Raw genomic sequence first — 55,831 nt, 5'->3', positions numbered from 1 at the left:
GCATGCAGGCGCCCGCAGTCGGCGGCGTCCGGCTGCCCCGTGGCAACGGCGAGACCATCCGTCTCGCCCGCGGCGCGTCGCTGTCGGACTTCGCGGACAAGATCGACGCGAACCCCGCAGCACTCGTGCAGGCGCTGTTCAACCTCGGCGAGATGGTCACGGCGACTCAGTCGGTCAACGACGAGACGTTGGAGCTGCTCGGCGGCGAGATGAACTACGTCGTCCAGGTCGTCAGCCCGGAGGACGAGGACCGCGAGCTGCTCGAGTCGTTCGACCTCACCTACGGCGAGGACGAAGGCGACGAGACGGATCTCGCGTCGCGTCCGCCGGTGGTCACCGTCATGGGTCACGTCGACCACGGCAAGACCCGCCTGCTCGACACGATCCGCAAGGCCAACGTCCGCGAGGGCGAGGCCGGTGGCATCACCCAGCACATCGGCGCCTACCAGGTCCTCACGGAGCTGGACGGCAACGAGCGCCTGGTGACGTTCATCGACACCCCGGGCCACGAGGCCTTCACGGCCATGCGTGCGCGTGGTGCGAAGGCGACCGACCTCGCGATCCTCGTCGTCGCAGCCGACGACGGCGTCATGCCGCAGACGGTGGAGGCCATCAACCACGCCCAGGCGGCCGACGTGCCGATCGTGGTCGCGGTGAACAAGATCGACAAGGAAGGCGCGAACCCGGACAAGATCCGTCAGCAGCTGACCGAGTACGGGCTGGTCACCGAGGAGTACGGCGGCGACACCATGTTCGTCGACATCTCCGCCAAGCAGGGCACCAACATCGATGCCCTCCTGGAAGCGGTGCTGCTGACCGCGGATGCCGCTCTGGATCTGCGGGCCAACCCGGACATGGACGCCCAGGGTGTCGCCATCGAGGCGCACCTCGACCGGGGTCGCGGCCCCGTCGCGACCGTGCTCATCCAGCGCGGCACGCTGCGGGTCGGCGACTCGATCGTCGCGGGCGATGCCTACGGCCGCGTCCGTCGCATGATCGACGAGCACGGCGACGACGTGGAAGAGGCTCTGCCTTCGCGTCCCGTCCAGGTCGTCGGCTTCACGTCGGTCCCCGGCGCAGGCGACAACCTGCTCGTGGTCGACGAGGACCGGATCGCCCGCCAGATCGCCGACCGGCGTAATGCACGCAAGCGCAACGCGCTCGCTGCCCGCAGCCGTAAGCGCATCAGCCTGGAAGATCTGGATGCCGCGCTCAAGGAGCACAACGAGCTCAACCTCATCCTCAAGGGCGACAACTCCGGCACCGTCGAGGCGCTGGAAGAGGCCCTCATGGGGATCGAGATCGACGACGAGGTGCAGCTGCGCGTGATCGACCGCGGTGTCGGTGGCATCACCGAGACCAACGTCAACCTGGCGTCCGCGTCCAACGCGATCATCATCGGCTTCAACGTCCGTGCCGAGGGCAAGGCGACGGAGCTGGCGAACCGCGAGGGCGTCGACATCCGGTACTACTCGGTGATCTACCAGGCGATCGACGAGGTCGAGAAGGCCCTCAAGGGCATGCTCAAGCCGATCTACGAAGAGGTGGAGCTCGGCAAGGCCGAGATCCGCGCGATGTTCCGGTCCTCGAAGGTCGGAAACATCGCCGGATGCCTCGTCACCTCGGGCATCATCCGTCGCAACGCGAAGGCACGTCTGCTGCGCGACAACAAGGTGATTGCCGAGACCGTCACCATCTCCTCGCTCAAGCGGGAGAAGGACGACGCGACCGAGGTTCGCGAAGGCTACGAGTGTGGTCTGACCGTCACGTACTCCGACATCAAGGTCGGCGACGTGATCGAGGCCTACGAGCTTCGCGAGAAGCCGCGGGACTAGTCGCTCCGAACGTGTCCCTCCTCGGTGGCCTCGTGCCACCGGGGAGGGACACTCCGGCTCTGCCGGGGATCGACATGTCCCACACCGGAGGGAGGACTGGTGTTTCTCGGCGCGCTCGAGATGGACATCCTGTTCGGCGATGTGCGGTCATTGAAGGAGAAGCGGTCGCTGGTGCGACCGGTCCTGACCGAACTGCGACGCTATGGGGTGTCTGCCGCGGAGACAGGCGAACACGACCGCTACCGGCGGGCGCTGATCGGTGTCGCCGTGGCAAGTTCAGGGGTGGGACACGTCCACGAGGTGCTCGATCAATGCGAGCGGCACGTCGCCGGACGACCCGAGCTGCAACTACTTGCGGTTCGACGAAGAATTTTCGGCCCCGAAGACTGAACGGACCGGCGCGGGGCGACGCTGGAGAAATCCTGGAGAGGAGACTGATTGCCATGGCAGATCCTGCACGCGCACGCAGGCTCGCGAAGCGCATCAGCACGATCGTCGCGACGGCGATCGACCACGAGATCAAGGACCCGCGTCTTGCCTTCGTGACCATCACCGACGCGAAGGTGACGGCCGACCTGCACGACGCCACGGTGTACTACACCGTGATGGGCGAGAACATCGACACCGAACCGGACCTGGCCGGCGCTGCTGCGGGCCTGGAGAAGGCCAAGGGTGTGCTGCGGTCCAAGGTCGGCGCGGGCACCGGCGTCCGGTTCACACCGACGCTGACCTTCGTCGCCGACACGGTGCCGGACACGGCCCGGCACATGGAGGAACTCCTCGCCCGGGCGCGTGCCGCGGACGACGCGGTGGCCCGAGCGCGGGAGAACGCGTCGCCGGCCGGCGACGCCGACCCGTACAAAGATCCCCGTGCGGCCGGCGACGACGCGGCCGACGAGGACGCCTGACCCGAGACCGTCATGACTCACTGCCCGGAAACCGCGCCCCCGGCCCTCGCGTCACAGCCCCTGCCGCTGCAGGAGACGATCGAGGTGCTGGAGGGCGCGTCGTCCGTGACCGTCCTGTGTCACGTCCAGCCTGACGCCGACACCATCGGCAGCGGGCTCGCGCTCGGAATCGTGCTCATGCGCAAGGGGATTCCGGTGCAGGTGTCGTTCGCGTCCCCGGATCGACTGCCGGTGTCGATGGCAGGACTGCCGGGCACGGACCTCCTGGTCCCGGCGGACGCCGTCGACGAGTCCGTGGATCTGCTCGTGACGGTGGACTGCGGTAGCGCCGGGCGTCTCGGCGCCCTCGCGTCCCGACTCGGCGGCGCCCGGCGCTCACTCGTGATCGACCATCATCGGTCGAACACCCGTTACGGGACGTTCGACCTGATCGACGACTCCGCGGAGGCGACGACGGCGGTGCTGGCCCGCCTGTTCGACCTGTGGGGCGTCGAGATCGACGCCGACCTCGCCCACTGCCTGTACGCGGGTCTGGTCACCGACACCGGCTCCTTCCGGTGGGTCCAGCCGGGCACCCACGAACTCGCCGAGCGCCTGCTCGCGACCGGGATCGACGGGCCCGGCATCGCGCGTCGCCTGCTCGACACCCACCCCTTCGGTTGGTTGCCGATGCTGGGCGCCGTGCTGTCGTCCGCCGTGCTGGTGCCCGACGCCGCCGACGGTCGCGGCCTGGTCCATGCCGTCATCCGCTGCACCGACTCGGCCGGGCTCGGCTCGGAAGAGGTCGAGAGCGTGATCGACATCGTGCGCACCACCGCGGAGGCGGAGGTCGCCGCCGTCTTCAAGGAGTCCACCCCCGGATCGTGGTCGGTGTCGCTGCGGTCGAAGGACACCGTGGACGTGTCGGCGGTAGCCGAGCATCTCGGCGGTGGCGGACACCGCTTCGCCGCCGGCTACACCGCGACCGGCGCCGTCGAGTCCGCGATCACCGCGCTGCGTGAGACCCTCGGCTGACTTGACCGGCGCCGATCACCGCACCCCGCACGAACGCGGGCCGGCCGACGCGGGCCCGCGCCGGATCCTCGGCCTCGCCGTACCCGCGCTGGGTGTCCTGGCGGCCGAACCGCTCTATCTACTCCTCGACATCGCGATCGTGGGACGGCTCGGGGCCCTCGCGCTCGCCGGTCTCGCCGTCGGCGGCCTCGTCCTCGCGCAGGTGAGCACGCAGTTGACCTTCCTGTCCTACGGCACGACCGCCCGGGCGTCGCGCCTGCACGGCGCCGGGCGTGAACGGGACGCGGTCCGGGAGGGTGTACAGGCGACGTGGCTCGCGCTCGGGATCGGCGCGGTCCTGGTGGTCGCGGTGCAGGTCCTCGCGGGTCCGGTCACGTCGCTGATCGCCGGGGACGGCGAGATCGCGGCCGCGGCGGAACGGTGGCTGCGGATCGCCGTGTTCGGGGCGCCGCTGATCCTCGTCGCGATGGCCGGCAACGGCTGGATGCGGGGAGTACAGAACACGATGCGGCCGCTGGGCTTCGTGCTCGTCGGTCAAGCGGTCTCCGCGGTCCTGTGTGTGCTGCTCGTCCACGGTGTGGCCGGTGCGCCGCGCTGGGAACTGGAGGGCTCGGCGGTCGCCAACGTCGCGGGCCAGGCGACGTCGGCGGCGCTGTTCGGTGTCGCGTTGTTGCGTGCCCGGGTGCCGCTGCGTCCCAGTTGGACGGTGATGCGGGCGCAGATGGTGCTCGGCCGTGATCTGATCCTGCGGAGCCTCGCGTTCCAGGCGTGCTTCCTGTCCGCCGCGGCCGTCGCATCCCGCTTCGGGGCGGCATCCGTCGCCGCCCACCAGGTGGTGCTGCAGCTGTGGAACTTCGTGGCGTTGACGCTCGATTCGCTCGCGATCGCCGCCCAGACCCTCGTCGGAGCCGCGCTCGGGCGCAGCGACGTGCGCGGTGCGAACCGGCTGGCCTGGCGGGTGACGCGCTGGTCGGCGGTGTTCGCGACCGTCCTGGCGCTGGTGTTCGCGGCCGGAGCAACCCTGATCCCGACGTTCTTCACCGACGACCCGGCGGTGCTTGACCAGACCTCCGTCGCGTGGTGGTTCTTCGTCGGCATCATGCCGGTGGCCGGAATCGTGTTCGCGCTGGACGGCGTACTCCTCGGGGCCGGCGACGCCGCCTTCCTGCGGACCGCCACGCTGGCCTGCGCGCTGATCGGCTTTCTGCCGCTCATCTGGTCGTCGCTCGCGTGGGAGTGGGGCCTCGCCGGAATCTGGCTGGGGCTTACCGTGTTCATGGTGTTGCGGATGCTGACGGTGTTGTGGCGGACCGCATCGGGACGTTGGGCCGTCGGGGGCTCCGACCGCCAGCTGCAGGAGGCGAAAGGGTAGTGGTGTGGCAGGGAAACTGATGGCGGTGAGCGACACACACGTCGGGCACCGGGGCAATCGCCCGATCACCGAGGAGATCTACCCGGAGTCGCCCGACGACTGGCTGATCGTCGCCGGTGACGTATCCGAGAAGGCCGACGACATCCGCTGGGCGTTGACCCTGCTGAAGAGTCGCTTCGCGAAGGTGATCTGGGTGCCCGGCAACCACGAGCTGTGGACCACGGCCAAGGATCCCGTGCAGATGCACGGCAAGGCTCGCTACGACTACCTGGTCGACATGTGCCGCGAGATCGGCGTCCTCACCCCCGAGGATCCGTATCCGGTGTGGGAGGGCGACGGCGGCCCCGCCACGGTGGTCCCGATGTTCCTGCTGTACGACTACAGCTTTCTTCCCGACGGCGCCACCGACAAGACCGACGGTCTCCGGATCGCCCGTGACAAGAACGTCGTCGCCACCGACGAGTTCCTGCTCTCGTCCGAGCCCTACGCGACGCGCGATGCGTGGTGCCGTGCCCGCCTCGCGGAGACCCGTGCGAGGCTCGACGCTCTGGACCTGTCGATCCCGACGATCCTGATCAACCATTTCCCGCTCGTGCGTCAGCCCACCGAGGTGCTCTACTACCCGGAGTTCGCGCTGTGGTGCGGCACCACCGAAACTGCCGACTGGCACACCCGCTACAACGCTGCGTGTTGCGTCTACGGCCACCTGCACATCCCGCGCACCACCTACTACGACGGCGTCCGCTTCGAGGAGGTCTCGCTCGGCTACCCGCGCGAGTGGCAGCGGCGCGGGCTGCCGGACAAACTGCTCCGGCAGATTCTGCCGGTGCCCGAGTACGCGCCCGGCACGCTCAACAAGTTCGGCGGCCATTTCCGGATCACCGCCGAGCAGGAAGCCGAGTACGAACGCATGCGCGCACAGCGCTGACAGGGGAGTTGGATTGATCGAGCGCATTCTGCCCGCCGGCGTCGCGTCCGCGGAACTGTTCGAGGACCCGCCCGGCCTGCAACCGCACCCGCAGGAGGAATCGCTGATCGCGAAGGCGGTCGAGAAGCGTCGGCGCGAGTTCATCGGCGCCCGCCACTGCGCGCGCCTCGCGATGGCCGACCTGGGCGTCGAACCGGCACCGATCCTGCGGGGCGACAAGGGGTCTCCGGTGTGGCCACGGGGCGTCGTGGGAAGCCTGACCCACTGCGACGGCTACCGCGCCGCAGTGCTCGGGTACGCGATGCAGGTCCGCAGCGTCGGTATCGACGCGGAACCGAACGGCCCACTGCCGAACGGTGTCCTCGACGCGGTGAGCCTGCCCGCGGAGCGTGAGTGGTTGACGTCGGCCGAACCGGCGCCGGTGCACTGGGACAGGCTTCTGTTCTGCGCCAAGGAGGCCACCTACAAGGCGTGGTTCCCGCTCACCGGTCGCTGGCTCGGCTTCGAGGACGCCCACATCACCTTCACGGCGGGCGCCGAGAGCACCGACGGGATCGGCGGGACGTTCCGTTCCCGTCTGCTGGTGCCGGGCGACTCGACGGACGGCGGCGCGCCGCTCGCGAGTTTCGACGGCCGCTGGATCGTCTCGGACGGCTTGATCGTCACGGCAATTTCGGTGAGCTGACCGGCGGCTGGCAGAATCGCATCACGTGCCCAAGTCTCAAAAACCGTCCTCCGGTCTCGTCGGCGCCGGTCTGCTGATCGTCGACAAGGAAGCCGGCATGACCAGCCACGACGTGGTCTCGCGGTGTCGGAAGCTGCTGAACACCCGCAAGGTCGGGCATGCCGGCACCCTCGATCCGATGGCCACCGGTGTGCTGATCCTCGGTGTCGAGCGGGCCACCAAGCTGCTCGGCCTGCTGGCGCTGACCACCAAGTCGTATTCCGCCACGATCCGGTTGGGCCAGGCCACGACGACGGACGACGCCGAGGGCGAGGTGCTCACGACCGCCGACGCATCGGCCGTCACCGACGAGCAGATTGCCGCCGAGATCGCGAAGTTGACGGGTGACATCCAGCAGGTGCCCGCGAGCGTCAGCGCGATCAAGGTCGACGGGCAGCGCGCGCACGCACTGATCCGGGCGGGCGAGGAGGTGACTCTCGCGGCGCGTCCGGTGACGGTGTCACGCTTCGACGTGCTGGCCCGCCGCGACGTCCCCGGGGATTCGGGCGGCTTCGTGGACCTCGACGTCGACGTCGACTGCTCGTCGGGCACCTACATCCGCGCGCTCGCGCGGGACCTGGGCGCTGCGCTCGGCGTCGGCGGGCACCTGACCGCGCTGCGCCGCACGAGCGTCGGGCCGTTCACGCTCGAGCACGCCCGCACGCTCGAGCAGTTGGCCGAGGACCCTGCCGTCAGCCTCGACATCGACCAGGCCGCCCAGACCGCGTTCCCGCACAGGCAGATCAGCGCCGCGGAGGCCGAGTCGATCAGTCAGGGACGCTGGCTCGAGCCGATCGGCCGCAAGGAGATCTACGCCGCCATCGACCCGAGTGGCCACACGATCGCACTCATCCAGGAGCGCGGTAAGCGAGCCAGTTCGGTGATGGTCGTGCGCCCCGCGACGCTGCGGTAGCGGGTCGTCAGCTCCCCGGGACGAAACCGGGATAGACGAAGTGGCCGGGCCCGCCGCCGGGCAGCCCTGCCCCGAGCGATCCGGGATAGTCCTGTGCGAGCTTGGTGAGCTTGTGCGGGTTCCCCTCGCGGTCGGCCTGCCAGCACTCGAGCAGGACGCCGTGGAAACCGGTGCACACGATGCGAGTGTCGGTGCCGAACGGCGACGTCAGCCGGTTCGCGCTGACGAACGGGTTCCAGTAGTCCAGATCGGTGGGGGTGAGGAAACCGTCGTAGTCGAACGGTGCCAGCGGGCTGGGATACGGCGGGGGCGTCGGCCACTCGTCCGCCGACGCGGTCCCGGCCCCAGCCAGGGCGACGGCGGCGGTAGCGCCCAGTGCTGCGGCGATGCGGGCGGTTCGGCGGAGGGCTGTGCTCATCGCGGACCTCGTCTCGATCGGTTGCCCGCCTCGGTCGCGGCGTGCGTGAACCGAGCCTAGACCAGCCAGATGGCTTGTGCCGCAGGGTTGCCGAGGTCGACGTTGCCGGTGGCGGGGTCGGTGCCGAGCCGAATCGACACGGTGCCCGCGAAGTCGCGCCGCTCGATCACCGTGATGTCGGTGTCGAGTGCGATGCCGACGGAATCGAAGTAGCGGAGCATCGCCGGATCGGCGTCGGAGATCCGGGCGACCCGCCCGGACTCGCCGTCCTGGTAGTCGCTCAGTTGCCGCGCCGGGGGAGTGGGCACCGATCCGTCCGCTGACGGGATGGGATCACCGTGCGGATCGCGTTCGGGGAAGCCGAGCTTGGCGTCGATCCGGTCGATCATCCGGTCGGACACCGCATGTTCGAGGACCTCGGCCTCGTCGTGGACCTCGTCCCACCCGTATCCGAGCTCGTTCACGAGGAACGTCTCGATCAACCGGTGTCGGCGCACCATGGACACCGCGGCCGAGCGGCCGGCGTCCGTGAGGGCGATCGACCCGTACCGGGCGTGATCGACCAGTCCCTGGTCGGACAGCTTCCGGATGGCTTCGGAGACGGTGGAGGCGGAGACGCCGATCCGCTCCGAGAGGAGCTTGGTCGACACCCGCTCCCGAGACCATTCCTGGACGGTCCAGATGACCTTGAGGTAGTCCTGTGCCACCGACGACAAGGTCTCCGGGTGCGTCACCTCGCTCGGTGCGGGTGCGTCTGATTTCTGCGTGGCCACGGTTACGAGCTTAGGCAACCGTCACGTGGGACACACATCACCTCCTGTTCGGTTCGGCGATTGCGCAACATGATCAGCGGATTCGGGCCGCAGGGTCGGTCCGAACGTGACCGGTGTGTGCCGTGGCCGTAGGCTGCCACCTGTGCAGAGATGGCGAGGTCTGGACGATGTGCCGGCGGACTGGGGGCGTTGCGTCCTGACGATCGGCGTTTTCGACGGCGTGCATCGTGGGCACGCGCAACTGATTTCCCGTGCGGTCGACGCGGCCCGAGAGCGTGGAATCCCCAGTGTCCTGATGACATTCGATCCGCATCCCGCTGAGGTGGTGCGGCCGGGTAGTCATCCGGCGCAGTTGACGACGCTGCCGCGGCGGGCCGAGCTGGCCGAGGAGCTGGGTATCGACGTCTTCTGCGTCATGCCGTTCACCACCGAGTTCATGAAACTCTCGCCCGAGCGGTACGTCCACGAGATCCTCGTCGAGCGGCTCCACGTCTCCGAGGTCGTGGTGGGGGAGAACTTCACGTTCGGACGCAAAGCGGCCGGGAACGTCGATCTGCTGCGCCGGACCGGCGCGCGGTTCGGCTTCGCGGTGGACGGTGTGAACCTGCTCGCGGAGCACGCGGTGACCTTCTCGTCGACCTACATCCGCTCGTGCGTCGACGCCGGGGACGTCGCGGCGGCTGCCGAGGCGCTGGGGCGCCCGCACCGCGTCGAGGGTGTCGTCGTGCACGGGGACGGCCGTGGTCGCGGGCTCGGGTTCCCGACTGCGAACATCGCGCCGCCGATGTACTCCGCGATTCCTGCCGACGGCGTGTACGCGGCCTGGTTCACGGTGCTGGGGCCCGGCCCCGTGGAGGGCACGGTCGAACCCGGCAAGCGGTACGCCGCGGCCGTGTCGGTCGGCACGAACCCCACGTTCTCCGGCCGCACCCGGACGGTGGAAGCCTTCGTCCTCGACCGGGAGGCGGACCTGTACGGCCAGCACGTGGCGGTCGACTTCGTCCAGCGGGTGCGTGGGATGGAGAAGTTCGACTCGGTCGAGGCCCTCATCGAGGAGATGGGCCGCGACGCCGAGAAAGCCCGCGCCATCCTCGCGGAGGCGGCCGATCGTTGACGGCCCGGGTGGCCTGGTAGGCTCTACCGCTGGTGTGTGCTGCGGTTCGCGGCGGCCACACCGTCGGATGTGCGGGGAGACCTGCGAGATCCGGTTCCTTTCACGCGGACGTCAGTTACAGGAGTGCACCAAGTGGCATTGACCACCGAGCAGAAGAAGCAGATCCTCGGCGAGTACGGACTGCACGAGACCGACACCGGTTCGCCGGAGGCGCAGGTGGCCATGCTCACCAAGCGCATCGTCGATCTCACCGAGCACCTGAAGATGCACAAGCACGACCACCACTCCCGCCGCGGCCTGCTGCTGCTGGTCGGACGCCGTCGTCGTCTGCTGAAGTACGTCCAGAAGGTCGACATCAACCGTTACCGCTCGCTCATCGAGCGTCTCGGCCTGCGCCGATAAGACGGTCGTCCGGCGAATCGCTTCGCCGACCTCACCGATAGCCAACGAGGCACTGTTTAGACTGAGCCTCGTTGGCTATCGGTGTTTGCACCACCAGGGTGTGTACGACTGCCACCCGTCCCCGTAGCCGTGGCGTCGGTCTTCGGTAGTGGCCATCCGGACGAGTTCCGGCCGGCTTCGATCGACGGCCGCCTCCGCGCTGGGGTGAACAGCCGCGACCACCACGGGCACATGCCGATGTGGAGCGGCAAAAGACGAGAGGGAAGAGAAGAGAAGCAATGACAGACAATTCCGCAGTAGAGGTCGAAGAGGGCGTGTTCGAGTCCACCGCCGTCATCGACAACGGGAGCTACGGCACCCGCACCGTTCGTTTCGAGACCGGGCGCCTCGCGCAGCAGGCCGCCGGCGCCGTCGTCGCCTACCTGGACGACGAGACCATGCTGCTGTCGGCCACCTCGGCCAGCAAGCAGCCCAAGGAACACTTCGACTTCTTCCCGCTGACGGTGGACGTCGAGGAGCGTATGTACGCCGCGGGTCGCATCCCCGGCTCGTTCTTCCGTCGTGAGGGACGTCCCTCCACCGACGCGATCCTGACCTGCCGCCTGATCGACCGGCCGCTGCGCCCGTCGTTCGTCGACGGCCTCCGCAACGAGATCCAGGTCGTCGTCACGGTCCTGAGTCTCGATCCCAAGGATCTGTACGACGTCGTCGCGATCAACGCGGCATCCGCGTCGACGCAGATCGCCGGTCTGCCGTTCTCCGGTCCCGTCGGCGGCGTGCGCGTTGCGCTGATCACCTCGGAGGAGAACAAGAAGGGCCAGTGGGTCGCGTTCCCGACCGTCGAGCAGCTCGAGAGCGCCGTCTTCGACATGGTCGTCGCGGGCCGCGTGGTCGAGTCCGGTGACGTCGCGATCATGATGGTCGAGGCCGAGGCCACCGAGAACGTCATCAGCCTGATCGACGGTGGCGCCCAGGCGCCCACCGAGGCGATCGTGGCCGAGGGCCTCGAGGCCGCCAAGCCGTTCATCGCGAGCCTGTGCGGCGCGCAGCAGGCGCTGGCCGAGAAGGCCGCCAAGCCCACCGGCGAGTACCCGCTGTTCCCGGCGTACCAGGACGACGTGTACGCCGCGGTGGAGAAGGCTGCGGCCGCTCCGCTTTCCGAGGCGCTGTCCATCGCCGGCAAGCAGGAACGCGACGACAAGACCGACGAGGTCAAGGCCGAGGTTCTCGAGCAGGTCGCACCGCAGTTCGAGGGGCGCGAGAAGGAGATCGGCGCAGCGTTCCGCTCGCTGACGAAGAAGCTTGTGCGCCAGCGCATCCTGCGCGACCAGTTCCGCATCGACGGCCGTGGCATCACCGATATCCGGTCGCTGTCCGCCGAGGTCGCCGTGATCCCGCGGGCCCACGGTTCGGCGCTGTTCGAGCGTGGCGAGACCCAGATCATGGGTGTCACCACCCTCGACATGGTCAAGATGGCGCAGCAGGTCGACTCGCTCGGTCCCGAGACCAGCAAGCGCTACATGCACCACTACAACTTCCCGCCGTACTCGACCGGTGAGACCGGCCGCGTCGGTTCGCCGAAGCGTCGCGAGATCGGCCACGGCGCCCTCGCCGAGCGCGCCCTCGTGCCGGTGCTGCCGAGCCAGGAAGAGTTCCCGTACGCGATCCGCCAGGTCTCGGAGGCACTGAGCTCCAACGGTTCCACCTCGATGGGCTCGGTCTGCGCCTCGACGCTGTCGCTGCTGAACGCCGGTGTGCCGCTCAAGGCTCCCGTCGCCGGCATCGCGATGGGCCTGGTCTCCGACGAGGTCGACGGGGAGACCCGGTACGTCGCGCTCACCGACATCCTCGGTGCCGAGGATGCCTTCGGCGACATGGACTTCAAGGTTGCGGGCACCAAGAACTTCGTCACGGCCCTGCAGCTCGACACGAAGCTCGACGGCATCCCGTCGCAGGTTCTCGCCGGCGCGCTGTCGCAGGCCCACGACGCCCGCACCACGATCCTCGAGGTCATGGCCGAGGCCATCGACGCCCCGGACGAGATGAGCCCGTACGCGCCGCGGATCACCACCATCAAGGTGCCCGTGGACAAGATCGGTGAGGTCATCGGCCCCAAGGGCAAGATGATCAACTCGATCACCGAGGAGACCGGCGCCAACATCTCCATCGAGGATGACGGCACGGTGTACGTCGGTGCCGCGGACGGTCCGTCCGCGCAGGCCGCGATCGACAAGATCAACGCCATCGCCAACCCGCAGCTGCCCAAGGTGGGCGAGCGTTTCCTGGGCACGGTCGTCAAGACCACCGCCTTCGGCGCGTTCGTCTCGCTGCTCCCGGGCCGCGACGGACTGGTGCACATCTCCAAGCTGGGCAACGGCAAGCGGATCGCCAAGGTCGAGGACGTCGTCAACGTGGGCTCCAAGCTCCGCGTCGAGATCGCCGACATCGACAACCGCGGCAAGATCTCGCTGATCCCCGTGGAGGATGCTGCGGAAGGCTCCGCCGCCCCCGCCGAGGGTGACGCCCCCGCCGAGTAGGCCGGTCACAGCACTGCGCCTCGGCCCCGCACGGTTCGTCCGTGCGGGGCCGAGGCGTTTGGCCCGCGGTGTATCGTGGATCGACGTTCACCACCCCTTCCGGCACATGTCCGGACTGTCGCAGACTCGCCCGCTGTCGCAGACTCTCCCGGCCTCGAGGAAACACGAACCGCCATATGGCTCAATCCCTTCGCGAGAAGCCCCGACGGGGCTCCGCACCGAACACCCGCCCGCAGACCGGCGTCCAGCGCACCGTCCTCCCCGGCGGCCTCCGGGTCGTCACCGAACACGTGCCGGGCGTTCGTTCGGCGTCCGTCGGCGTCTGGGTCGGTGTGGGCTCACGCGACGAACAGCCGTCCGTCGCGGGCGCCGCGCACTTCCTCGAACACCTGCTGTTCAAGTCCACCCCGACCCGGACGGCGCTCGACATCGCGCAGGTGATGGACGGTGTCGGCGGCGAACTCAACGCCTTCACGTCGAAGGAACACACGTGCTTCTACGCGCACGTGCTCGACGACGATCTGCCGCTCGCCGTGGACCTCGTGAGCGACGTGGTGCTGCGGGGCCGTTGCCGCGCAGTCGACGTCGACGTCGAGCGCCAGGTGGTGCTCGAGGAGATCTCGATGCGGGACGACGATCCCGAGGACCTGCTCGGCGACGCGTTCCTGACCGCGCTCTTCGGCGACCACCCGGTGGGGCGTCCCGTGATCGGCAGCGTCGACTCCATCGAGTCGATGACGCGGAGCCAGCTGCACTCCTTCCACGTGCGCCGCTACACCCCCGAGCGGATGGTGGTCGCGGTCGCCGGCAACGTCGAACACGAGCACACCGTGGAGTTGGTGCGGGCGGCGTTCTCCGGGCACCTCGACCGTGACGTCGATCCCGCGCCCCGGCGCGGTGGCGCGATCCGGCTGCGGACGGCACCGACCCTGAGCCTGACCAAGCGCGACAGCGAGCAGGCGCATCTGGCGCTCGGTGTGCGAGCCTTCGGTCGGCACGAGGGCCACCGATGGCCACTGTCGGTGCTCAACGCGGCCGTCGGCGGCGGCCTGAGTTCCCGTCTGTTCCAAGAGATTCGCGAGGAGCGGGGGCTGGCGTACTCGGTCTATTCCGGGGTGGACACGTTCGCCGACACCGGTGCGTTCTCGGTGTACGCCGGATGCCAACCCGAGAATCTCGGCGAAGTGGCGACTTTGATCCGCGAGGTGCTCGCCAACGTCGCCTCCGACGGCATCACCGACGCCGAGTGCGCGCGGGCGAAGGGATCGTTGCGCGGATCGTTGGTGCTGGGCCTCGAGGACTCGGGTTCGCGGATGACCCGGATCGGGCGCAGTGAACTGAACTACGGCAACCACCAGTCGGTTTCCGAGACGCTCGCGCGCATCGACGAGGTCACCACCGACGAGGTGCGCGAGGTGGCGCGGGTGCTGCTGCGGCGTCCGTTCGCGGCCGCCGTCGTCGGACCGTACCGGCGCAAGCGGGACCTGCCGGCGTCGGTGCGGGGAATCGTCCGATAGACCTGGCCGTCACTGCCGGTACATCGCCACCCGCACGACGTCCGCGGGATCGACCAGATGATCGTGACCGTCCTCTCCGGCCTCGATCTGCACCCAGTCGATCCGGCCGGTGAACGCGTTGTCGCCCGTCGGATACTCCGGCGTGACGGTGGACAGACTGTCTCGGCCGACATCGGAGAACTCGTAGCCGAAACCGATCGGCTCGGTCCGCTCGACACGACCCTCCGCGACGGCGGTGCCGTCGACGAAGAGTGTCACGGTGCCGCCCTTGCCGAGTCCGCCGCCGTCGTAGGCGAACTCGCTGCGCACCTGGTGCAGCCCCACGTCGACCGTGTCGGGAGCTCGGATGTAGCTGCGCTCGATCCCGAACAGGTTGTAACAGAACGTAGGTCGGCCGTCCCGGAAGTAGAACGACCAGCCGCCGGCGTGCCCGCCGAGGTTGAGGATCACACCGCGGGCACCGCCGTCGGGGACGTCGACCTGCGCGGTGAGCGACCAGGATCGGTTCCGGCAGTTCACGATGTGCATCTCGAGCAGCGCCTGCATCCCGGGCAGCAGCACCTGCCGATTGCCGGGTACGAGCCGCGGTTTGCCCGACAGCCCGGGCAGCACGCGCTCGAAGGTGCGGTCGTCCAGCGGCAGCACGTTGTACCGGGTCGCCTCGATCAGGAACAGCCGCTGCAGCTCGCGCAGCCGCTCGGGGTACTCCTTCGCGAGGTCACGCGCCTGGGTCCAGTCGGCGGCGCCGTCGTACAGCTCCCACACGTCGTCGTCGAACGCGATGCCTGCGCCGCCGGGAATCTGCCACGGCGTCCGGTGCTTGGTGACCGCCGACCAGCCCCGGTGGTAGATCCCACGGTTGCCGAGCATCTCGAAGTACTGCGTCACGTGCCGCTCGGGCGCCGCCGCGTCGTGAAAGCTGTATGCCATGTCGACACCCTCGAGCGGGTGCTGCCGGACGCCGTTCACCGTCGTCGGCGCCGGGATCCCGGCGGCCGCAAGGACCGTCGGGGCGACGTCGACGACGTGGTGGAACTGGTTGCGCACCTCGCCGCGCGCTGCGAATCCGCGCGGCCAGTGCACCACCGTGCCGTTGCGGGTCCCGCCCCAGTGTGAGGCGACCTGCTTGGTCCACTGGTACGGGGTGTCCATCGCGTGCGCCCAGCCCACCGCGTAGTGCGGGGACGAGTCGGGGCCGCCGAGCTTGTCCAGCGCACCCAGCAGGAACTCGGGCGTCTCGATGCCCGCCATCCCGTTGAGGCTGATCAGTTCGTTGGACGTGCCCTGGAGCGTGCCCTCGGCCGACGCGCCGTTGTCGCCGATGATGTAGAACACCAGCGTGTCGTCCAGGGCCCCGATCCGGTCGATCTCCTCGACCACGCGACCGACCTGGCGGTCGGTGTGCTCGAGGAACCCCGCGTAGTTCTCCATCTGCCGCCGCAGGACCGGAAGCAACCTCTCGTCCATCTCGTCCCAGGCGGGAATCGCGTCGTGCCGACGGGTGAGTTCGGCATCCGCGGGCACGACGCCGAGTTCCTTCTGCCGCGCGAAGATCCGCTCCCGAAGCACGTCCCAACCGTCGTCGAACCGTCCCCGGTACCGTTGGGCCCACTGCTGCGGAACGTGGTGCGGAGCGTGTGTGGCGCCGGGGGCGAAGTACAGGAAGAACGGCTTGTCGGGTGTGAGGACCTTCTGCTGCCGCACCCACGCGATCGCCTTGTCGGCCAGGTCCTCGGTGAGGTGGTAGCCCTCTTCCGGGGTGCCCCACGGCTCCACCCGGCCGGTGCCCTCGTGCAGGGTGGGATACCACTGGTCGGTCTCGCCGCCGAGGAAGCCGTAGAAGTACTCGAAGCCGTTACCCGGTGACGGCCAGCGGTCGAACGGCCCCACCGGGCTGGTCTCCCAGATCGGGACCTCGTGGCACTTGCCGACGTGCGCGGTGGCGTAACCGTTGAGTTTGAGGATCTCGGCGAGCGGCGCGCACGTGTCCGGCCGGACGGAGGTGTAGCCGGGCGCGGCGGTCGCCATCTCGGTGATGCTGCCCATTCCCACCGTGTGATGGTTCCGCCCGGTGAGCAGGGCCGCCCGCGTCGGTGAGCACAGTGCGGTCGTATGGAACCGGGTGTACTTCAGGCCGTCGTCGGCGAGGCGCTGCGCGGTCGGCGTCTGAGCCGGCCCGCCGAACGCACTCGACGCCCCGAAACCCACGTCGTCGAGTAACACGATCAGCACGTTCGGTGACCCGTCCGGCGGACGCAGCGGGCGCAGCGGAGTGAATCGCGAGTCCGGGTCCTTCGCGTCGTACAGCACGGTGCCGACATGCGTCCGGTCCGGGATCGGCAGGATCTGCCGGCCGAAGTCACCGGATTCGCGGTTTCCGCTCGCTGCGCCCACCGGGACGACCCTTCTGACGATCGACGTGCCGTCGGTGCCCCCTCCCTCGACGGTACGGTCCGCTCGCCGTGCTTCGCAGCGGAATCCCAGCGTTCGGTTCCGTGGACGGGGGTAGCCTCGAAATTGCGTCGGTCGGTGGGATCGGGCGCCTGTCCGATCCGTGGTCGGTGCCGCCGTCGGCGCCCGAAATGACTGTCCGGCATCGAATTCCGAGATCGCAGCGACGGCAGGGACGGGGCTGACGGGACATGGACGAACTGGCGGAGTGGGACATCGTGACCGGTGTCGGGATCACGGCACTGGGGGTGGCGGCAGGCCGGGCGATGGAGACGAATCGGGACGGGGGTCTCGTCTCCGATCCGTACGCGGCGGCATTCGTCGAAGCCGCGGCGCCACCGACCCCGATGCCGACGCGGCTCGAGGATGCCGACGGCCGTGAAATGCCGTGGCGGTCGATGGCCGACTACATGGGGGTGCGCTCGCGCTACTTCGACGACTACTTCGGTGCGGCCGGTCGGGCGGGCATCGGCCAGATGGTCCTGCTCGCCGCGGGCCTGGACGTCCGCGCCTACCGTCTGGACTGGCCGGACGGCACCACGATCTACGAACTGGACGCTCCGAAAGTGCTGTCCTTCAAGGACGACGTCCTGGCCGCCGAGGATGCGCGTGTGCGCGCCGACCGGCGGGTGGTGGCGGTCGATCTGCGTGAGGACTGGCCGCAAGCACTGCAGGAGAAGGGTTTCGATCGCGCGCAGCCGTCGGCGTGGCTGGCGGAGGGATTGCTGCCGTTCCTTCCCAACGCCGCGAAGGAGCGGCTCTGCCGGTCGGTGACCGAGTTGTCCGCGCCCGGGAGCCGATTCGAGGTGGAGCACATCGACGACGTCCGCTCCATGATGCAGGAGGAGTCGGCGCAGCGTGCGCGCGACCTGTTCGGTGTCGACATCGAATCGCTGTGGCCCGACGACGGACCGTTCGATCCCGCGGCATGGTTGACCGAGCACGGATGGGATGTCGAGGCCGAGCGCTCGGTGGACGTCGCCGAACGGTTCGGCCGGCCGCTCGAGAGCCCGAACGGGGACCCGTCGCGTTCGAGTCTGTTCATCACCGCCGTTCGCCTCTGACGGTCGAGCGTCGGATGCGGGCCGCGGACCGCCGCATCGTAGGCTTGTCTCGAACGCATTCAGGGATTCAGGGACTTCGGGCGGAGCGTGTACGTGACTTCAGCAGCACCCATCAGGGTCGGTGTTCTCGGTGCCAAGGGCAAGGTGGGCCGCGCGATGTGCGAGGCCGTCGAGCAGGCCGACGACCTCGAACTGGTGGCCGGTGTCGACCAGGGTGAGCGCATCGAGCACTTCGTCGATCAGCGCACGCAGGTGGTCATCGACTTCACTCATCCCGACGTGGTCATGGACAACCTGCAGTTCCTGATCGCCAACGGCATCCACGCCGTCGTCGGCACCACCGGCTTCGACGACGCCCGCCTCGCACAGGTGCAGGCATGGCTCGACGACAACCCGGGTGTCGGGGTGCTGATCGCCCCGAACTTCGCGATCGGTGCGGTGCTGTCGATGCGCTTCGCGGCCGCCGCGGCCCGCTTCTTCGACTCGGTCGAGGTGATCGAACTGCACCACCCGAACAAGGCTGACGCGCCGTCGGGTACCGCGTACCGGACAGCCGCGCTCATCGCCGAGGCACGCGAGAAGGCCGGCCGCGGGCCGAGCCCCGATGCCACCACCACCGAACTCGAAGGCGCACGTGGCGCCGACGTCAACGGCGTGCGCGTCCACTCGATCCGCCTCGCCGGGCTCGTCGCCCACCAGGAGGTGCTGCTCGGCACGCAGGGCGAGACGCTCACCATCCGGCACGACTCGATCGACCGGAACTCCTTCGCCCCCGGCGTGCTGCTGGGAGTGCGGGAGATCGGCAAGCGCCCGGGCCTCACCGTCGGCATCGACCCCCTGCTGGACCTGTGAAGAACCAGTCGACGCGGGTCGTCGTCGCGATCGCGGCGATCGTCGTCGCGCTCGCGTTCTACTTCGTGCTGCTCGGCCAGCGCGGCATCGCGCTGATCCAGGACGGTCGCGCCGTGCCGGTCGTGTTGGGCATCGCCGTGCTGGTGCTGCCGTTCCTCGGTGTGTGGATGGTCGTCGCGACCATCCGATCGGGACTGGCGCACCAGCACCTCGCCCGCCGCATGCACGACGAGGGCCTCGAACTCGACGTCGACGACCTGCCGCGACGCCCGTCCGGCCGCATCGAGCGGGACGCCGCCGACGAGCTGTTCGCTCAGGTCAAACGGGAGTGGGAAGCCGATCCCGACAACTGGCGCAACTCCTACCGGCTGGCGCGGGCGTACGACTACGCGGGCGACCGTGGCCGGGCACGCGAGACCATGCGGCGCGCCGTCGCGCTCGAGAAGCACGAGCGGGAGAGCTGACCCATGGCTGACGGGTCCCCGGGCAAGACACTGCTGGTCGTGCACCACACGTCCTCCCCGGCGACCCGGGAGCTGCTCGAGGCAGTGCTGGCCGGCGCCCACGACCCCGAGATCACCGGTGTTACGGTCCGGTCCGTCCCGGCGCTGCACGCGACGGCCGTCGACGTCCTCGCCGCCGACGGCTACGTGTTCGGGACGTCCGCGAACTTCGGCTACATGTCGGGGGCGCTCAAGCACTTCTTCGACACCGTCTACTACCCGTGCCTCGACGCGGTCGCCGGACGTCCGTTCGGGCTGTGGGTGCACGGCAACAACGACACCGCGGGCGCGGTGAAATCGGTCCAGAAGATCGTCACCGGCCTGGAGTTGGTGCAGGCGGCCGGGATCGTCGAGATCACCGGTCCGATCGACGCGGCCGTGCGCGAGAGCTGCTACGAACTCGGTGCCACCGTCGCGGTCACCGTGGCCGGCGACCTCTGAGATCAGTTCATCGGGACGGTGTTCGGATCCGACCGGTCCGGCGGACCCGCCTGGAACGGCGGGGGATCGTCTACGTCGAAGACGTCCGGCAGCGTGGCGCAGGTCGCGCCCGGCTCGGGAAACGTGTTGCGGTTCAAGCGGAGCGCGTCCACGAAGTGATCGATCCGCGCATCGGTCGGCCCGTCGACCACCAGCTGGTGTCCCCAGGACTGGAGCGAGACCGGAACGGACAGACCGGGATACGGCGACATCATCAGATACGGGCGGCCGTCGACGCGATCGACCAGCTGGTCGAGTGCAGCTCCGGTGACCAGCGCCGGGTCGTAGGTGATCCACACCGCGCCGTGCTCGAGTGAATGCACGGCGTTCTCGCTGCGGATCGGCCGGTCGTACACCGTGCCGGTGCACGCCGCCCACACCGCGTCGTGCGGGCCGCCGAACGGGGGAGTGCGGTCGTAAGCCACCCGCTGATCCGCCCCGACATGCAGCCCCACCGGGTACTCGACGACCGTGATGCCCTCGATCCCGAGCGACGGATCGGGATTGTCGGCCGTCGGCGCGAACGGATTCGCGACCGCGGCACCTTCGACGGTGTGGCCGCAGCCGGCGGCGACGAGAACGAACGCGCTTGCCGCCGCGACCCGGAGGGTAGCCCGCACGGGGGTCGGTCCTACTTGCCGTCGACGAACTTGGTGAGGCCCTGGCTCGCTGTCTCGAGGGCTATCTTCTGGGCCTTCTTCAGCAGGAACCCCGGCAACGGGATCTTGGGATCGACGGTGAGCGCGAACTTCACGAGTGTGCCGTCGCCCTTCGGGGTGAGCGTGTAGGAACCGTCCTGACTGTTCTGCTGCGTGCTCTCGACCAGGGTCCAGGACATGCCGGTGTCGCCGTCCCACGAGTAGTCGACGACCTGCTCGTCGTTGATGCCCATGATGGACACGGTCATCCGGACGCGGCAGGGCCGCCCGTCCGCGTGCGTGCTCTCGACGATGACCTTCTTGTGAGCGGACGACCATTCGGGCAAACGGTCGACGGCGGCGATCGCTGCCATCACATCGGCCGGCGCGGCCTCGACCTGGAATTCCTTTGCCCCGGAAACAGCCATGCTCTCCACTCCTCAACGCTGTGAAAACAGTGAACGACGAGACGCAATTAGACCATTACCGGCGCCGCGATTCCGGCAGGTGGCGTCGAAGAGAGGTGCTGTCGTCACCGATCGTCGTCGGAGCGGCTCCGGCGCATCTGATCGCGTAGCGCTCCCTGAACGGCCTGGGACACCCAGGAATTGAGCGACATCCCGTCCTGCAGGGCGGCCTCCTCGGCGCGCGACTTGATCTGATCGACCAGGCGCAGGGTGACGCGACTGATGTCGCCGGTGACGTCCTCGAGCGTGCGGTACGCATCCGAAGAGTCCCGGGGGTCCCGGTCGTCGCCCGAGCGTTCGGAGGTTCCGGTGGAATGGCCGGGCCGACGACGGGCCGACTCGACGGTGGCCTCGGTGCCGTCGAAACGCACGTGGAGTGTCCGGTCGCCCATTTCCTCCGATGCCTCCCGGGCGAGGTCGGACAGCGCGGACACCAGCATCAGCTGCGCCGAACGTTCCACCGCCGCCGCGAGTGCCGAGGCAATCTTCTGTGTCTGTTCGTCCCCGAGTGCAGCGGCGGCGGTGAGGTCGTCGCGCAGGCGGGCCGTGTACTCGGTGAGATCCATGACGTCAGCATGACGCCATCGTGACGTCATTTCAAGGCCGACCTGACGTCACGAGGTGTCGGGGCGGCTCAGGGCAGGATCGAGTCGACGTAACCGCCGTCGACGCGCACGGCGCCGCCGGTCGTGGCGGACGCGAAGGGCGAGGCGAGATAGACCACCATGTTGGCGATCTCCTCGGGTTCGATCAGACGCTGCAGCAGCGACTGGGGTCGGTACTCGACCATGAACCGGTGCTGGGCCTCGTCCCAGGGCAACTCGTCGCCCACGAGTTCGCGCACGAACTGTTCGACTCCGCCGGTGTGCGTCGGTCCGGCGATGACGGAGTTGACCGTGACACCGCTGCCGGCGGCGGCCTTGGCGAATCCACGGCTCACCGCGAGCAGAGAGGTCTTCGTCATGCCGTAGTGGATCATCTCGGCGGGAACGGCCACCGCCGAATCGCTGGCGAGGTTGAGGACCCGTCCCCAGCCGCGGTCCGTCATCCCGGGCAGGTAGGCGCGGATGAGCCGGACGGCGGAGAGCACGTTGACCTCGAAGTAGCGGCGCCACTCCTCGTCGTCGATCTCCAACGGGGCAGCGGACCCGAAGATGCCGAGGTTGTTGACGAGGATGTCGACGGCGGGCTCGGCATCGACGACTGCGGCGGCGCCGTCCGCGGTCGCCAGGTCGCCCACCGCTCCGACGACGGCTGCGCTGCCGGACTCCGCGCGCGCCGTGCGGACCGCTGCATCGACTCGCTCCTCACTGCGGCCGTTGAGGACGACGCGCGCACCCGCGCGGGCGAGACCGGTCGCGATGGCATAGCCGATGCCCTGGGTGGAACCGGTGACCAGAGCCGTGCGATCGGACAGGTCGATCAGCATGCGAATTCCCCTCGCCGAAGTTGTGGACCGCGGGGTGGGGCTCGTCCCAGTCCCGGCGGCCCGAGGAACATCGTCCCAGATTGCGGGTGCGGGGGTCGGGTGTTGTGTCGCCGCGCCGCTCGCGACGTGCACCGCATAGGGTCGGGCAAAGGTGAAGGACGATCCCCGGAGGATGTGCAGTGCCCAACGCGGTGCCCCTGAAGGTTCAACTCGTCGCGAAGACGGAGTTCTTCCCGCCCTCGGACATCCCGTGGGAGACCGACGCCGACGGCGGTGAGGCACTCGCGGAGTTCGCGGGGCGGGCGTGCTACCAGAGTTGGTCCAAGCCGAACCCGCGCACCGCTACCAATGCCGGGTATCTGCGCCACCTGCTCGAGGTCGGCCACCTGTCCGTCCTCGAACACGGCAGCGTCAGCTTCTATATCAGCGGCATCTCCCGATCGTGCACGCACGAGCTGATCCGGCACCGGCACTTCTCCTATTCGCAGCTGTCGCAGCGCTTCGTTCGCGAGAACGACGCCAACGTCGTGATTCCGCCCGCGATCGCCGGCGACGCCCGGCTCGAGGCTCTGTTCGCGAAGGCGACCGAGGCCAGCCGCGGCGCGTATGCCGAACTGCTCGAAGCGCTCGAGGAGAAGCTCGCCGACGAGCCCAACGGTCCCGTCCGCAACAAGCAGGCGCGGCAGGCGGCGCGTTCGGTGCTTCCGAATGCCACCGAGACCCGCGTGGTGGTCACCGGCAACTACCGGGCCTGGCGACATTTCGTCGAGATGCGGGCCACCGAGCACGCCGACGTCGAGATCCGACACGTCGCGATCGAGTGCCTGCGGCAACTACAGGTGGCGGCGCCGAATGTGTTCGGCGACTTCGAAATCGTCACATTGCCCGACGGTTCCGAGGTGGCGACGAGCGAGTTCGCAGCGGTCGTCTGAGTTGTCGGGTCGTCCGCGGTGCCGTCGCGTTCAAGTCTGCGAGCGAGACCGGGTAGCCTTCTGACCATGACCTACGGTGATTCAGCTGCTTCCGTCGAGCGTCCGTTCGGCACCGTCCTCACGGCAATGGTGACCCCGTTCACCAAGGACGGAAAGCTGGACGTAGACGCCGGCGTGCGGCTGGCCGCCCATCTCGTCGACAACGGTTGCGATGGACTCGTGCTCGCCGGCACCACCGGCGAATCGCCCACCACCACCGAGGACGAGAAGCTGGAACTGCTGCGCGCGGTCATCGCGGCCGTGGGCGATCGGGCCAAGATCGTCGCCGGTGCCGGCAGCAACGACACCGCCCACAGCGTCGAACTCGCGCGCGATGCCGCTCGGGCGGGCGCCCACGGTCTGCTCGTCGTGACGCCGTACTACTCGCGTCCGCCGCAGGCAGGTCTGTACGCACACTTCACGGCCGTCGCAGATGCCACCGATCTGCCGGTCATGCTCTACGACATTCCGCCCCGCTCCGTGGTCCCGATCGAGACCGAGACCATTCGCCGTCTCGCCGATCACCCACGAATCCTCGCGGTCAAGGACGCCAAGGGCGATCTCAACGCGGGCGCCGAGTTGATCGGGACCACCGATCTCGACTTCTTCTCGGGCGACGATCCGCTCAATCTCCCGTGGCTCTCGGTGGGTGCCGTCGGCTTCGTCAGCGTCATCGGTCACCTCGTCCCGCAGCGCCTGCGCGCGCTGCACACCGCATTCATGCAGGGCGATCTCGCCAAGGCGCGCGAGATCAACCTCAGCCTCGTTCCGGTGAACCGGTCCGTGGCCCGGCTGGGCGGCGTCAGCGCGTCCAAGGCAGGGCTGCGGCTGATGGGCCTCGACGTCGGGGATCCACGTCTGCCACAGGTCGCCCCCACGACCGAGCAGATCGACATCCTGGCGGCAGATCTGGCCGCGGCGGGGGTGCTGGCATGACCCGTCCCGCACGTCGCCGCAGCGCCTCTCGTCAGGCCGGACCGCCCGCCACCGCCGCCGAGCGCGCCCAGCAGCCGGAGAAGGTCGCCGAGCCCGTGGCCGCCGCCGCGCCGGCGCAGCAGGCCCAGGCCCCCAAGCAGGAGCAGGCTCCGGCCGCGAAGTCGTCCGGACGCCGCTCGGGATCGCGGAAGCCGTCGCGCGGCAAGGCCGCCCCGGTCCCCGTCGCCGCCGACCCCACCGACCGGCTCGGACCGCCGCCGAAGGCGCCGAAGAACGGGCTGCGCGTGGTCGCGCTCGGTGGCATCGGCGAAATCGGCCGGAACATGACCGTTTTCGAGCATCAGGGCAAGCTCCTGATCGTCGACTGCGGCGTGCTGTTCCCCGAGGACCAGCAGCCCGGCGTCGACCTGATCCTCCCGGACTTCCGGTACATCGAGGACCGGATGGACGACGTCGAGGCGATCATCCTCACGCACGGCCACGAGGACCACATCGGCGCGGTGCCGTTCCTGCTGCGCCTGCGGCAGGACATCCCGATCGTCGGCGCGAAGTTCACGCTGGCGCTCGTCGCCGCGAAGTGCCGCGAGCACCGTCTGCGCCCCAACCTCGTCGAGGTGGTCGAGGGCGACAAGACGACGCACGGTCCGTTCGAGTGCGAGTACTTCGCCGTCAACCACTCGATCCCCGACGCGATCGCCGTCGCGATCCGCACGTCGGCCGGCGTGGTGCTGCACACCGGCGACATCAAGCTCGACCAGCTGCCGCTCGACGGCCGCCTCACCGACCTCGCCGGTTTCTCCCGGCTCGGTGACGAGGGCGTCGACCTGTTCCTCGTCGACTCCACCAACGCCGAGGTGCCGGGTTTCGTCACGCCCGAGCGGGAGATCGGCGGCGTGCTCGACAACGTCATCGGCAAGGCCACCCAGCGGGTGATCGTCGCGTCGTTCGCGAGTCATGTGCACCGCATCCAGCAGGTCGTCGACGTCGCCAAACGGTACAACCGCCGGGTCGCGTTCGTGGGCCGCTCGATGGTCCGCAACATGCAGATCGCACAGGACCTCGGCTACCTGTCGGTGCCGGACGGCCTCGTCGTCGACATCGACACCGCCGCGAACCTGCCCGACGACAAGCTCGTGCTGATCTCCACCGGTTCGCAGGGCGAGCCGCTCTCCGCCCTGTCGCGCATGGCGCGCGGCGAACACCGCCAGATCAACATCCGCGCCAACGACCTCGTCGTGCTCGCGTCGTCGCTGATCCCCGGCAACGAGAACTCGGTGTTCGCGGTCGTCAACGGTCTCGCCAAGCGCGGCGCGACCGTCGTCACGCAGCAGAACGCGAAGGTGCACGTCTCCGGGCACGCGTCCGCCGGTGAGCTGCTGTACCTGTACAACGCGGTCCGGCCCACCAACGCGATGCCGGTGCACGGCGAATGGCGTCACCTGCGCGCCAACGCGGCGTTGGCCGAGGCCACCGGAGTGCCGAAGGACCGGATCGTCCTCGCCGAGGACGGTGTCGTCGTGGACATGGTCGACGGTCTCGCCGAGATCGTCGGACGCGTTCCCGTCGGCCACGTCTACGTCGACGGCAACTCGGTCGGCGACGTCGGCCACTCGACGCTGTCGGACCGGCTCATCCTGGGCGAGGGCGGGTTCATCTCGATCTCCGTCGCCATCGACAACGAGACCGGCCGCGCCGTCAGCGAACCCGAGGTCAGTGGCCGCGGCTTCTCCGACGACCCGCAGGCCCTGTCCGAGGCGGCACGCCTCGTCGACAAGGTCCTCGGTGACCTCGCCGCCGAGGGCATCAACGACACCCACCGGATCGCGCAGGCCGTGCGCCGGGTCGTGGGACGCTGGGTGGCCGAGAAGTACCGTCGTCGGCCGATGATCGTCCCGACCGTCATCGGAGTGCCCTGACCCGATTCGACGTGGTCGCGCGCGGCAGGTGAGGAGGTCGCCTCGTCATGGTCGAGCGGAAGCCGCTGCGCGCGACCTTCGAATCGTGGGTCGAGACCCAGATTCGCGGCGCCTACGAGCGCGGCGAGTTCGAGAACCTCGAGGGCGCGGGCAAGCCCATCCCCGCTCGCGACGGCGACGACTGGTGGGTGCGGGGATACCTCGAACGCGAAGGGCTGTCTGCCGACGACCTGCTGCCCGAACCTCTGCGGCTGCGCAAGGACATCGAACGGCTGGGCGACGTGGTGCGCGGCGCCCGCACCGAGCGTGAGGTGCGCGACGAGGTCGCCGGGCTGAACCGTCGGATCGCGGCGTGGCTGCGCAACCCGTCGGGTCCGCAGGTCCCGATCCGGCGTGTGGACGCCGACGAGGTCGTCGAGCGCTGGCGCATCGAGCGGTCCACGGCGCCGCCCGTCGAGGTGGAAACGATCGACGAGGAGCAACGTCGGATTCGGCGCGCGCAGGCGAGCGCTGCGCTCGCCGCGGCCGGCTACGCGGAGGTCCGTCGGGGACAGGTGCGTGTCGATCGGCCGCGACGGATAACGATCCGCCGACTGTGGCTGTTCGGGCGTCGCCGGAAAGCGGAGCGCGGCTGAGGCATCAAGCCTCGAGTTTGCCGTAGTCGACGGTGTACCACCGCTGGGGGCGCATCCGGATCACGACTGCGCGATCGTTGAACGAGTCCGCGATGAACTTCTCGGCCTCCTCCTCCGGAAGGTAGCGGCGCACGAGTGGCCGGATGTCGTCCGGGGTGACCTCGTCCTGGAACGTCGCCGGGCCCTCGACGCTCACGTACCGATAGGGCGGGTCTTCCTGCTGCGCGCACAGGCTGAACCGACCGCTCGCGCGGATGAGTTTCTCCTTCACCGTCCCGCGCTCGGTCCACACCACGACGTCGCCGCCGGGCGCGTAGTGATACCAGATGGGTACCGCCAGCGGTGCCCGGCCGTCGCGGTCGGCGGCGATCACCCCGACGTGGAGGTCGGCGAGGAACTCCTCGCGTTCGTGAGCGGACATGGTGGTCTTGGACATTCGTCGCTCCTCACAGTCTGCGTCGCCGATAGTGTGCTCGCCTTCCACGCTAGAGGCCGGGACCGACAACCTCGCGCGTTCGGGTGGCGATCCGGTTACGGTGAGATGTGCCCTACGCCCGTGACGAACGCCACGCCCTCGTCGAGTCGATGCGCGCCGTCGGCCCCGACGCCCCCACTCTGTGCGGTGACTGGACCGCCCGCGACCTCGCCGCGCATCTCGTGCTGCGCGAGCGCCGACTCGACGCGGCGCCGGGAATCATGGTCTCGGCACTGCAGGGCTACACCGAGCGCGTTCAGCGGAGCATCGCGGCACGGGAGTGGAACGCGCTTCTCGGCGACGTGGAGTCCGGTCCGCCGATCTGGTCGCCGTTCCACTGGGTCGACGAGCAGGCCAACCTCGCGGAGATGTTCGTCCATCACGAGGACGTCCGCCGAGCGCACGACGACTGGTCGGTCCGCACGTTGCCCGCCGGAATGCAGGACAAACTGTGGAAGCTCACGACGGGAATCGGCCGCCGCAGTTACCGACACTCGCCGGTCGGCGTCGTCCTCGAGCGGCCGGGCGGCGACCGCGTCAGCGTCCGGAAGGCCGGCGACCGGACGGTCACGCTGCGCGGCGAGCCGGCCGAACTGCTGCTGCACGCATTCGGTCGTGATCAGGTGCGGGTGGAGTTCGTAGGCTCGGCCGAGGACGTGGCCGCCGTCACCGGACTCGACCGCAGTTTGTGACGCCCGGGAGGCAGGGGCGCATGTCAGGGCGGTTCGACGGGTGTGGCGAGTGTTGCAGATGGTCCGGATGGTGCCCGAGCGACTAACCTGACCTGTATGGCAGGTAAGACGAGCGCCCGCGGTACGAGTTCGACAGCATCAACGTCGCGGACCCGTGCGCGCTCGTCGGCCTCCACCTCGGGTGGTTCCAGAGGGTCCGGGCGCAGCAGCGGTCAGACAGCGGCGCGCAAGTCCGCCTCCACCCGCCGGGCACCGGCGCAGCGCAAGCCTGCCGCTTCGCGGGGCGGCGCGGGCGGTCGTCGTCCCGCCGCCAAGAAGAACTCGCGCGGAGGTGGCGCCCTCGCGTCGATCGGAAAGGGCATCGGTTCCGGCTGGTCGATGGTCGCCAAGGGCGTGGGCGCCACGACCCGCACGGTCGGCAAGGCTGCCGAGATCGAGCACGGGCATCGACGGGACGGCATCGCGCTCGGCCTCATCGCCGTCAGTGTCGTGATCGCCGGCGGAATGTGGTTCTCGGCGGGCGGACCGGTGGGGGAGTGGATCGAGACTGCGGTCCGCGCCGTCGTCGGCGCGGTCGCGGCAGTACTGCCCCTCCTCGGCATCGGCATCGCGGTCGTCCTGATGCGCACCGAGCCCAAGCCGGACATCCGCCCCCGCATCGTCCTCGGATCACTCCTGGTGGGTCTGCCCGCGGTCGGACTGTGGCACATCGCCGCCGGGGCGCCCACGACGTCGAGCGGCTGGCCGTCGGCGGCCGGCGTGGTCGGCTACGTCGTGGCAGGCCCGCTCACCAGCGGGGTCACTGCCTGGCTGTCCGCACCCCTGTTGCTGATGGCGATGTTCTTCGGCGTCCTGTTGCTCACCGGGACGACCGTGCGTGAGGTGCCCGAACGCTTCCGCTCGTACTTCGGCACGTCCTACGACGACGACGAGTACGACCACGCCCACGATCCGGACTTCGACGACGAGCACGACGACTACGGCGCGGCCGACTACGACCCGGCAGGTTTCGACGCCGACGGCTACCCGGTCGACACCGGCCGACCGGCCCGCCGCACGCCGCGGCGGCGCCGGAGCACTCCCGAACTGAACTACCCGACCGACGAGGTTCATCCCGAGGCGGCCACCGAGGTCCTCGGCCTCTGGGATCCGGGTGATCCCGTACCCACGGCGCCGGAACCGGAGCCCGAACCCGAGCCGGAACCGGTGCCGGCCCCGGCGCGGGCGAAGCCGCGCGCCAAGGTGGCCCCCGCGCCGAAGCCGGAGCCAGAGCCCGCGGCGAAGATGGAAACACTGATCCCCGACCGCGTCGTCGAGGGCGACTACGCGCTGCCTCCGCTGTCGCTCCTGGTCGAGGGGGACCCGCCCAAGCTGGGCAGCAAGGCCAACGACGCGATGATCGAGGCCATCACCGAGGTCCTGCAGCAATTCAAGATCGACGCTGCGGTCACCGGGTACACCCGGGGTCCGACGGTCACCCGCTACGAGGTGGAGCTGGGGCCGGGCGTGAAGGTGGAGAAGATCACCGCGCTCGCCCGCAACATCGCGTACGCGGTCGCCACCGACAACGTGCGGCTGCTCGCGCCGATCCCGGGCAAGTCCGCGGTCGGTATCGAGGTGCCCAACTCGGACCGCGAGATGGTGCGACTGTCCGATGTCCTCGTCGCGCCGTCGACCCGCAAGGACCACCATCCGCTCGTGATCGGCCTCGGCAAGGACATCGAGGGCGACTTCGTCAGCGCGAACCTCGCGAAGATGCCGCACCTGCTCGTCGCCGGCTCCACCGGTTCCGGCAAGTCGAGCTTCGTCAACTCGATGCTGGTCTCGCTGCTCACTCGCGCGACGCCGGACGAGGTCCGAATGATCCTCATCGACCCCAAGATGGTCGAGCTCACCCCCTACGAGGGCATTCCGCACCTGATCACTCCCATCATCACGCAGCCGAAGAAGGCCGCGGCGGCACTCGCGTGGCTCGTCGAGGAGATGGAGCAGCGCTACCAGGACATGCAGGCCAGCCGCGTGCGGCACATCGACGACTTCAACGCCAAGGTCAAGTCCGGGGAGATCACCACGCCGCTCGGCAGCGAGCGGGTGTACCGGCCCTACCCGTACATCCTCGCGATCGTCGACGAGCTCGCCGATCTGATGATGACCGCGCCGCGCGACGTCGAAGAGGCGATCGTCCGCATCACCCAGAAGGCCCGCGCCGCCGGCATCCATCTGGTGCTCGCGACTCAGCGGCCCTCGGTCGACGTCGTCACCGGCCTGATCAAGACCAACGTGCCGTCGCGTCTCGCCTTCGCGACGTCGTCGCTCACCGACTCGCGAGTCATCCTCGACCAGCCGGGCGCCGAGAAGCTGATCGGCATGGGCGACGGGTTGTTCCTGCCGATGGGCGCAGGCAAGCCGATCCGCATGCAGGGCGCGTTCATCACCGACGAGGAAATCGCCGCGGTCGTGGACTTCACCAAGAACCAGGCCGAGCCCGAATACACCGAGGGCGTCACGACGGCGAAGGCCGGGGAGAAGAAGGACGTCGACCCCGACATCGGCGACGACATGGACGTGCTGCTGCAGGCGGTCGAACTGGTGGTGTCGAGCCAGTTCGGGTCCACATCGATGCTCCAGCGCAAGCTCCGCGTGGGCTTCGCGAAGGCCGGCCGGCTCATGGACCTCATGGAGACCCGCGGCGTCGTGGGGCCGAGCGAGGGATCGAAGGCGCGCGAGGTGCTGATCAAGCCGGACGAACTGGAGAGCCTGCTGTGGTCGATCCGGGGCGGCGATCCCGAGGCGGCACCCGCGAGCGACGACTGACCGTTCTGTCGGGATTCCGCGGCGACGGCGCGCCTGTGGTTGAATGGAAAGCACTGTGGAGGGGAGTATCCCCAATCCTGCGGCAGATACGTCAACACGATCGGCACCGTTGCCGGTCCGGGTCTGTCGGCTGATCGGAAGCGGCACTGCCGCCCGATCGGTGGGAGAGACCTCCGGTGGTGAAACGTACCTACCGGAGGGCAATTAGCTGATGCATGTCTCCCCACTCGTCTGGATCGTCACGTGCGTGGTGATCCTCGGGCTTTTCGTCTTCGACTTCTTCGCGCACGTGCGCACGCCGCACGCACCGACGTTCCGGGAGTCGGCCTTCTGGTCGGCGGTGTACATCGGACTGGCGGTCGTGTTCGGGCTGTTCGTCATGGCCAACTGGGGCACGACGTTCGGCGGTGAGTACTTCGCCGGCTACGTGACGGAGAAGGCGCTGTCGGTCGACAACCTGTTCGTCTTCGTGATCATCATGTCCACGTTCGCGGTGCCTCGCGAATACCAGCAGAAGGTGCTGCTGATCGGCATCGTGATGGCACTGGTGATGCGCGGCGCGTTCATCGCCGTCGGCGCCGCCGCGATCAACACCTACAGCTGGGTCTTCTACCTGTTCGGTGCGTTCCTCATCTACACCGCAGCGAAGCTGATCAAGGACGCCGACCACGGAGCCGAGGCCGAACAGGACCGCGAGAACAAGCTCGTCCGCCTCGTCAAGCGCGTTCTGCCGACGACCGAGGAGTACGACGGCGACAAGCTGATCACGAAGATCGACGGCAAGCGCGTGGTCACGCCGCTGCTGCTCGCCCTCGTCGTCATCGGCTTCACCGACGTCCTGTTCGCGCTGGACTCGATCCCCGCGATCTACGGCCTCACCCAGGAGCCGTACCTCGTGTTCACGGCCAACGCTTTCGCGCTCATGGGGCTGCGGCAGCTGTTCTTCCTCATCGGCGGCCTGCTCGAGCGTCTGGTGTACCTGTCCTACGGTCTGTCGATCATCCTGGCGTTCATCGGTGTGAAGCTTGTCCTGCACGCGCTGCACGAGAACACGCTGCCGTTCATCAACGGAGGTGAGCACGTCTCGGTGCCGGAGATCTCCACCGTGATGTCGCTGAGCGTGATCATGGGCGTGCTCGTCGTGACGACCGTCGCGAGCCTGATCAAGACGCGCAACGACAAGTCCGACAACACGCCGGTCTCCAGCTAGTCGGGAACTGCGACGCCGGCCGGGTGCATCGTCCGGCCGGCGTCGCAGGTCACTTCACGAAGACACCGAAGACCGGGATCCACTCCCGGACGAGGCGTGCTGCCACCAGGCCGCGCTTGGCGAACGGATCCTGGTCGAACAGCGCGATCACGTCGTCTGCGGTCGCGGCCTCGACCATCATTAGGGCGCCGCTGCCGTCGGCGAACGGTCCCGACGACTGGACGATGTGCCGGCGAACGAGATCGGCCAGCCACGCGCGGTGGTCGGTGCGATGATCGTCGCGCTCCGCGGACTTCTCCGGCGCGTACGTGTACTGGACGGCGAACAGGGGCATGTTTTCCTCGATCCCGAAGTCCGGAAGGCTCAGAGCGTGAGCAGCATGCGGGTATTGCCCAGCGTATTCGGCTTGACATAGCTCAGGTCCAGGAACTCCGCCACACCGGTGTCGTAGGACCGGCACATCTCGGCGTACACCTCCGCGGTGACCGGCGTGCCCTCGATCTCCGCGAAGCCGTGCTTGGCGAAGAAATCGACCTCGAAGGTCAGGACGAACAGTCGCTCGAGTTCGAGGTCGCGCGCCACCTCGATCAGCTTGGCCACCACCAGGTGGCCCGCGCCCCGGCCCTTGACCGACGGGTCCACCGCGACCGTGCGAACCTCGCCCAGGTCGGACCACAGCACGTGCATGGCGCCGCAGCCGACGACGGTGCCGGCGTCCTCGACCACCCAGAACTCCTGGACCGCCTCGTACAGGGTCACGAGGTTCTTCTCGAGCAGGATCTTTCCGGCGTAGATGTCGATGAGTCGCTTGATTTCCGGCACGTCCGAGGTGCGCGCGCGTCGCACCTTCATCCCTTCAGCCTCGTTCGTTCCAGCTGTCGGAGTTCCAGAAGTCATGTGGTGCACAGTAGTCATCCCCCGAACCGATATTGTGAGCAGTGTGCCGCCCCGATCCGTCGCCCCTCATCACGTCCCGTTCGTCTCGGGCGTGCCTGGGCGAACCGTCGGATCGGAGCGGACATGAGCAGTCCGCGCCGTGAGACGGCAGCAGCGCCCGACGCGCAGCCCGGGATCGGCATCGCCCCGCACACCCCGGTGCCTCTGCTGAATATCGCGAACATCCTCACGATTCTGCGCATCGTGCTGGTGCCGGTCTTTCTCGTGGCGCTGTTCGTCGACGGTGGTCATTCCACCGGGTGGCGGATCGCCGCCACGTCGATCTTCGCGATCGCGGCTCTGACCGACCGGGTGGACGGTCAGTTGGCCCGCAAGCACGGACTCGTCACCGATTTCGGGAAGATGGCGGATCCGATCGCCGACAAGGCACTGATCGGGGCCGCCCTCGTCGGGTTGTCGCTGCTCGGTGACCTGTCGTGGTGGGTGACCGGCATCATCGCCGCGCGTGAGCTGGGCATCACGCTGATGCGCTTCGCAGTGCTCCGGCACGGAGTGATCCCGGCCGGACGCGGCGGCAAACTCAAGACGCTCGTGCAGTCCGTGGCGATCGGCTTCTATCTGGCCCCGCTGCCGGACGGGTTCGCACCGGTGAGTGCCACGTTGATGGGATTCGCCGTCGTGCTGACGGTCGCCACGGGGCTCGACTACGTGATCCAGGCGGTGCGCTTGCGCGCCGGGGTGCGGCGCACCGGCGCATGACGGATCCACTGACGGCAGCGGTGCCCGCCCGCGAACTGGTCGACGCGCTGGTCGGTCGGGGGCAGACGCTCGCCACCGCGGAATCACTTACTGCGGGACTGCTCGCCGCGACCGTGGCGGGGGTGCCCGGTGCGAGCGCCGTGCTGCGGGGTGGGTTCGTCGTCTACGCCACCGATCTCAAGGGCAGCCTCGCGGGCGTCGACCCGGCCGTGCTCGCGTCGGACGGTCCCGTCGCACCGACGACGGCCGCGCAGCTCGCGGATGGGGCGCGGGAACGCTGCCGTGCCGATTGGGGCATCGGGCTGACCGGGGTGGCCGGACCCGACCCGCAGGACGGTCACGCCCCGGGGACCGTGTTCCTCGGGTTGAGCGGACCGGACGGTACCGAGGTCACGGCCCTACAGCTGACCGGGGAGCGATGGGATATACGGTTCGGCTGTGTCCGAGCGGCGGTGTCCGGTTTGCTCGATCGACTGGCGCGATAGGGTTTCGGGAACCAATCGCTCACGTTCGTGCGTTTGTATTCACGAGTGGGGTGTCGGAAGAAGGAGGAGCGAGATGGCGCTGCTATTGCGTGAGGCAATCGGTGACAGTCTTCGGCGCACACGCGTGTCGCAGAGCCGGACGCTGCGTGAGGTGTCGAACAGCGCCCGCGTCAGTCTCGGCTACCTCTCCGAAATCGAGCGGGGTCGCAAGGAAGCGTCGAGCGAATTGCTCGCCGCCATCTGCGACGCGCTCGAGGTCCCGCTGTCCGAGGTGCTGGTCGACGTCAGCGAGTCGCTGGCGGTCAAGCCTCCGGAAACCGCCGAGGCGGTCAGCGGGGCGGCGCAGCAGGTCGGCGGGCGCATCGCGCAGGACACCAGGGTCGTGATCCCGGCGCCCACGGCCCGTGCGCTGGCGGCTGCCTGAGCCGTGCATCCGATACGCACGAACCGATAGATTCACAGGTAGACGGTCGGATGCCGCGAGCCAGGCGGGCTCGCGGCGGCCGACCGGAGGGGCAGAACTCGAGTTCGATGTGCGACGGTCGCGCATCGGGTCGCGCATGGCGCGGCGCACCAGATGGAGGCAGGATCAACCCATGGCTAATCCTTTCGTCAAGGGATGGAAGTACCTGATGGCGCTCTTCAATTCCAAGATTGATGAGAAGGCCGACCCCAAGGTTCAGATTCAGCAGGCGATCGAGGACGCGCAGCGTCAGCACCAGGCCCTGTCCCAGCAGGCGGCGTCGGTCATCGGCAATCAGCGCCAGCTGGAGATGAAGCTGAGCCGTCAGCTCGACGAGGTCGAGAAGCTCAATGCGAATGCGCGCCAGGCCGTGACGCTCGCCGACCAGGCCGCCACTGCCGGGGACAACGAGAAGGCCATTCAGTACACCAACGCCGCCGAGGCGTTCGCGGCGCAGCTCGTCACCGCAGAGCAGTCCGTCGAGGATCTGAAGGTGCTCCACGACCAGGCACTGCAGGCGGCCGCTCAGGCGAAGAAGGCCGTCGAGCAGAACGCCATGACACTGCAGTCGAAGGTGGCCGAGCGCACCAAGCTGCTCAGCCAGCTCGAGCAGGCCAAGATGCAGGAACGTGTGTCGGACTCGCTGCGGTCGATGGACCAGACCCTGTCCGCCCCGGGCAACACCCCGAGCCTCGACGCCGTCCGCGAGAAGATCGAGCAGCGGTACGCCAACGCGCTCGGCGCTGCGGAGCTGGCCCAGAACTCCGTGCAGGGCCGCATGATGGAGGTCCAGCAGGCGAGCATCCAGATGGCCGGCCACAGCCGTCTCGAGCAGATCCGCGCCTCCATGAAGGGCGACGCCCTTCCCTCGGGTGGTGCCACCGCCACCCCGGCGCAGCCCGCGGCCGCCCCCGAGCCGCCGGCGGCGTCCGCCAACGGCGAAACCTCCGCGCAGTAGGAACGCTTCGCGGCGAACACGAAGACGGGTTCGATGAGCAACGCACGAGACGGCCGGTCCGGGAGACGATCCCGGCCGGCCGGCTCTGTATTCGGAGACGCGTCGACGCTGGCAGACAGCGCGACGTCGGCAGTGACGAGCGCGCAGAACGTGCTGCGTGAGGTGGGCGGCAGTGTCGCCGACAAGGTCCGCCGGTGGTCGGATCCCCGTGAACGGATGCTGCGCAAGCGGCGTCGGGCCCGCAAGCGGGCCACCCGGTTCGGTATCGCGTCGGGTGCCGGTGTCGTGGGCACGGCGTCGCTTGCGGTCGCGTCGGCGCCCGACTGGTCCGTCGTGGCCACCGGCGGTGCCGCCGCACTGTTCGCAGTACCCGCCGTCGTCGCCGTCGGCACCTACCGCCGGCTGACCGCGACGCCACTGCCGGCGCCCACGGTGACGCGCCAACCCCTGCCGCCGGCCGGGTCGGCGGCGCGGGCACCCATGGAGCGACTGGCGGCCGCGGAGAGCAGCCTGAACCAGATCCTCGGGGTCCTGGGCCGGTCCTCGGTCGTGGACGTCGACGAACTCGATCACACGGGCGAGACCGCGAGAGCGGCTTCCGCAGCGTTGCGGTCCGTCGCGTCGGACGTCGTCGCCATGGAGAACGCCGGTCGGGGGACCGCGGCGGCCGCCCCCCATCTCGAGCACGCCGTCCGCAACGCCGAGCAGCAACTCGCCGACGGCGTCGTGCAGTACGAGGGGCTGGTCGCCGCCGCCGCGCGGATGACGGCGCCCGCACAGTCGTCGTCGTACACGATGCTCGATCGCCAGCGCGAGGAGCTGCTGTCGGCGTCGGATCGTCTGGAGGGTTGGGCGGACGCGCTGGGCGAGGTCGACGAGATCGACCGGCGCTTCCGCCGCTGACGCCGGAACAGGTCAGTCGTCTACGCCGCGTGCGGCGAGCGCATCGCCCATCGCTTCTGCGGTCATCAGCGCGGACACGACGGCGGGCACGGCCAGCGCACGTAACGAGAAGCCGAGGCCGCGGGCCTTGCGGGCGTCGGAGACCTGCTGCACGATGCCGGTGAGCAGTGGAATGCAGCGCAGCGTCATCGCGAGGACCAGCCCGGCCCGCTCCGGGTTCACCCCGACCCGGCGCAGCGGGTGCAGTGCCCGGCTCACGGTGTCGAGCATGTCGGTGACCCGCGTGGTGAGCGTGACGAGCGCGGCCAGGGAGACGGCGAGCACGATCGTGCCGCACACCACGGTCGCACGGGCCCAGCCGGTGAAGATCACCTGGAACGCTCCGATGAAGATCAGAGCCCACAGCAGCGGCCGCAACTGAGCGAGCGCCACCCGTGCACGGATGCGTGCGACGGCGTAGAGCGCTGCGACGACGACGATTGCGGGCACCAGGTGCCACGGCTCTCGCACGAGAATCGTGACGGAGGTGATCGCCAGCACCATCGCGACCAACTTGACGCCGGGCGGCAGGCGGTGGAGGAGCGACGAGCCGGGGGTGTACAGGCCGAGCGTGGTCATCCGATCAACCCGCGATAGTGGGCGATCGCCTCTCCGGGTGCGCCGTCCGCGGCGACCCGGCCGCCGTCGATCACGATCACCCGGTCGAAGTCGTCGAGCAGATCGAGGTGATGGGTGACCACGACGAGCTGCTGCGGGAGGGCGGCCAACGTCGAGCGCATCAGCCGCGCGTTGCGGAGATCCAGCAGCGTCGTCGGCTCGTCCGCGACCAGGACGTCGGGGTCGGTCACCATCACCGCTGCCAGGGCCAGCAGCTGTTTCTGGCCGCCGGAGAGCAGGTGCGTCGGGTGGTCGGCATGCCCGTCGAGGCCGAAGTCGGCGAGTACCTGGGTGACCCGGTCGGCGCGCTCGGCCTTGCTCAGCGCGCTGCGGCGCAGCGAGAACGCGATGTCCTCCGACACGGTCGGCATGACGATCTGGTGGTCGGGGTCGGTGAACACGAACCCGACCTTCTTGCGCACCTGCCGGCCCTTGCGGGCGGCGTCGAGCCCGTCCACGGATACCGTTCCCGACGTGGGGGTCACGAGCCCGTTGATCATCCTCGCCAGCGTCGACTTGCCGCTGCCGTTCGCGCCGACGACGCCGATCCGGCGCTCGGTGAGGGTGAGGTCGATCCCCGCGAGCACCGTGCGCTCACCGTAGGAGTGGTGGACAGCCTCGAACCGGATCTCGCTCATCGCGCAGGTACGGCCCTATACGGCGTCGACGCGAACCGGGGCCGTGGGCAGGCTCCGGGCGGCGAGGGCCGGGTACGCGCGATGGACCTGGGCGGCGACGACCGCGGCGACGACCGCCTTGATCACGTCGCCGGGCAGGTACGTCAGGTTCGCGGCGAAGGCCGCCGACACCGTCAGATCCGTCTTCAGAAGCATGCCGGGGATACCGAACGCGTACAGGACCACGATGCCGCCGAGGAGGTTGATCGCGACGCCGCCGAAGACGTTGTACCGGGGGAGCATCCGATAGCTCAGCCAGCCGATCACAGCAGCGGCGGGAAGCCACCCGATCAGGAAGCCCGCGGTGGGGCTGGACAGCGACACGAGCGACGTGCGACCACCGGCGAGGACCGGCAGGGCGAGGCCGAGGACGATCACGGTGAGGACCGCGAGGGTGCCCTTGCGGGGGCCGAGCAGTGCGCCGGCGAGCATGACCCCGAGGGTCTGCAGGGTGATCGGAACCGCGGACCCGCCGACGTTGATCGTCCCGGGCAGGCCCAGCGCGATGATGAGTGCCGCGAAGACGGCGATCTGCGCGAGATCGCGCGCGGTGTTCCGGGGAGTGCCCGTGGTGGAGGTCGACGACACGGCTACCTACTGCTCCTCGTGGTTCGCGGGACGGGATCGGGGTCAACCTGGCGAGCTTATGTCAAGCGACGGGTGCGGGCGCATTCCCTCCCGCTCGGCGCTCTCAGGGTCTTCCCCCATCTTTCCCCGATCTTGGCGCTGAGCTGCTGCTTTCCGGTATGCACCGTGACAGCATCATGGTGCGGCGGTCGTAGGATCGTCGGAGAGGACCCACAGGAGGCACATCGTGTTCTGGAAGATCGTCGGCGCCGTGGCAGTGGTCTGGATCGCCTTCGCGTTGATCGGAGCCCTGGTCAAGGGGCTGTTCGGGATCCTCGTGGTGAGCGCGATCGTCTTCGGGCTCTACATGTTGTTCAAGGCGATGTCGGGATCGTCCGAGCGGTCCGACAACTCGCGGTTCTAGCTGTCGCCGCCGAGGTGTCGCTCGACCAGATCGGCGAAGGCGCGGCCCGGCGGCGTGACGAGCGTCGGCTTGCTGATCATGTGCACGGTGCGAATAGGGGCATCGGCGATACGCAGCAGGTGCAGGCCGGGCCGGGTGACGGCATCGGACTCCGGGAGGAAGCCCACGCCTGTGCCGGCTTCGGTGAGCGCGGCGACCAGGCTCGCCGACCCGGCCTGCGCGACGACCTTGCGGGGAAGCCCGGCCATGGTGAACGCGTCGTCGCTCTGCCGCCTGGCCCCGGTGCCCTCCGGGAAGTCGACGGTCGGCACACTCGCCAGGTCGAGGAGGGTGACGGTGGTGCGCGTCGCCCACGGGTGATCGCGTGCGACGACCGCGACGAGTTGCTCGGTGCCGAGCACGCGCGCGGTGAGCCCGGCACGCGGTCGGGTGTGCCACAGGCCGATGAATCCGAGGTCGAGTTCGCCCGCCTCGACCTGCGCGACTATCGACTCGCTCATAGCCGAGACGACGTGCACGTCCACTCCGGGATGTGTATCGAGGAACGAACGCAGGTGTGCGGCCAGGTCGATCTGTGTGAGCGTCGTGATGGTGCCGATCCGCAACGTGCCGGTGACCGCCTCCGCGGTCGAGGCGACGTCGCCGCGCAGTCGTTCGGTAGCGGCGAGTACCTCGCGAGCGCGCAGCACGAACGCCTCGCCGGCGTCGGTCAGTTCCACGCGGCGACTCGTCCGCGTGAACAACGCGGTGCCGAGTTCGTGTTCGAGTTGCTGCACCTGGTGACTGAGCGCGGACTGGGCGACGTGGAGCCGGTTCGCGGCGCGGGTGAAGTGTCGCTCCTCGGCCACGGCGATCGCGTAGCGCAACTGTCGTAGTTCCATAGCTCTCCTCCGATTGATCGCAACCAGAGATCAGTTCGATCTGATTCAGATGTTAGACAGATGATTACCGGGGGTAAAGAATTGCTCGGTGAGCGTCATCGAAAGCCGAACCCCCCGCCCCACACTGTCTCCCGGACTGCTGCTCGTCATGGCCGTCGCGTGCGGACTGTGCGTGGGCGGCAACTACTTCAACCAGCCGCTGCTCGACTCGATCGCCGGTGCGCTCGGCGTGGAGCAGTCCACGGCGGCCGTCACCGTCACGCTGTCGCAGGTGTTCTACGGTCTCGGGCTGCTCTTCCTCGTCCCGCTGGGTGACCTGGTCGACCGTCGGCGGCTGAGCGTCGGTCTGATGGTTCTCGCCGCGCTCGGGCAGGGGGTGTGCGGGTTCGCGCCCTCGATCGGCTGGCTCATGATCGGGACCGCGACGGCCGGGTTGTTCTCGGTGGCGGCGCAGGTTCTGGTCCCGTTCGCGGCGGCACTGGCCGAACCCGGACGGGCCGCCACGGCGGTCGGCACGGTCATGAGCGGTCTCATGGTCGGAATCCTGCTGGCCCGCAGCGTGGCCGGACTGCTCACCCCGCTGGGCGGCTGGCAGACGGTGTACCGCGTGAGCGCGGTAGCGATGCTGCTGATCGCCGCACTGTTGTGGCGTGCACTGCCGACGTCGCGCGACGACCACGGACTGGGGTACGGCGCGATCCTCGCGTCGATGGGCACACTGCTGCGGCAACATCCGCGGCTGCGTACCGCGACCGCGATGAGTGCCCTGAGCTTCGCCGCCGCGAGCACGGTGTTCGCCGCGATGGCCTTCGTGCTCGCCGCGCCGCCGTTCGGGCTCGACGACGTCGCGATCGGTTTCGTCGGCCTCGCCGGTGTGGCGGGCGCGGTGATGGCGAACGTCGCCGGACGCCTGGCCGACCGCGGCTTCGCCCGCGCCACGGCCGGCGTCGGGGCAGCGGTGCTGATCGCGTCGTGGGCGTTGTTCGGTCTCGGGGCGAGCAGCCTGATCGCGTTCGTACTCGCGGTGCTGATCTCCGATGTGGCGCTCAAGTGCGTGCACGTGAGCAATCAGGGCGTCATCTACGCCCTTGCGCCGCAAGCGCGTTCCCGCGTCACGGCGGTGTACATGACCGGCTACTTCGTCGGCGGCGCGGCCGGATCGGCGCTCGGTTCGCTGCTGTGGGCCACTCACGGCTGGGTGGGAGTGTGCTGGGCGGGCGTCGGCCTGTCGGTCGCGGTCCTCGTCGTGTGGTGGCTGGATCTGCGGATTTCGGCGCGCACGAGCACCCCGGTCGGGGCATGCTGACCTCATGGAGCCGATTCCCGAGGACTGGCAGCGTGGGCTGGTGATCGTCGCCCACCCCGACGACATCGAATACGGCGCTGCCGCGGCGGTGGCCCGCTGGACCGACCAGGGCAAGGACATCCGGTACGTCCTGGTGACCAGTGGCGAGGCGGGGATCGCGGGCCTGAACCCCCGGCAGTGCGGCCCGCTGCGCGAGGACGAGGAGCGAGCCTCGGCCGCCGTGGTGGGCGTGACCGAGGTCGAATTCCTCGGTTATCCCGACGGCACCGTCGAGTACGGGCCGCAGCTGCGGATGGACCTCGCACGGGTCATCCGGCAGCATCGGCCCGAGATGGTCGTCACGGCGAACTTCCGAGAGACGTGGGGCCCGGGCGTCCTCAACAGCGCCGACCACCGCGCCGTCGGGCTCGCGGTGCTCGACGCCGTCGCCGACGCCGCCAACGAGTGGATCTTCCCGGAACTCGTCGAGCCGCCCTGGACGGGCGCGCGCTGGGCAGCCGTCAATGCGATGGTCGGGATCACCCATGCGGTGGACGTCACCGCCACCGTCGAACGGGCGGTTCGGTCGCTGTGCGAGCACAACGCGTACCTCACGGCCCTCAGCGCCGAACCGGTCCTGGAGCAGGCGGCCCGCCAGATCGAGATGGCCACCGCGCCCCGACCGGGCTTCGATGCCGAACGCGCCGTCGGGTTCGAGTTGTACGTCTTCGGCGGTTGACGCTCAGCCGAGCGGCGCACCGACTATGACGCGTCCGGCCCCCGGGACGGCCTCGACGTCGATCGGCAACTGCCCGACGAACTCGCCGTCGGCGTACGAGGTGACCGGGATGCCGGTCTCGAGTCGCAGCTTCCGGGTGCGGTACGTCTCGACCTCGTCGAGTTCGACGTGGGTGCCCTTGTAGACGGTCGGGAACAGCCGCACCAGCTTGAACCGGCCGCCCGACTTCACGACCGTGACGTCGAGCAACCCGTCGTCGAGCTTCGCGTGCGGCGTGATGAGCATGCCGCCGCCGTACGACGTCCCGTTGCCGACGGACACCATGGTCGCGTCGAGTTCGATCGTGCGGTCGTCGAGGACGATCCGGTAGGGGATCGGCTTCAGTTGCGCGAGTTCCACGATCATCGCGAGGTTGTACCGCATCGGGCCTTTGGGCCATCGCATCTGATTCGCGCGGTCGGTGACGAGCGCGTCGAACCCGCTCGACAACACGGTGCCGAACCAGCGTTCACCGGCGCGGGCGAGATCGACGGTGGCGACCTCGCCCGCCGCGACGATGTCTGCGGCCTTCACCGGATCGTCGACCGGGATGTGGAAGAGGCGCGCATGGTCGTTGCCGGTGCCTCCGGGAACGATTCCGAGCGGCGTTCCGGTCTGCGCGAGGGCCTGCCACGCGATGCTGACGACACCGTCGCCGCCGGCGGCGACGAGAGCGTCGGTGCCCTCGGCGACGGCCTTGCGTGCCAGATCGAGCGCCTCCTCCGCGGAGCTGCCCTCGATCTCGGTGACGGCGACGCCCCGCTCGCGCAGTCGGGTGACGGCAGCGGCGGACGCCCACGAGGCGTGGCCGCTGCCCGCGGCGGGGTTGGTCAGGACGGTGACCGATCGCGTCATGGGATCAGCTTGCCAGGGTTGAGGATTCCGGCGGGATCGATTGCGTCCTTGACTGCCCGCAGGACCCGGCCGCCGAGATCGCCCACCTCGCTGCCCATCCACGGACGGTGGTCGACGCCGACCGCGTGGTGGTGGGTGATGGTGCCGCCGGCGGCGACGATCGCGTCGCCCGCCGCGCGCTTGGCGGCGGCCCACTGAGCCAGCGGATCCGCGGCCTGGGCGCAGACCACCGTGAAGTACAGGGATGCGCCGGTGGGGTAGGTGTGCGAGATGTGGCACATCACGATACCCGGGGTGCCTTGCGCGGCAAGTGATTCCGTCAGCGCCGTGGTGACGGTCGAGCGGAGGTTCGTCAGATTGGACCAGCGCGTGGCGGTTTCGAGGGTTTCGGCGATCGCGCCGGCGTTCAGCAGTGCGTCCCGCAGGTACGGGGCGTTGAAGCGGCCGTGCTCCCAGGCCTGCGCCGGAGCCTCCCCGAGGGCGGTGCCGCCGGCGGCGGCCAGCAGTGCCGTGGCCTCGGTGTAGCGGGCGTCGACGTGCGCATCGGTGCCCTCGAAGGTCGTGATCGCCAGGCAGCCCGACGTCGGACTGTCGCCGCCGACGTCGCCGGACAGGGCCAGATTGATCCCGGTCTCGGCCTCGTCGGACAGCCGCATCACGGTCGGTGCGGAACCCGACTGGGCGACGGCCCGCAGCGCGGCGGCACCGGTCTCGAAGTCGGGGAACGACCACGCCTGGTAGGCGGTGCGTTCCGGGACCGGGTGCACGCGCAGACCCACCTCGGTGATGATGCCGAGCGTGCCCTCCGAGCCGACGAACAGCTCACGCAGGTCGGGGCCGGCCGCGGAGGCGGGACCGCGGCCCAGGTCGAGGGTGCCCGACGGCGTCGCGACGCGCAGCCACTCGACCATGTCGTCGAAGCGTCCGTAGCCGGCGGACGCCTGGCCGGACGACCGGGTCGCGGCGAACCCGCCGATGGTCGCGAACTGGAAGCTCTGGGGGAAGTGGCCGAGAGAGAAGCCGTGCTCGCCGAGCAGTTGTTCGGCCTGCGGACCTGTCACCCCCGCCTGGAGGGTCGCGACGCCGGAGACCGCATCGAGGTCCACGAGCGCGTCGAGGCGGCGCAGGTCGAGTGCCACGACGGACCCGAAGCGGCCGCGGACCGGGTCGACGCCGCCGACGACGCTGGTGCCGCCACCGAAGGGCACCACGGCGATGCCCTCGGCCGCGCAGAACCGCAGCAGCGCGAGAACCTCGTCGTGCGTGCTGGGCAGCAGCACTGCGTCGGGGGCGTCCTGCTCGCCGGTCGACTTGCGGCGCAACAGGTCCGGCGTGCTCTTGCCGCCGGCGTGGCGCAGGCGGGTGGGGCCGTCGGTGCGGACGTTGTCGACACCGAGGAGGTCCTCGAGGGCGTGGACGAGCGGGGCGCCGAGCTCGCTCTCGCGCACGATCGCGTCGGATTCCTCCGGTGGCGGGGACTGCTCGGCGGACACTCCGAGTGCCTGCTGGAGCAGTGCGGTGACCTGCGGCGAGAGGTGGCGCCGGAACTCTGCGACACCCCATGCGTCCCACTCCATGGCGGGGGAAGGGGTGGTGGGGGACTCGGGGACGAAGGCGTCGGACATGCGTTACAGTGTTACACACGATGTCTATCTGTAACGAGCTTTCGGACGCTCCCAGCGTCGACGACCAGATCCTGGACGCGGCGCGCTCGTGTGTGCTCGACTTCGGTCTCCGTCGCACGACGCTCGCCGAGGTGGCGCGCCGCGCGGGCGTCAGCCGTCCCACCGTGTACCGGCGCTGGCCCGACACCCGGGCCGTCGTCGCCGACCTGCTGACCCGGGAGATCCGCGTCGTCATCCCCGACATGGACGGCGACGAGCCCGCCCGGGTCCAGTTGGTGCGCGCCGTCGTCGAGGTCGCGATCGGCATGCGGGAGCACCCGTTGTTCGTGAAGATCCTGCGGTCGGATCCGGACCTGCTGATGACCTACATCGTCGACCGCCTCGGCACGAGCCAGCGAGCCATCGTCGAGCGGGTCTCGCAGGCGGTTGCCGCGGGCCAGATCGACGGATCGATCCGCGCGGGCGATCCCGTCCACATCGCCGCGATGGTGCTGTTGATCGCGCAGTCGGCCGTTCAGTCGGCCGGGATGGTGGCCGAGGTGCTGCCCCCGGAAGCCCTGACCGCAGAACTGGCGGTCGCGGTCGACACCTACCTCGCGCCGCGCTGACGCGGCATCCCCAGCACCACGACCAGGAGGAACCACCGTGCAGGACAACCCGAAGTCCGCGCTCCATGCCGACCGGCGCCGGCGCGAGCTGGACAGCCTCGGCGACCGCGGTGACGTCGACGTCCTCGTGATCGGTGGCGGCGTCACCGGGGTCGGCACCGCGCTCGACGCGGCGTCGCGGGGGCTGCGGACGGTTCTGGTCGACAAACACGACCTCGCCTTCGGCACGAGCCGCTGGAGCTCCAAACTGGCGCACGGCGGACTGCGCTACCTGGCGTCCGGCAACGTCGGGATCGCCCGCGAGAGCGCCGTCGAACGCGGCATCCTCATGACCCGTACCGCACCGCACCTGGTGCGGGCGCTGCCGCAGCTGGTGCCGCTGCTGCCGTCGGTGAGCATGTTCGAGAAGTCGCTGGTCCGGGTGGGATTCCTCGCCGGCGACGCGCTGCGCGTCACCGCCCGGACGCCGTCGTCGGTGCTGCCGCGGTCCCGCCGGGTCGACGCCGAGCGCGCCGCGCAGCTCGCTCCGGCCGTGCGGCGCGACGGACTACGCGGTGGCCTGCTCGCGTACGACGGGCAACTCGTCGACGACGCTCGGCTCGTCGTCGCGCTCGCCCGCACCGCCGCGGCGCACGGCGCCATCGTCCTCACCCGCGTCGGCGCCTACGACGTCACCGGCGACTCGGCCCGTCTGCGCGACGAGCTGACCGGCGAGGAACTGACGATCCGGGCGCGCTCCGTCGTCAATGCTGCGGGGGTGTGGGCCGGCGAGGTCGACCCAGGCATCCGTCTCAAGCCCAGCCGCGGCACCCACCTGGTGCTGCCCGCCGAACTGCTCGGCAACCCCACCGCCGCACTGACCGTGCCGATCCCGGGGGAGACCAACCGTTTCGTGTTCGCGCTGCCCGCCCAACTGGGGCGGGTCTATCTGGGGCTCACCGACGAGGCCGTCGACGGTGCGATTCCCGATGTCCCGGTCGCCTCCGACAGCGAGATCGATTTTCTGCTGGACACCGTCAACACTGCGCTCGCGACGCCCGTCACCCGGTCCGACGTGCTCGGCACGTTCGCGGGGCTGCGACCGCTGCTCGACACCGGCGAGGGGGAGACGGCGGACCTGTCCCGAAACCACGCGGTACTCCGCTCGTCGAACGGCGTCGTCGGTGTCGTGGGCGGCAAGCTCACCACCTACCGCAAGATGGCGCAGGACGCGGTCGATGCCGCGATCGCGGCGGGCGGGCTGACCGCCGGCCCGTGCGTGACGACGGATCTGCGGGCGGTGGGCGCGGACCGGACCGCGCCGCGCAACCTGCCGGCCTCGCTGGTGGCGCGGTACGGCAGCGAGGCCGGCCTCGTCGCCGACTGCGGCGAGCTCACCCCCATCGCCGACGGCATCGACGTCACCCACGCGGAACTGGCGTTCGCGGTCAGCCACGAGGGCGCGCTCGACATCGACGATCTCCTCGACAGGCGCACCCGGATCGGTCTCGTTGCAGCAGACCGTGAGCGGGCGCTTCCGGCGGCCGAGCGCGCGCTGGGCGGGCACTGAGCGTTCACCAGGGGGTTGTGGGTCGAGCACGTCGAAGTACCTGTTCGCGCCCGTCCAGTTCGTTCGGCTGGTCGGACCGAGGAGGACCACCCAGGTCCACAGGTTGCGCGCAATACGCGACGACAACGGCATACGCGACATCAGAGGTCGGAATTCGTCTGGGTGGTAACGCATTCGAAGTGCTGATCGGCGGAATCGGCGTAGCGTCGACCCACATGGGTATTCGACTGGGCTACCAGATTCCGAATTTCAGTTACTCGACACCGGTACGGGACCTGTTTCCGACTGTCATCACCCAGGCGCGCGAGGCCGAGGCGGCCGGGTTCGATGCCGTGTTCGTGATGGACCACTTCTATCAACTCCCCGGCATCGGCGAGCCCGACGAGCCGATGCTCGAGGCGTACACGTCGCTCGCCGGAATCGCCACGGCGACCGAGTCGATCCAGTTGTCCGCGCTCGTCACCGGCAACACCTACCGGAACCCGGCGATGCTCGCGAAGACCGTGTCGACGCTCGACGTCGTCAGCGGCGGTCGGGCGGTCCTGGGTATCGGAGCCGGCTGGTTCGAACTCGAACACCAGCAGCTCGGATTCGAGTTCGGTACGTTCACCGACCGATTCGAACGGCTCGACGAGGCGCTGCAGATCATCGCCCCGATGCTGCACGGTGAGCGGCCCACGTTCGAGGGCAAGTGGTACCGCGTCGAGAACGCCGTCAACGAGCCGCGCATCCGCAACGACCTGCCGATCCTGCTCGGTGGTGGCGGCGAGAAGAAGACTTTCGGGCTGGCCGCGCGCTACGCCGACCACCTCAACATCATCGCCAACGCCGTCGAACTGCCTCGCAAGCTCGAGGCGCTCGCACAGCGCTGCGAGGAGGCCGGCCGGGACCGTTCGATCCTCGAGACGAGCTTTCTCGCGTTCGTGATGATCGACGAGGACGGCGACAAGGCCCGCGCGATGCAGCGGGAGTTCCTCCTGGCCCGGGGCATCGACCTGTCTGCGCTGTCCGTCGCCGAAGGTGCGGTGGCAACCGACCGTCAGTTCGTCGGCAGCCCCGACGAGGTCGCCGAGCAGATCAAGACACGCGTGCTCGACACCGGCATCGACGGCGTCATCGTCAATCTCGTCGCCAACGGGCACCAGCCGGGCATCGTCGAACTGGCCGGGCGCACCCTGGGGCCGCTCGTGCGCGGCTGAACCGTGCCGGCCAGCGGGTGTGGCACGCTGTCCGGATGCGTGTAGCAGTCGTCGCCGGACCCGAAGCCGGACATGCCGTCCCGGCCCTTGCGTTGTGCCGCAAACTCGTTGCCGCGGGCGACCATCCGGTGTTCTTCTCGGACGGACGGTGGCTCGATGTCGCCCGCGACAGTGGGATCGAGGCCCGCAAGCTGGGCGGTCTCGCACCGCGCGAGTTCGACGACGACACCGACTCGGGGTCGAAGATCCACGGCCGGGCCGCGCACGTCTCCACCGCACTGTTGCCGGACCTGCGGGCCGTCGCGCCTGACCTGGTGGTCTCCGACGTCATCACCGTCGGTGGTGGCATGGCGGCCGAACGGTTGGGGGTGCCGTGGGTGGAGTTGTCGCCGCATCCGCTGTACCTGCCGTCGAAGGGCTTGCCGCCCATCGGTTCCGGACTCGCTCCCGGCACGGGGATGCGTGGCCGGGTCCGCGACACGGTGCTGCGGGCGATGACGGCGCCCGCTATCCGCAAGGGCAGGGACCAGCGTGGTGAGGCACGCGCGAGTGTCGGCCTACCGTTCGACGACCCGGGGCCGGCGGCCAGGCTGGTCGCGACGCTGCCCGCGCTCGAGGTTCCCCGGCCCGACTGGCCCGCGAATGCGTATGTCGTGGGTCCGCTCGTATGGGAGCCCGCCGACAATGTCCTCGAGCCGCCGCCGGGCGAGGGCCCGCTTATCGTGCTCGCGCCGTCCACGGCGTCCACCGGGGCCGGCGGCATGCTCGACACCGCGATCCGCGCCCTCGACGGCCTGGGTGTGCGGATGCTGGTCACATTGTTCGAGACGCCCGATATCGAACTGCCCGACTGGGTGCGCGCCGGTTACGGCCGGCAGGACGAGATGCTGCGGCACGCGTCCGCGCTGGTGTGCGGCGCCGGTCACGGCGTGCTCGCGAAGGGGCTGCTGGCCGGGGTGCCGCTGGTGACCGTGCCCGGTGGCGGCGACCAGTGGGAGGTGGCCAATCGTGTCGTCCGGCAGGGCAGCGGTGTCGTGATCCGGCCGTTGACCGTGGACGCTCTCCGAGACGGTGTGCGACGCGTCCTCGACGATCCCACCTTCGCGGCCGCCGCACGCCGGGCTGCAGACGGGGTTGCCGACGTCGCCGACGCCGTCGAGGTGTGCCGCTCGGTCGCCGGGTGAGCCGCGGAGCCGAGCGCCCGATTCGACTACGGTGGCATGTGTGCGACTGACCGAATTCAATGATCTCGTCCGCGACGAGTTCGGGCAGGTCCGTGGCGACTCCATCCTCGTCGACCACGTGATCCTGAGCCTGGGCGGGAAGACCGCCGCCGACGCGATCGAGGCGGGAGTGGACCCCAAGGCGGTGTGGCGCGCGCTGTGCGACGAGTTCGACGTCCCGGCGCAGCGCCGATAGATCGCGCCGCCGCGCGAGCGAACGGCTCCGGTGATTGACTCGAACACGTGTTCGCTTATGCTGGTGGTATCCGATGCGTCCACGGGTAGCGGCTGATCGTGGCGGTTCGGAACGTTCGCGCCGGCGAAGTTGTCGGTACCGAGCTCTAACCTGAACCTCAGATCGCTGGACGAGACTTCGAAAAGGGGACCACGATGGCACCACAGGCACACGACCGCGACAAGGCGCTCGAACTGGCGCTTGCTCAGATCGACAAGAGCTTCGGCAAGGGTTCGGTGATGCGTCTGGGTGAGGAGGCTCGTCAGCCCATCGCCGTGATCCCCACCGGATCGATCGCGCTGGACGTGGCGCTCGGTATCGGCGGTCTGCCGCGCGGTCGCGTCGTCGAGATCTACGGCCCGGAGTCCTCGGGTAAGACGACGGTTGCGCTCCACGCGGTCGCCAATGCTCAGGCCAACGGCGGCGTCGCGGCGTTCATCGACGCCGAGCACGCGCTGGATCCGGAGTACGCCCGCAAGCTGGGCGTCGACACCGACGCACTGCTCGTCTCGCAGCCCGACACCGGTGAGCAGGCGCTCGAGATCGCGGACATGCTGATTCGTTCCGGCGCTCTCGACATCATCGTGATCGACTCGGTCGCCGCGCTGGTACCGCGAGCCGAGATCGAGGGCGAGATGGGCGACAGCCACGTCGGTCTGCAGGCCCGTCTCATGAGCCAGGCGCTGCGCAAGATGACCGGTGCCCTCAACAACTCGGGCACCACCGCGATCTTCATCAACCAGCTGCGCGAGAAGATCGGCGTCATGTTCGGCTCACCCGAGACCACGACCGGTGGTAAGGCGCTCAAGTTCTACTCCTCGGTCCGCCTCGACGTCCGGCGCATCGAGACCCTCAAGGACGGCACCGACGCGGTCGGTAACCGCACCCGCGTCAAGGTCGTCAAGAACAAGGTGTCGCCGCCGTTCAAGCAGGCCGAGTTCGACATCCTCTACGGCCAGGGCATCAGCAAGGAAGGCTCGCTGATCGACATGGGTGTCGAGCACGGCTTCATCCGCAAGTCGGGCTCCTGGTACACGTACGAGGGTGACCAGCTGGGCCAGGGCAAGGAGAACGCCCGCAAGTTCCTGCTCGAGAACACCGACATTCGTGACGAGATCGAGAAGAAGATCAAGGAGAAGCTCGGCATCGGCGCAGTCCTGACCGACGAGGACGCCGAGCAGGCCGACTTCTAGGTCGACGACGCACGTCTCCGGTCCAGCCGTAGTGCCGGACCGGAGACGAAGCCTCAGCTATGAGCGACCACAGCAGCCACGCCGACAGCAGTTCCGCCGACCACCGCGACGGCGACAGTCAGTACGACCGGTACGGCAGTGACGACGTCACCACCGGCCGGCGACGTGCCTCGAACAGAGGCCGTGGACGGCGGGTCGGGGAGAACGGTGAGCCATTCGAGTTGAAGGGCAGCCCGGAGACGCTGGCGGCACGGGCGAAGGACGTGTGCCTGCGGCTGCTGACGGACCGTGCCCGCAGTCGCGCGGAACTCGAGCAGAAGCTCGCGCAGAAGGGCTACCCGCAGGCGGTGATCGACACGGTCCTCGACCGACTCACCGAGGTCAAGCTGGTCGACGACGCAGCCTTCGCCGAGCAGTGGGTCCACTCCCGGCACACCTACTCCGGGAAGGGGCGGCGGGCGCTGGCAACCGAGCTGCGCCGCAAGGGAATCGACGACAGTACGTCCAATGAGGCGCTGTCGCAGATCAGCGCCGACGACGAGCGCGAGCGGGCCGCCGAGCTGGTCCGCAAGAAGCTTCTCCGAACCACGTCGGCAGACATCTCCGACCGGGACGACCGGGAACGGTTGATGCGGCGGCTCGTCGGCATGCTTGCGCGTCGCGGATATCCGGCGGGTCTGTCGTTTACGGTCGTCAAGGCGGAGCTGGCCGAACTGGGGGCGGACACCGGCGAGCTTCCGGATCTCTGAGCTCTCGCCCGCGCCGGTCAGAGCCCGCGCTGTCTTCTCCGGCCGTACCGGCTGGTCAACCAGATGCCCCTGAGAGTCATCAGCACACCCAGGCCGATGCCCCATCCCAGCACCGAGAACGCCAGCCCCACTCCCTCCTGGCTGGTGATCGTCCGACTCGCGTCGACGGCGAACGCGGTCGTGAATCCCGCTGTCGTACCCATGGCGGCGGCGAGGCCTCCCGCCTTCGTCCAACGCGACAGGTGCGCGGCAACGAAACACGCCAGCACCACTGTGGCGCCGCACGCCACTACCTGCCAGGTCGGGAATTTGTTCGGCGCGGGAAGCGCCGGGCTGCGGAACTGGCCCGCGGAGTCGGCCGACCAGCTGAGCCAGCCCGCACAGGCCAGGAATCCCAGTGCCGACGCGACCAGTCCCGTCGCCCACAGCCCGAGCCGGCCGCCCGTGCGCCCGGGGATCGGGCCACCGAGTTCGGCACGCTCCGATCGCCAGACGGATCGGACGACTCGAGCACCGAACAAGCCGGGCACACCCACGAAGATGAAGACGTTCCACAGGAACTGCGTCCAGGAGAAGTCGGCGGCCATGCCTCGAGTATGCGGCAGTTCGGGGCCGAAAACCGAAGGGCTCGCGGAGGATCGGAATCCTCTGCGAGCCCTTCGGATGCTCGAGTGGCTCAGCGCGGCTGCCGCGACTGCACGGTATCGCTGAAGTCGTCGATGCCGGGGGCGCCGTCCAGTTCGTTGGTGTCGATCGGGACGACGGCGGGTCGCCCGCCCTTCTTGCCGCCGGTGCGCAGGCGCTTCTCGAGCCACGTCGCGAACGACGTCAGCGCGAAGTTGATGATCACCATGATCACGCCGACCACGATCAGCGCGGCGAAGAAGTTGCGGTAGTAGGACGCCGCCTGCTGACCACTGCGGATCAGTTCGATGTAGCCGATCTGGTAGCCCAGCGCCGAGTCCTTCAGCGCCACGACCATCTGCGACACCAGAGCCGGAAGCATCGTGGTGATCGCCTGCGGCAGCAGGATCAACCGCATCATCTGGCTCTTGCGCATACCGAGCGCGGACGCGGCCTCCGTCTGGCCCTTGGGTAGCGAGAGGATGCCGGCGCGGATGATCTCGGCGATCACCGAGCCGTTGTAGAGCGTCAGACCCACCACGACGGCCGCGAGGGCCAACTGGCTGGACGGGAAGACGCCGTACTGCGCGAACGCCTGGTAGGCGAAGATCATCAGGATCAGCACCGGGATCGCACGGAAGAACTCGACGATCGCCCCGCTGAGCCAGCGGACCCAGCGGTGGTCGGACAGCCGGCCGATGCCGAGGATCGCACCCAGGATCAGGGCGAAGACGATCGACAACGCCGCCGCCAGCAGCGTGCCCTTGAGGCCCGGCAGCAGATACGTCGTCCACGTGAAGTGGTCCAGGAACGGCGACCACTTGTCGGCCTCGAGCTGCCCGTTGTCGGCCAGCACGTTGAGCACGTACAGCGCGAGCGCAACCAGCACGATGCCGAAGACGATTGCGATGATCCGGTTGCGGATCCGGGCGCGGGGGCCCGGAATGTCGAAGAGAACGCTCGACTGCTGGGTCATCGCTTCACCGCCAGACGCTTGCCGAGGTAACCGAACAGGAATCCGACGGGGAGCGTCAGGATCATGAAGCCGATGGCGAAGATGCCGAAGACCAGGAACAGCTTGTCCGCCTCGTTCTCGATCATCGTCTTCATCAGCAGGGACGCCTCGGCCACACCGATGGCCGAGGCGATCGTGGTGTTCTTCGTCAGGGCGATCAGCACACTGCCGAGCGGCGCGATGACCGCTCGGAATGCCTGCGGCAACACGATCATCCGGATGCCCTGGGTGAAGGTGAGGCCGAGCGACCGCGCGGCCTCGGCCTGTCCGATCGGCACGGTGTTGATGCCCGAGCGCAGCGATTCGCACACGAACGCGGCGGTGTAGACGACGAAACCGAGCACTGCCAGGCGGAAGTTGTTCTGGTCGATGAACGTCGACGAATCCTCCGGCGCGAAGTGCACGCCGAGGTTCTGGTAGAGGCCCACCGAGCAGAACACGATGATCAGTGTCAGCGGCGTGTTGCGGAAGATGTTGACGTACCAGGTCGCGAAGATCCGCAGGATCGGAACGGGGGAGACCCGCATCGCGGCGAGGATCGTGCCCCAGATCAGGGCGCCGAGCGCCGACCAGAAGGTGAGCTGCACCGTCGTCCAGAATGCACTGACGAGCTGGTCACCGTAAGTATCGATCAGTCCCATGTCACCTCCTCCGCATCAGTACCGGTCGACCGACGGCGGCGCGGGCAGCGCGTAGCCGGAGTCGCCCATGGTCTCTTCGAGTGCTCGCTGCCAGGCGCCGGTCGCGATCATGTCCTCGATGGCGTCGTTGATCTTCATGCGCGCCTCGGTCTCGCCCTTCGGCAGGCCCACGCCGTACAACTCGGTGGTGAACGGCTGGCCGGCGAGCTTGAACTCGCCCGGATACTGCGCGGCGTAACCCGCGAGGATGATGTCGTCGGTGGTCAGTGCGTCGACCTTGCCTCGGTGCAGCGCCTCGACGCACGACGAGTAGCTGTCGAACTGCTGCAGCTGGACGCCCGGGTACGACTTCGCGATCTTCTGGGCGGGTGTCGATCCCGAGACCGAGCACAGCTTCTTGCCGCCCTGGAGGGACTCCGCTCCGGTGATGGAGTCGTCGTCGGCGCGGACCAGCAGCGACTGCCCCGCCACGTAGTACGGACCGGCGAAGTCGATCACCTTCTTGCGGTTGTCGGTGATCGAGTAGGTGCCGACGACGAAATCGACCTCACCGTTCTTGATGAGGTTCTCGCGCTGCGCCGACGGCGCCTCGCGCCAGGTGATCCCGCTCTCGGGTACCCCCAGGTAGTTCGCGATGTACTTGGCGACCTCGACGTCGAAACCCGTCATCGTCTTGTCGGGTTCGCGCAGGGCCAGACCCGGCTGGTCGTACTTGGTGCCGATGGTCAGCTGCCCCTCGGCGGCGTCGGCCAGCACGTCCCGTGGCTCGCTGCTGCCGCACGCGGAGGCGGTGAGGACGACCGCGGTGACGGCGGCGACGAGTGCGAGCGCGCGCGGCGCTCGGATGCGTATGCGTTTCATGATGTGGTCCGTCCCCGTCAGTGTCCGAGGATCTTGCCGAGGAAGTCCTTGGCGCGGTCCGACTCCGGAGCGGTGAAGAACGTGTCGGGGTCGGTGTCCTCGACGATGGACCCGTCGGCCATGAAGATGATCCGGTCCGCGGCCTTGCGCGCGAATCCCATCTCGTGGGTGACCACGATCATCGTCATGCCTTCCTTCGCGAGGTTGACCATGACGTCGAGGACCTCGTTGACCATCTCGGGGTCGAGGGCCGAGGTGGGCTCGTCGAAGAGCATCACCTTGGGGTCCATCGCGAGGGATCGCGCGATAGCGACGCGCTGCTGCTGTCCGCCGGAGAGCTGGGCCGGGTACTTGTCGGCCTGCGAGTCGATGCCGACCCGCTCGAGCAGTGCGTGGGCGCGCTTCCTGGCCTCCGCCTTGTCCAGTTTGCGGACCTTCACCGGCGCCAGCATGACGTTCTCGAGGACCGTCTTGTGGGCGAAGAGGTTGAAGCTCTGGAAGACCATGCCGACATCCGAGCGCAGCTTGGCGAGGGCTCGTCCCTCGGCCGGCACCGGTACGCCGTCGATCGTGATGGAGCCGCGATCGATCGGTTCGAGGCGGTTGATCGTGCGGCACAGGGTCGACTTGCCCGACCCGGACGGGCCGAGCATGACGACCACTTGGCCGCTCGGGATCTCCAGGTCGATGTCCTTGAGGACGTGCAGGTCCCCGTAGTGCTTGTTGACCTCCTTCATGGAGATCATCGACGGGGTACCGGGAGCCGCTCCGGTGGTCTCAGGCTGCGTCATAACGCGTAACCCTATAGGGACTCATTACGTACCCGCTGGTCTAGCGCCTGTAGATCTTGATCGATCAAGTCTCCGGGCGGTCGAGCGATCCACGTGCGCGGGTCGGGTCCGGGCGAACAATGTGGCCACGACAGGCGGTTTTGCCAGGGGCCGTACCCTTGGATGCGTGGAGACGATCGACCAGAATGCCGGACGCAGCTACGAGGTCCGCACCTACGGCTGTCAGATGAACGTGCACGACTCCGAGCGGCTGTCGGGTCTGCTCGAGGACGCCGGCTACACCAAGGCCGTGCCGGGGGAGCAGGCCGATCTGGTCGTCTTCAACACGTGCGCGGTGCGCGAGAACGCCGACAACAAGCTGTACGGCAACCTCAGCCATCTCGCGCCGGTGAAGGAGGAGCGCCCCGGCATGCAGATCGCGGTCGGCGGCTGCCTGGCGCAGAAGGACCGCGACACGGTCGTCAAGAAGGCGCCGTGGGTCGACGTCGTCTTCGGCACCCACAACATCGGGTCGCTGCCCGCGCTACTCGAGCGGGCCCGGCACAACGAGCAAGCTCAGGTCGAGATCCTCGAATCGCTCGAGGCCTTCCCGTCGACCCTGCCGGCCAAGCGCGAGTCCGCGTACGCCGGCTGGGTGTCGATCTCCGTCGGCTGCAACAACACCTGCACGTTCTGCATCGTGCCGTCGCTGCGTGGCAAGGAGGTCGATCGTCGTCCGGGCGACATTCTCGCCGAGGTCCAGGCGCTCGTGAACGAGGGCGTGCTCGAGGTGACGTTGCTGGGCCAGAACGTGAACTCGTACGGCGTCTCGTTCGCCGATCCGGAACTCCCGCGCGACCGCGGCGCGTTCGCGAAGCTGCTGAGCGCCTGTGGGCAGATCGACGGGCTCGAGCGCGTGCGGTTCACGTCGCCGCATCCGGCCGAGTTCACCGACGACGTCA

General features: G+C 68.8%; 60 protein-coding genes (2 of these 60 only partly in view). 39 read left to right on the top strand and 21 right to left on the bottom strand.

Annotation, left to right across the window (positions count from 1 at the left end):
* From infB to truB, 8 genes are all read left to right on the top strand, one after another.
* Positions 1-1,835, top strand: the 3' portion of a protein-coding gene (gene infB, locus PSS76_RS21955) for a translation initiation factor IF-2 (protein WP_337456621.1). Its footprint begins 1,012 nt before the window's first position; only the last 1,835 of its 2,847 coding nucleotides appear in the window; its start codon lies off the left edge, out of view; the stop codon is at positions 1,833-1,835.
* Between the two features lie 99 nt (positions 1,836-1,934).
* Positions 1,935-2,225, top strand: a complete 291-nt coding sequence (locus tag PSS76_RS21950; protein WP_013415751.1) for a DUF503 domain-containing protein — start codon at positions 1,935-1,937, stop codon at positions 2,223-2,225.
* Between the two features lie 53 nt (positions 2,226-2,278).
* On the top strand, positions 2,279-2,743 hold the full coding sequence (gene rbfA / locus PSS76_RS21945) for a 30S ribosome-binding factor RbfA (RefSeq protein ID WP_337456620.1): 465 nt from the start codon (positions 2,279-2,281) through the stop codon (positions 2,741-2,743).
* 12 nt (positions 2,744-2,755) lie between these two features.
* On the top strand, positions 2,756-3,757 hold the full coding sequence (locus tag PSS76_RS21940) for a DHH family phosphoesterase (protein ID WP_064079157.1): 1,002 nt from the start codon (positions 2,756-2,758) through the stop codon (positions 3,755-3,757).
* A 1-nt stretch (position 3,758) separates the two neighbouring features.
* Complete coding sequence (locus PSS76_RS21935) at positions 3,759-5,129, top strand: MATE family efflux transporter (RefSeq protein WP_013415753.1); 1,371 nt, start codon at positions 3,759-3,761, stop codon at positions 5,127-5,129.
* Between the two features lie 4 nt (positions 5,130-5,133).
* Entirely contained in the window at positions 5,134-6,057 is a 924-nt protein-coding gene (locus tag PSS76_RS21930; RefSeq protein WP_013415754.1) for a metallophosphoesterase family protein, read from the top strand.
* A 13-nt stretch (positions 6,058-6,070) separates the two neighbouring features.
* Complete coding sequence (gene npt, locus PSS76_RS21925) at positions 6,071-6,742, top strand: 4'-phosphopantetheinyl transferase Npt (protein ID WP_064058891.1); 672 nt, start codon at positions 6,071-6,073, stop codon at positions 6,740-6,742.
* Positions 6,743-6,767: 25 nt separating this feature from the next.
* Entirely contained in the window at positions 6,768-7,694 is a 927-nt protein-coding gene (truB, locus tag PSS76_RS21920) for a tRNA pseudouridine(55) synthase TruB (protein ID WP_064058892.1), read from the top strand.
* A gap of 7 nt (positions 7,695-7,701) precedes the next feature.
* Here the strand turns inward: truB and PSS76_RS21915 are convergent, their stop codons facing one another.
* On the bottom strand, positions 7,702-8,112 hold the full coding sequence (locus tag PSS76_RS21915) for a hypothetical protein (RefSeq protein ID WP_013415757.1): 411 nt from the start codon (positions 8,110-8,112) through the stop codon (positions 7,702-7,704).
* A 56-nt stretch (positions 8,113-8,168) separates the two neighbouring features.
* Complete coding sequence (locus PSS76_RS21910) at positions 8,169-8,846, bottom strand: metal-dependent transcriptional regulator (RefSeq protein ID WP_005513777.1); 678 nt, start codon at positions 8,844-8,846, stop codon at positions 8,169-8,171.
* Positions 8,847-9,027: 181 nt separating this feature from the next.
* On the opposite strand from PSS76_RS21910, the gene PSS76_RS21905 reads away from it, so the two are divergent.
* The 4 genes from PSS76_RS21905 (at position 9,028) to PSS76_RS21890 (ending at position 14,455) form a co-directional block, all read left to right on the top strand.
* Positions 9,028-9,999, top strand: coding sequence for a bifunctional riboflavin kinase/FAD synthetase (locus PSS76_RS21905; protein ID WP_013415759.1), 972 nt, complete (start codon positions 9,028-9,030; stop codon positions 9,997-9,999).
* 132 nt (positions 10,000-10,131) lie between these two features.
* Positions 10,132-10,401 carry a 30S ribosomal protein S15 gene (gene rpsO, locus PSS76_RS21900; RefSeq protein WP_005513774.1) on the top strand — a complete coding sequence of 90 codons (270 nt, stop codon included), beginning with the start codon at positions 10,132-10,134 and terminating at the stop codon, positions 10,399-10,401.
* A gap of 278 nt (positions 10,402-10,679) precedes the next feature.
* The gene (locus PSS76_RS21895; RefSeq protein WP_064058896.1) at positions 10,680-12,938 is read left to right on the top strand and encodes a polyribonucleotide nucleotidyltransferase; all 2,259 of its coding nucleotides are present in this window, start codon (positions 10,680-10,682) and stop codon (positions 12,936-12,938) included.
* A gap of 176 nt (positions 12,939-13,114) precedes the next feature.
* Complete coding sequence (locus PSS76_RS21890) at positions 13,115-14,455, top strand: M16 family metallopeptidase (RefSeq protein ID WP_005513769.1); 1,341 nt, start codon at positions 13,115-13,117, stop codon at positions 14,453-14,455.
* 9 nt (positions 14,456-14,464) lie between these two features.
* On the opposite strand, the gene PSS76_RS21885 is transcribed toward PSS76_RS21890, so the two are convergent.
* Complete coding sequence (locus PSS76_RS21885; protein WP_425355258.1) at positions 14,465-16,849, bottom strand: arylsulfatase; 2,385 nt, start codon at positions 16,847-16,849, stop codon at positions 14,465-14,467.
* Positions 16,850-17,097: 248 nt separating this feature from the next.
* Between PSS76_RS21885 and PSS76_RS21880 the strand changes: the two genes are divergently transcribed.
* From PSS76_RS21880 to PSS76_RS21865, 4 genes are all read left to right on the top strand, one after another.
* Positions 17,098-17,970, top strand: a complete 873-nt coding sequence (locus tag PSS76_RS21880; RefSeq protein ID WP_084968748.1) for an SAM-dependent methyltransferase — start codon at positions 17,098-17,100, stop codon at positions 17,968-17,970.
* Between the two features lie 93 nt (positions 17,971-18,063).
* On the top strand, positions 18,064-18,822 hold the full coding sequence (gene dapB, locus PSS76_RS21875) for a 4-hydroxy-tetrahydrodipicolinate reductase (protein ID WP_005513761.1): 759 nt from the start codon (positions 18,064-18,066) through the stop codon (positions 18,820-18,822).
* Positions 18,819-19,286 carry a hypothetical protein gene (locus PSS76_RS21870; protein WP_013415763.1) on the top strand — a complete coding sequence of 156 codons (468 nt, stop codon included), beginning with the start codon at positions 18,819-18,821 and terminating at the stop codon, positions 19,284-19,286. The genes dapB and PSS76_RS21870 overlap by 4 nt, the downstream gene beginning before the upstream one ends.
* 3 nt (positions 19,287-19,289) lie before the next feature.
* A complete protein-coding gene (locus PSS76_RS21865) occupies positions 19,290-19,766 on the top strand; it encodes a flavodoxin family protein (RefSeq protein ID WP_005513759.1) in 477 nt (158 codons plus the stop codon).
* Between the two features lie 2 nt (positions 19,767-19,768).
* Here PSS76_RS21865 and PSS76_RS21860 read toward each other — a convergent pair whose 3' ends face one another.
* From PSS76_RS21860 to PSS76_RS21845, 4 genes are all read right to left on the bottom strand, one after another.
* Complete coding sequence (locus PSS76_RS21860; RefSeq protein WP_005513758.1) at positions 19,769-20,425, bottom strand: thioredoxin-like domain-containing protein; 657 nt, start codon at positions 20,423-20,425, stop codon at positions 19,769-19,771.
* A gap of 11 nt (positions 20,426-20,436) precedes the next feature.
* Entirely contained in the window at positions 20,437-20,871 is a 435-nt protein-coding gene (locus tag PSS76_RS21855; RefSeq protein ID WP_064076407.1) for an SRPBCC family protein, read from the bottom strand.
* Between the two features lie 104 nt (positions 20,872-20,975).
* Positions 20,976-21,476: a hypothetical protein gene (locus PSS76_RS21850; RefSeq protein WP_064079152.1), complete on the bottom strand. Its 501-nt coding sequence runs from the start codon at positions 21,474-21,476 to the stop codon at positions 20,976-20,978.
* Between the two features lie 68 nt (positions 21,477-21,544).
* The gene (locus tag PSS76_RS21845) at positions 21,545-22,339 is read right to left on the bottom strand and encodes an SDR family NAD(P)-dependent oxidoreductase (protein ID WP_084846135.1); all 795 of its coding nucleotides are present in this window, start codon (positions 22,337-22,339) and stop codon (positions 21,545-21,547) included.
* A gap of 179 nt (positions 22,340-22,518) precedes the next feature.
* Here PSS76_RS21845 and thyX point away from each other — a divergent pair, with 179 nt between their 5' ends.
* The 4 genes from thyX to PSS76_RS21825 all read left to right on the top strand — a co-directional run bounded on the left by thyX (position 22,519) and on the right by PSS76_RS21825 (position 26,797).
* The gene (gene thyX, locus PSS76_RS21840; RefSeq protein ID WP_013415767.1) at positions 22,519-23,271 is read left to right on the top strand and encodes an FAD-dependent thymidylate synthase; all 753 of its coding nucleotides are present in this window, start codon (positions 22,519-22,521) and stop codon (positions 23,269-23,271) included.
* A 66-nt stretch (positions 23,272-23,337) separates the two neighbouring features.
* Positions 23,338-24,246, top strand: a complete 909-nt coding sequence (dapA, locus tag PSS76_RS21835; RefSeq protein ID WP_022595492.1) for a 4-hydroxy-tetrahydrodipicolinate synthase — start codon at positions 23,338-23,340, stop codon at positions 24,244-24,246.
* Positions 24,243-26,162 (top strand): ribonuclease J, encoded by a 1,920-nt coding sequence (locus PSS76_RS21830; RefSeq protein ID WP_005513752.1) that lies wholly within the window; start codon positions 24,243-24,245, stop codon positions 26,160-26,162. Before dapA ends, PSS76_RS21830 begins: the two co-directional genes overlap by 4 nt.
* Positions 26,163-26,209: 47 nt before the next feature.
* The gene (locus PSS76_RS21825; protein ID WP_081185307.1) at positions 26,210-26,797 is read left to right on the top strand and encodes a DnaJ family domain-containing protein; all 588 of its coding nucleotides are present in this window, start codon (positions 26,210-26,212) and stop codon (positions 26,795-26,797) included.
* Between the two features lie 4 nt (positions 26,798-26,801).
* Here PSS76_RS21825 and PSS76_RS21820 read toward each other — a convergent pair whose 3' ends face one another.
* Positions 26,802-27,233, bottom strand: a complete 432-nt coding sequence (locus PSS76_RS21820; RefSeq protein WP_005513750.1) for a pyridoxamine 5'-phosphate oxidase family protein — start codon at positions 27,231-27,233, stop codon at positions 26,802-26,804.
* Between the two features lie 107 nt (positions 27,234-27,340).
* On the opposite strand from PSS76_RS21820, the gene PSS76_RS21815 reads away from it, so the two are divergent.
* The 3 genes from PSS76_RS21815 (at position 27,341) to PSS76_RS21805 (ending at position 31,988) form a co-directional block, all read left to right on the top strand.
* The gene (locus tag PSS76_RS21815; protein ID WP_013415770.1) at positions 27,341-27,964 is read left to right on the top strand and encodes a TIGR03085 family metal-binding protein; all 624 of its coding nucleotides are present in this window, start codon (positions 27,341-27,343) and stop codon (positions 27,962-27,964) included.
* Positions 27,965-28,060: 96 nt separating this feature from the next.
* Complete coding sequence (locus tag PSS76_RS21810) at positions 28,061-30,778, top strand: FtsK/SpoIIIE family DNA translocase (RefSeq protein WP_337456619.1); 2,718 nt, start codon at positions 28,061-28,063, stop codon at positions 30,776-30,778.
* A gap of 211 nt (positions 30,779-30,989) precedes the next feature.
* Positions 30,990-31,988, top strand: a complete 999-nt coding sequence (locus PSS76_RS21805; RefSeq protein WP_005513745.1) for a TerC family protein — start codon at positions 30,990-30,992, stop codon at positions 31,986-31,988.
* Between the two features lie 49 nt (positions 31,989-32,037).
* On the opposite strand, the gene PSS76_RS21800 is transcribed toward PSS76_RS21805, so the two are convergent.
* Positions 32,038-32,322: a YciI family protein gene (locus tag PSS76_RS21800; protein WP_005513744.1), complete on the bottom strand. Its 285-nt coding sequence runs from the start codon at positions 32,320-32,322 to the stop codon at positions 32,038-32,040.
* 29 nt (positions 32,323-32,351) lie between these two features.
* Complete coding sequence (locus PSS76_RS21795) at positions 32,352-32,840, bottom strand: amino-acid N-acetyltransferase (protein WP_005513743.1); 489 nt, start codon at positions 32,838-32,840, stop codon at positions 32,352-32,354.
* 168 nt (positions 32,841-33,008) lie between these two features.
* Between PSS76_RS21795 and pgsA the strand changes: the two genes are divergently transcribed.
* The 5 genes from pgsA (at position 33,009) to pspM (ending at position 36,453) form a co-directional block, all read left to right on the top strand.
* Positions 33,009-33,644: a CDP-diacylglycerol--glycerol-3-phosphate 3-phosphatidyltransferase gene (gene pgsA, locus PSS76_RS21790; protein ID WP_013415771.1), complete on the top strand. Its 636-nt coding sequence runs from the start codon at positions 33,009-33,011 to the stop codon at positions 33,642-33,644.
* Positions 33,641-34,129, top strand: a complete 489-nt coding sequence (locus tag PSS76_RS21785) for a CinA family protein (protein ID WP_005513741.1) — start codon at positions 33,641-33,643, stop codon at positions 34,127-34,129. The genes pgsA and PSS76_RS21785 overlap by 4 nt, the downstream gene beginning before the upstream one ends.
* Before the next feature lie 73 nt (positions 34,130-34,202).
* Positions 34,203-34,553 (top strand): helix-turn-helix domain-containing protein, encoded by a 351-nt coding sequence (locus PSS76_RS21780; protein ID WP_084870618.1) that lies wholly within the window; start codon positions 34,203-34,205, stop codon positions 34,551-34,553.
* Between the two features lie 172 nt (positions 34,554-34,725).
* Positions 34,726-35,550: a phage shock protein PspA gene (pspA, locus tag PSS76_RS21775; RefSeq protein ID WP_081122068.1), complete on the top strand. Its 825-nt coding sequence runs from the start codon at positions 34,726-34,728 to the stop codon at positions 35,548-35,550.
* Between the two features lie 132 nt (positions 35,551-35,682).
* Positions 35,683-36,453: a phage shock envelope stress response protein PspM gene (gene pspM, locus PSS76_RS21770; protein ID WP_013415773.1), complete on the top strand. Its 771-nt coding sequence runs from the start codon at positions 35,683-35,685 to the stop codon at positions 36,451-36,453.
* A 12-nt stretch (positions 36,454-36,465) separates the two neighbouring features.
* Here the strand turns inward: pspM and PSS76_RS21765 are convergent, their stop codons facing one another.
* The 3 genes from PSS76_RS21765 to PSS76_RS21755 are packed head-to-tail and all read right to left on the bottom strand — an operon-like array spanning position 36,466 to position 38,375.
* A complete protein-coding gene (locus PSS76_RS21765) occupies positions 36,466-37,071 on the bottom strand; it encodes an energy-coupling factor transporter transmembrane component T family protein (RefSeq protein ID WP_337456618.1) in 606 nt (201 codons plus the stop codon).
* Positions 37,068-37,748: an energy-coupling factor ABC transporter ATP-binding protein gene (locus PSS76_RS21760; RefSeq protein WP_005513736.1), complete on the bottom strand. Its 681-nt coding sequence runs from the start codon at positions 37,746-37,748 to the stop codon at positions 37,068-37,070. Before PSS76_RS21760 ends, PSS76_RS21765 begins: the two co-directional genes overlap by 4 nt.
* Positions 37,749-37,763: 15 nt before the next feature.
* Positions 37,764-38,375 carry a biotin transporter BioY gene (locus PSS76_RS21755; RefSeq protein ID WP_005513735.1) on the bottom strand — a complete coding sequence of 204 codons (612 nt, stop codon included), beginning with the start codon at positions 38,373-38,375 and terminating at the stop codon, positions 37,764-37,766.
* 226 nt (positions 38,376-38,601) lie between these two features.
* Here PSS76_RS21755 and PSS76_RS21750 point away from each other — a divergent pair, with 226 nt between their 5' ends.
* A complete protein-coding gene (locus PSS76_RS21750) occupies positions 38,602-38,778 on the top strand; it encodes a hypothetical protein (RefSeq protein ID WP_005513734.1) in 177 nt (58 codons plus the stop codon).
* Here PSS76_RS21750 and PSS76_RS21745 read toward each other — a convergent pair.
* Positions 38,775-39,659, bottom strand: a complete 885-nt coding sequence (locus tag PSS76_RS21745; RefSeq protein ID WP_064079144.1) for a LysR family transcriptional regulator — start codon at positions 39,657-39,659, stop codon at positions 38,775-38,777. The two genes, PSS76_RS21750 and PSS76_RS21745, sit on opposite strands and share 4 nt — an antisense overlap.
* Before the next feature lie 88 nt (positions 39,660-39,747).
* Between PSS76_RS21745 and PSS76_RS21740 the strand changes: the two genes are divergently transcribed.
* Together PSS76_RS21740 and PSS76_RS21735 are read left to right on the top strand one after the other, a co-directional pair.
* Positions 39,748-40,965: an MFS transporter gene (locus PSS76_RS21740; RefSeq protein WP_064079143.1), complete on the top strand. Its 1,218-nt coding sequence runs from the start codon at positions 39,748-39,750 to the stop codon at positions 40,963-40,965.
* 4 nt (positions 40,966-40,969) lie between these two features.
* Positions 40,970-41,683, top strand: a complete 714-nt coding sequence (locus tag PSS76_RS21735; protein WP_005513731.1) for a PIG-L deacetylase family protein — start codon at positions 40,970-40,972, stop codon at positions 41,681-41,683.
* 3 nt (positions 41,684-41,686) lie between these two features.
* On the opposite strand, the gene PSS76_RS21730 is transcribed toward PSS76_RS21735, so the two are convergent.
* A complete protein-coding gene (locus PSS76_RS21730; RefSeq protein ID WP_005513730.1) occupies positions 41,687-42,577 on the bottom strand; it encodes a diacylglycerol kinase in 891 nt (296 codons plus the stop codon).
* On the bottom strand, positions 42,574-44,202 hold the full coding sequence (locus PSS76_RS21725) for an FAD-binding oxidoreductase (RefSeq protein WP_337456617.1): 1,629 nt from the start codon (positions 44,200-44,202) through the stop codon (positions 42,574-42,576). Before PSS76_RS21725 ends, PSS76_RS21730 begins: the two co-directional genes overlap by 4 nt.
* A gap of 20 nt (positions 44,203-44,222) precedes the next feature.
* Between PSS76_RS21725 and PSS76_RS21720 the strand changes: the two genes are divergently transcribed.
* From PSS76_RS21720 to recX, 7 genes are all read left to right on the top strand, one after another.
* Positions 44,223-44,810 carry a TetR/AcrR family transcriptional regulator gene (locus PSS76_RS21720; RefSeq protein WP_337456616.1) on the top strand — a complete coding sequence of 196 codons (588 nt, stop codon included), beginning with the start codon at positions 44,223-44,225 and terminating at the stop codon, positions 44,808-44,810.
* Positions 44,811-44,847: 37 nt separating this feature from the next.
* The gene (locus PSS76_RS21715) at positions 44,848-46,359 is read left to right on the top strand and encodes a glycerol-3-phosphate dehydrogenase/oxidase (RefSeq protein ID WP_064058910.1); all 1,512 of its coding nucleotides are present in this window, start codon (positions 44,848-44,850) and stop codon (positions 46,357-46,359) included.
* Between the two features lie 215 nt (positions 46,360-46,574).
* On the top strand, positions 46,575-47,558 hold the full coding sequence (locus tag PSS76_RS21710; RefSeq protein ID WP_337456615.1) for an LLM class F420-dependent oxidoreductase: 984 nt from the start codon (positions 46,575-46,577) through the stop codon (positions 47,556-47,558).
* 35 nt (positions 47,559-47,593) lie between these two features.
* The gene (locus PSS76_RS21705; protein WP_337456614.1) at positions 47,594-48,742 is read left to right on the top strand and encodes a glycosyltransferase; all 1,149 of its coding nucleotides are present in this window, start codon (positions 47,594-47,596) and stop codon (positions 48,740-48,742) included.
* Positions 48,743-48,782: 40 nt separating this feature from the next.
* Positions 48,783-48,977 carry a DUF3046 domain-containing protein gene (locus tag PSS76_RS21700; RefSeq protein ID WP_005513722.1) on the top strand — a complete coding sequence of 65 codons (195 nt, stop codon included), beginning with the start codon at positions 48,783-48,785 and terminating at the stop codon, positions 48,975-48,977.
* A gap of 194 nt (positions 48,978-49,171) precedes the next feature.
* Complete coding sequence (gene recA / locus PSS76_RS21695) at positions 49,172-50,209, top strand: recombinase RecA (RefSeq protein ID WP_005513719.1); 1,038 nt, start codon at positions 49,172-49,174, stop codon at positions 50,207-50,209.
* Positions 50,210-50,430: 221 nt separating this feature from the next.
* Positions 50,431-50,958, top strand: a complete 528-nt coding sequence (gene recX, locus PSS76_RS21690) for a recombination regulator RecX (protein WP_231813766.1) — start codon at positions 50,431-50,433, stop codon at positions 50,956-50,958.
* A gap of 17 nt (positions 50,959-50,975) precedes the next feature.
* Here recX and PSS76_RS21685 read toward each other — a convergent pair whose 3' ends face one another.
* The 5 genes from PSS76_RS21685 to PSS76_RS21665 form a co-directional block, all read right to left on the bottom strand.
* On the bottom strand, positions 50,976-51,545 hold the full coding sequence (locus tag PSS76_RS21685; RefSeq protein ID WP_286460609.1) for a hypothetical protein: 570 nt from the start codon (positions 51,543-51,545) through the stop codon (positions 50,976-50,978).
* 89 nt (positions 51,546-51,634) lie between these two features.
* Positions 51,635-52,558 carry an amino acid ABC transporter permease gene (locus PSS76_RS21680; protein WP_005513715.1) on the bottom strand — a complete coding sequence of 308 codons (924 nt, stop codon included), beginning with the start codon at positions 52,556-52,558 and terminating at the stop codon, positions 51,635-51,637.
* Positions 52,555-53,238 (bottom strand): amino acid ABC transporter permease, encoded by a 684-nt coding sequence (locus tag PSS76_RS21675; protein ID WP_005513714.1) that lies wholly within the window; start codon positions 53,236-53,238, stop codon positions 52,555-52,557. The genes PSS76_RS21680 and PSS76_RS21675 overlap by 4 nt, the downstream gene beginning before the upstream one ends.
* 15 nt (positions 53,239-53,253) lie before the next feature.
* Positions 53,254-54,084, bottom strand: coding sequence for a glutamate ABC transporter substrate-binding protein (locus PSS76_RS21670; protein WP_037085354.1), 831 nt, complete (start codon positions 54,082-54,084; stop codon positions 53,254-53,256).
* Positions 54,085-54,116: 32 nt separating this feature from the next.
* Complete coding sequence (locus PSS76_RS21665) at positions 54,117-54,845, bottom strand: amino acid ABC transporter ATP-binding protein (RefSeq protein ID WP_022595510.1); 729 nt, start codon at positions 54,843-54,845, stop codon at positions 54,117-54,119.
* A 211-nt stretch (positions 54,846-55,056) separates the two neighbouring features.
* On the opposite strand from PSS76_RS21665, the gene miaB reads away from it, so the two are divergent.
* Positions 55,057-55,831, top strand: the 5' portion of a protein-coding gene (gene miaB, locus PSS76_RS21660; RefSeq protein WP_337456613.1) for a tRNA (N6-isopentenyl adenosine(37)-C2)-methylthiotransferase MiaB. The gene runs 743 nt beyond the window's last position; only the first 775 of its 1,518 coding nucleotides appear in the window; its start codon is at positions 55,057-55,059; its stop codon lies off the right edge, out of view.

The sequence above is a fragment of the Prescottella sp. D32 genome, assembly GCF_037287305.1.
Lineage (GTDB): Bacteria > Actinomycetota > Actinomycetes > Mycobacteriales > Mycobacteriaceae > Prescottella > Prescottella equi.
The sequence above is the reverse complement of the archived record's forward strand: the minus strand, read 5'-3'. Positions and strand labels throughout refer to the sequence as shown.

Excerpts from the sequence above, each read along its gene's own strand:
- rbfA (WP_337456620.1), top strand. The coding sequence starts at position 2,279 with ATGGCAGATCCTGCACGCGCACGCAGGCTCGCGAAGCGCATCAGCACG.
- PSS76_RS21940 (WP_064079157.1), top strand. The coding sequence starts at position 2,756 with ATGACTCACTGCCCGGAAACCGCGCCCCCGGCCCTCGCGTCACAGCCC.
- PSS76_RS21915 (WP_013415757.1), bottom strand. The coding sequence starts at position 8,112 with ATGAGCACAGCCCTCCGCCGAACCGCCCGCATCGCCGCAGCACTGGGC.
- PSS76_RS21895 (WP_064058896.1), top strand. The coding sequence starts at position 10,680 with ATGACAGACAATTCCGCAGTAGAGGTCGAAGAGGGCGTGTTCGAGTCC.
- PSS76_RS21890 (WP_005513769.1), top strand. The coding sequence starts at position 13,115 with ATGGCTCAATCCCTTCGCGAGAAGCCCCGACGGGGCTCCGCACCGAAC.
- PSS76_RS21880 (WP_084968748.1), top strand. The coding sequence starts at position 17,098 with ATGGACGAACTGGCGGAGTGGGACATCGTGACCGGTGTCGGGATCACG.
- PSS76_RS21865 (WP_005513759.1), top strand. The coding sequence starts at position 19,290 with ATGGCTGACGGGTCCCCGGGCAAGACACTGCTGGTCGTGCACCACACG.
- PSS76_RS21855 (WP_064076407.1), bottom strand. The coding sequence starts at position 20,871 with ATGGCTGTTTCCGGGGCAAAGGAATTCCAGGTCGAGGCCGCGCCGGCC.
- PSS76_RS21850 (WP_064079152.1), bottom strand. The coding sequence starts at position 21,476 with ATGGATCTCACCGAGTACACGGCCCGCCTGCGCGACGACCTCACCGCC.
- PSS76_RS21845 (WP_084846135.1), bottom strand. The coding sequence starts at position 22,339 with ATGCTGATCGACCTGTCCGATCGCACGGCTCTGGTCACCGGTTCCACC.
- dapA (WP_022595492.1), top strand. The coding sequence starts at position 23,338 with ATGACCTACGGTGATTCAGCTGCTTCCGTCGAGCGTCCGTTCGGCACC.
- PSS76_RS21830 (WP_005513752.1), top strand. The coding sequence starts at position 24,243 with ATGACCCGTCCCGCACGTCGCCGCAGCGCCTCTCGTCAGGCCGGACCG.
- PSS76_RS21825 (WP_081185307.1), top strand. The coding sequence starts at position 26,210 with ATGGTCGAGCGGAAGCCGCTGCGCGCGACCTTCGAATCGTGGGTCGAG.
- PSS76_RS21820 (WP_005513750.1), bottom strand. The coding sequence starts at position 27,233 with ATGTCCAAGACCACCATGTCCGCTCACGAACGCGAGGAGTTCCTCGCC.
- PSS76_RS21810 (WP_337456619.1), top strand. The coding sequence starts at position 28,061 with ATGGCAGGTAAGACGAGCGCCCGCGGTACGAGTTCGACAGCATCAACG.
- PSS76_RS21805 (WP_005513745.1), top strand. The coding sequence starts at position 30,990 with ATGCATGTCTCCCCACTCGTCTGGATCGTCACGTGCGTGGTGATCCTC.
- PSS76_RS21800 (WP_005513744.1), bottom strand. The coding sequence starts at position 32,322 with ATGCCCCTGTTCGCCGTCCAGTACACGTACGCGCCGGAGAAGTCCGCG.
- PSS76_RS21795 (WP_005513743.1), bottom strand. The coding sequence starts at position 32,840 with ATGAAGGTGCGACGCGCGCGCACCTCGGACGTGCCGGAAATCAAGCGA.
- pgsA (WP_013415771.1), top strand. The coding sequence starts at position 33,009 with ATGAGCAGTCCGCGCCGTGAGACGGCAGCAGCGCCCGACGCGCAGCCC.
- PSS76_RS21785 (WP_005513741.1), top strand. The coding sequence starts at position 33,641 with ATGACGGATCCACTGACGGCAGCGGTGCCCGCCCGCGAACTGGTCGAC.
- PSS76_RS21780 (WP_084870618.1), top strand. The coding sequence starts at position 34,203 with ATGGCGCTGCTATTGCGTGAGGCAATCGGTGACAGTCTTCGGCGCACA.
- pspA (WP_081122068.1), top strand. The coding sequence starts at position 34,726 with ATGGCTAATCCTTTCGTCAAGGGATGGAAGTACCTGATGGCGCTCTTC.
- PSS76_RS21765 (WP_337456618.1), bottom strand. The coding sequence starts at position 37,071 with ATGACCACGCTCGGCCTGTACACCCCCGGCTCGTCGCTCCTCCACCGC.
- PSS76_RS21760 (WP_005513736.1), bottom strand. The coding sequence starts at position 37,748 with ATGAGCGAGATCCGGTTCGAGGCTGTCCACCACTCCTACGGTGAGCGC.
- PSS76_RS21745 (WP_064079144.1), bottom strand. The coding sequence starts at position 39,659 with ATGGAACTACGACAGTTGCGCTACGCGATCGCCGTGGCCGAGGAGCGA.
- PSS76_RS21735 (WP_005513731.1), top strand. The coding sequence starts at position 40,970 with ATGGAGCCGATTCCCGAGGACTGGCAGCGTGGGCTGGTGATCGTCGCC.
- PSS76_RS21730 (WP_005513730.1), bottom strand. The coding sequence starts at position 42,577 with ATGACGCGATCGGTCACCGTCCTGACCAACCCCGCCGCGGGCAGCGGC.
- PSS76_RS21725 (WP_337456617.1), bottom strand. The coding sequence starts at position 44,202 with ATGTCCGACGCCTTCGTCCCCGAGTCCCCCACCACCCCTTCCCCCGCC.
- PSS76_RS21720 (WP_337456616.1), top strand. The coding sequence starts at position 44,223 with ATGTCTATCTGTAACGAGCTTTCGGACGCTCCCAGCGTCGACGACCAG.
- PSS76_RS21710 (WP_337456615.1), top strand. The coding sequence starts at position 46,575 with ATGGGTATTCGACTGGGCTACCAGATTCCGAATTTCAGTTACTCGACA.
- PSS76_RS21705 (WP_337456614.1), top strand. The coding sequence starts at position 47,594 with ATGCGTGTAGCAGTCGTCGCCGGACCCGAAGCCGGACATGCCGTCCCG.
- recA (WP_005513719.1), top strand. The coding sequence starts at position 49,172 with ATGGCACCACAGGCACACGACCGCGACAAGGCGCTCGAACTGGCGCTT.
- PSS76_RS21685 (WP_286460609.1), bottom strand. The coding sequence starts at position 51,545 with ATGGCCGCCGACTTCTCCTGGACGCAGTTCCTGTGGAACGTCTTCATC.
- PSS76_RS21680 (WP_005513715.1), bottom strand. The coding sequence starts at position 52,558 with ATGACCCAGCAGTCGAGCGTTCTCTTCGACATTCCGGGCCCCCGCGCC.
- PSS76_RS21675 (WP_005513714.1), bottom strand. The coding sequence starts at position 53,238 with ATGGGACTGATCGATACTTACGGTGACCAGCTCGTCAGTGCATTCTGG.
- PSS76_RS21665 (WP_022595510.1), bottom strand. The coding sequence starts at position 54,845 with ATGATCTCCATGAAGGAGGTCAACAAGCACTACGGGGACCTGCACGTC.